The 57,671-nt window shown below is 56.9% G+C and carries 46 protein-coding genes, 2 tRNA genes and 1 riboswitch (1 of these 49 running past the window's edge); of the genes, 33 read left to right on the top strand and 15 right to left on the bottom strand.

What is annotated here, in order from left to right; genetic code table 11:
• Positions 1–1,002, top strand: the 3' portion of a protein-coding gene (locus HU765_RS18450) for an MBL fold metallo-hydrolase (protein ID WP_186622157.1). 54 nt of this gene lie to the left of the window's left edge; the window shows 1,002 of its 1,056 coding nt (coding positions 55–1,056); its start codon lies beyond the left edge, outside the window; it ends in the stop codon at positions 1,000–1,002.
• 42 nt (positions 1,003–1,044) lie between these two features.
• On the opposite strand, the gene HU765_RS18445 is transcribed toward HU765_RS18450, so the two are convergent.
• Both HU765_RS18445 and HU765_RS18440 read right to left on the bottom strand, forming a co-directional pair.
• Positions 1,045–1,362, bottom strand: coding sequence for an XRE family transcriptional regulator (locus HU765_RS18445; protein ID WP_186622156.1), 318 nt, complete (start codon positions 1,360–1,362; stop codon positions 1,045–1,047).
• Positions 1,363–1,455: 93 nt separating this feature from the next.
• Complete coding sequence (locus tag HU765_RS18440; protein ID WP_186622155.1) at positions 1,456–2,223, bottom strand: helix-turn-helix transcriptional regulator; 768 nt, start codon at positions 2,221–2,223, stop codon at positions 1,456–1,458.
• Between the two features lie 111 nt (positions 2,224–2,334).
• Here HU765_RS18440 and HU765_RS18435 point away from each other — a divergent pair, with 111 nt between their 5' ends.
• The 4 genes from HU765_RS18435 (at position 2,335) to HU765_RS18420 (ending at position 5,610) form a co-directional block, all read left to right on the top strand.
• Positions 2,335–3,150, top strand: coding sequence for a sulfite exporter TauE/SafE family protein (locus HU765_RS18435; protein ID WP_186551472.1), 816 nt, complete (start codon positions 2,335–2,337; stop codon positions 3,148–3,150).
• Positions 3,151–3,219: 69 nt separating this feature from the next.
• Positions 3,220–3,582, top strand: a complete 363-nt coding sequence (locus tag HU765_RS18430; RefSeq protein WP_186622154.1) for a hypothetical protein — start codon at positions 3,220–3,222, stop codon at positions 3,580–3,582.
• 33 nt (positions 3,583–3,615) lie between these two features.
• Positions 3,616–4,308 (top strand): hypothetical protein, encoded by a 693-nt coding sequence (locus tag HU765_RS18425; protein ID WP_186622152.1) that lies wholly within the window; start codon positions 3,616–3,618, stop codon positions 4,306–4,308.
• A 111-nt stretch (positions 4,309–4,419) separates the two neighbouring features.
• Positions 4,420–5,610, top strand: a complete 1,191-nt coding sequence (locus HU765_RS18420) for a hypothetical protein (RefSeq protein WP_186622151.1) — start codon at positions 4,420–4,422, stop codon at positions 5,608–5,610.
• Between the two features lie 8 nt (positions 5,611–5,618).
• On the opposite strand, the gene HU765_RS18415 is transcribed toward HU765_RS18420, so the two are convergent.
• Entirely contained in the window at positions 5,619–6,605 is a 987-nt protein-coding gene (locus HU765_RS18415; protein ID WP_186622150.1) for a hypothetical protein, read from the bottom strand.
• A gap of 320 nt (positions 6,606–6,925) precedes the next feature.
• Positions 6,926–7,639 carry an HNH endonuclease gene (locus HU765_RS18410; RefSeq protein ID WP_186622149.1) on the bottom strand — a complete coding sequence of 238 codons (714 nt, stop codon included), beginning with the start codon at positions 7,637–7,639 and terminating at the stop codon, positions 6,926–6,928.
• Between the two features lie 1,081 nt (positions 7,640–8,720).
• Between HU765_RS18410 and HU765_RS18405 the strand changes: the two genes are divergently transcribed.
• From HU765_RS18405 to HU765_RS18395, 3 genes are read left to right on the top strand one after another with little or no spacing between them, the layout of a single operon-like run.
• Complete coding sequence (locus tag HU765_RS18405; protein WP_186622148.1) at positions 8,721–9,083, top strand: DUF1413 domain-containing protein; 363 nt, start codon at positions 8,721–8,723, stop codon at positions 9,081–9,083.
• 27 nt (positions 9,084–9,110) lie between these two features.
• Positions 9,111–9,515, top strand: coding sequence for a hypothetical protein (locus HU765_RS18400; RefSeq protein ID WP_186622147.1), 405 nt, complete (start codon positions 9,111–9,113; stop codon positions 9,513–9,515).
• 60 nt (positions 9,516–9,575) lie between these two features.
• Positions 9,576–9,848, top strand: coding sequence for a hypothetical protein (locus tag HU765_RS18395; protein ID WP_186622146.1), 273 nt, complete (start codon positions 9,576–9,578; stop codon positions 9,846–9,848).
• 385 nt (positions 9,849–10,233) lie between these two features.
• Here the strand turns inward: HU765_RS18395 and HU765_RS18390 are convergent, their stop codons facing one another.
• The 7 genes from HU765_RS18390 to HU765_RS18360 form a co-directional block, all read right to left on the bottom strand.
• Complete coding sequence (locus HU765_RS18390; RefSeq protein WP_186622145.1) at positions 10,234–10,689, bottom strand: hypothetical protein; 456 nt, start codon at positions 10,687–10,689, stop codon at positions 10,234–10,236.
• A gap of 13 nt (positions 10,690–10,702) precedes the next feature.
• Complete coding sequence (locus HU765_RS18385; RefSeq protein ID WP_186622143.1) at positions 10,703–11,095, bottom strand: hypothetical protein; 393 nt, start codon at positions 11,093–11,095, stop codon at positions 10,703–10,705.
• Positions 11,052–11,342, bottom strand: a complete 291-nt coding sequence (locus HU765_RS18380) for a hypothetical protein (RefSeq protein ID WP_186622141.1) — start codon at positions 11,340–11,342, stop codon at positions 11,052–11,054. The genes HU765_RS18385 and HU765_RS18380 overlap by 44 nt, the downstream gene beginning before the upstream one ends.
• 102 nt (positions 11,343–11,444) lie before the next feature.
• Positions 11,445–11,717, bottom strand: coding sequence for a hypothetical protein (locus tag HU765_RS18375; protein ID WP_186622139.1), 273 nt, complete (start codon positions 11,715–11,717; stop codon positions 11,445–11,447).
• Between the two features lie 15 nt (positions 11,718–11,732).
• Complete coding sequence (locus HU765_RS18370) at positions 11,733–11,906, bottom strand: hypothetical protein (RefSeq protein ID WP_186622137.1); 174 nt, start codon at positions 11,904–11,906, stop codon at positions 11,733–11,735.
• A 105-nt stretch (positions 11,907–12,011) separates the two neighbouring features.
• A complete protein-coding gene (locus HU765_RS18365) occupies positions 12,012–12,677 on the bottom strand; it encodes a GNAT family N-acetyltransferase (protein WP_186622135.1) in 666 nt (221 codons plus the stop codon).
• A gap of 643 nt (positions 12,678–13,320) precedes the next feature.
• Entirely contained in the window at positions 13,321–15,210 is a 1,890-nt protein-coding gene (locus HU765_RS18360; protein ID WP_186622133.1) for a DUF262 domain-containing protein, read from the bottom strand.
• Between the two features lie 894 nt (positions 15,211–16,104).
• Here HU765_RS18360 and HU765_RS18355 point away from each other — a divergent pair.
• The 5 genes from HU765_RS18355 to HU765_RS18335 all read left to right on the top strand — a co-directional run bounded on the left by HU765_RS18355 (position 16,105) and on the right by HU765_RS18335 (position 23,280).
• Positions 16,105–16,311, top strand: a complete 207-nt coding sequence (locus HU765_RS18355) for a helix-turn-helix domain-containing protein (protein ID WP_186622132.1) — start codon at positions 16,105–16,107, stop codon at positions 16,309–16,311.
• Between the two features lie 91 nt (positions 16,312–16,402).
• Entirely contained in the window at positions 16,403–19,366 is a 2,964-nt protein-coding gene (locus HU765_RS18350; protein ID WP_186622130.1) for a type I restriction endonuclease subunit R, read from the top strand.
• Positions 19,359–20,594 carry a restriction endonuclease subunit S gene (locus tag HU765_RS18345; protein ID WP_186622128.1) on the top strand — a complete coding sequence of 412 codons (1,236 nt, stop codon included), beginning with the start codon at positions 19,359–19,361 and terminating at the stop codon, positions 20,592–20,594. Before HU765_RS18350 ends, HU765_RS18345 begins: the two co-directional genes overlap by 8 nt.
• Positions 20,591–21,664: an AAA family ATPase gene (locus HU765_RS18340; protein WP_186622127.1), complete on the top strand. Its 1,074-nt coding sequence runs from the start codon at positions 20,591–20,593 to the stop codon at positions 21,662–21,664. The genes HU765_RS18345 and HU765_RS18340 overlap by 4 nt, the downstream gene beginning before the upstream one ends.
• A gap of 2 nt (positions 21,665–21,666) precedes the next feature.
• Positions 21,667–23,280 (top strand): type I restriction-modification system subunit M, encoded by a 1,614-nt coding sequence (locus tag HU765_RS18335; protein WP_186622126.1) that lies wholly within the window; start codon positions 21,667–21,669, stop codon positions 23,278–23,280.
• A gap of 701 nt (positions 23,281–23,981) precedes the next feature.
• Here the strand turns inward: HU765_RS18335 and HU765_RS18330 are convergent.
• Together HU765_RS18330 and HU765_RS18325 are read right to left on the bottom strand one after the other, a co-directional pair.
• Positions 23,982–25,232, bottom strand: coding sequence for a ribonucleotide-diphosphate reductase subunit beta (locus tag HU765_RS18330; protein ID WP_095126160.1), 1,251 nt, complete (start codon positions 25,230–25,232; stop codon positions 23,982–23,984).
• Positions 25,233–25,793: 561 nt separating this feature from the next.
• A complete protein-coding gene (locus HU765_RS18325) occupies positions 25,794–26,054 on the bottom strand; it encodes a DUF2790 domain-containing protein (RefSeq protein ID WP_186622125.1) in 261 nt (86 codons plus the stop codon).
• Positions 26,055–26,501: 447 nt separating this feature from the next.
• Here HU765_RS18325 and acs point away from each other — a divergent pair, with 447 nt between their 5' ends.
• The 7 genes from acs (at position 26,502) to argR (ending at position 34,552) form a co-directional block, all read left to right on the top strand.
• Positions 26,502–28,457 carry an acetate--CoA ligase gene (acs, locus tag HU765_RS18320; protein WP_186622124.1) on the top strand — a complete coding sequence of 652 codons (1,956 nt, stop codon included), beginning with the start codon at positions 26,502–26,504 and terminating at the stop codon, positions 28,455–28,457.
• 710 nt (positions 28,458–29,167) lie between these two features.
• Positions 29,168–29,941, top strand: coding sequence for an ABC transporter substrate-binding protein (locus tag HU765_RS18315; protein ID WP_186622123.1), 774 nt, complete (start codon positions 29,168–29,170; stop codon positions 29,939–29,941).
• Positions 29,942–30,032: 91 nt separating this feature from the next.
• The gene (locus HU765_RS18310) at positions 30,033–30,722 is read left to right on the top strand and encodes an ABC transporter permease (protein WP_186551461.1); all 690 of its coding nucleotides are present in this window, start codon (positions 30,033–30,035) and stop codon (positions 30,720–30,722) included.
• Positions 30,719–31,417 carry an ABC transporter permease gene (locus HU765_RS18305; RefSeq protein ID WP_101155916.1) on the top strand — a complete coding sequence of 233 codons (699 nt, stop codon included), beginning with the start codon at positions 30,719–30,721 and terminating at the stop codon, positions 31,415–31,417. The genes HU765_RS18310 and HU765_RS18305 overlap by 4 nt, the downstream gene beginning before the upstream one ends.
• 1 nt (position 31,418) lies before the next feature.
• Positions 31,419–32,531: a succinylglutamate desuccinylase/aspartoacylase family protein gene (locus tag HU765_RS18300; RefSeq protein ID WP_186622121.1), complete on the top strand. Its 1,113-nt coding sequence runs from the start codon at positions 31,419–31,421 to the stop codon at positions 32,529–32,531.
• Positions 32,532–32,558: 27 nt separating this feature from the next.
• Positions 32,559–33,323, top strand: a complete 765-nt coding sequence (locus HU765_RS18295; RefSeq protein ID WP_007912705.1) for an ATP-binding cassette domain-containing protein — start codon at positions 32,559–32,561, stop codon at positions 33,321–33,323.
• Positions 33,324–33,571: 248 nt separating this feature from the next.
• Positions 33,572–34,552 carry a transcriptional regulator ArgR gene (argR, locus tag HU765_RS18290; RefSeq protein WP_186551459.1) on the top strand — a complete coding sequence of 327 codons (981 nt, stop codon included), beginning with the start codon at positions 33,572–33,574 and terminating at the stop codon, positions 34,550–34,552.
• Here argR and HU765_RS18285 read toward each other — a convergent pair.
• Positions 34,549–42,333 carry a leucine-rich repeat domain-containing protein gene (locus HU765_RS18285; RefSeq protein ID WP_186622119.1) on the bottom strand — a complete coding sequence of 2,595 codons (7,785 nt, stop codon included), beginning with the start codon at positions 42,331–42,333 and terminating at the stop codon, positions 34,549–34,551. The two genes, argR and HU765_RS18285, sit on opposite strands and share 4 nt — an antisense overlap.
• Before the next feature lie 304 nt (positions 42,334–42,637).
• Here HU765_RS18285 and HU765_RS18280 point away from each other — a divergent pair, with 304 nt between their 5' ends.
• The 7 genes from HU765_RS18280 to astE all read left to right on the top strand — a co-directional run bounded on the left by HU765_RS18280 (position 42,638) and on the right by astE (position 50,514).
• The gene (locus HU765_RS18280; protein ID WP_186622117.1) at positions 42,638–43,858 is read left to right on the top strand and encodes an aspartate aminotransferase family protein; all 1,221 of its coding nucleotides are present in this window, start codon (positions 42,638–42,640) and stop codon (positions 43,856–43,858) included.
• Between the two features lie 239 nt (positions 43,859–44,097).
• A complete protein-coding gene (gene aruF, locus HU765_RS18275; RefSeq protein WP_025112905.1) occupies positions 44,098–45,117 on the top strand; it encodes an arginine/ornithine succinyltransferase subunit alpha in 1,020 nt (339 codons plus the stop codon).
• Positions 45,118–45,168: 51 nt separating this feature from the next.
• Complete coding sequence (astA, locus tag HU765_RS18270) at positions 45,169–46,194, top strand: arginine N-succinyltransferase (RefSeq protein ID WP_186551455.1); 1,026 nt, start codon at positions 45,169–45,171, stop codon at positions 46,192–46,194.
• Positions 46,191–47,660: a succinylglutamate-semialdehyde dehydrogenase gene (astD, locus tag HU765_RS18265; protein WP_186622170.1), complete on the top strand. Its 1,470-nt coding sequence runs from the start codon at positions 46,191–46,193 to the stop codon at positions 47,658–47,660. Before astA ends, astD begins: the two co-directional genes overlap by 4 nt.
• A gap of 139 nt (positions 47,661–47,799) precedes the next feature.
• The gene (gene astB / locus HU765_RS18260) at positions 47,800–49,146 is read left to right on the top strand and encodes an N-succinylarginine dihydrolase (protein ID WP_186622115.1); all 1,347 of its coding nucleotides are present in this window, start codon (positions 47,800–47,802) and stop codon (positions 49,144–49,146) included.
• A gap of 57 nt (positions 49,147–49,203) precedes the next feature.
• A complete protein-coding gene (locus HU765_RS18255; RefSeq protein ID WP_122612066.1) occupies positions 49,204–49,494 on the top strand; it encodes a topoisomerase II in 291 nt (96 codons plus the stop codon).
• A 12-nt stretch (positions 49,495–49,506) separates the two neighbouring features.
• Positions 49,507–50,514: a succinylglutamate desuccinylase gene (gene astE / locus HU765_RS18250; RefSeq protein WP_186622113.1), complete on the top strand. Its 1,008-nt coding sequence runs from the start codon at positions 49,507–49,509 to the stop codon at positions 50,512–50,514.
• Between the two features lie 138 nt (positions 50,515–50,652).
• On the opposite strand, the gene HU765_RS18245 is transcribed toward astE, so the two are convergent.
• Positions 50,653–51,162 (bottom strand): 6,7-dimethyl-8-ribityllumazine synthase, encoded by a 510-nt coding sequence (locus HU765_RS18245; protein WP_186622111.1) that lies wholly within the window; start codon positions 51,160–51,162, stop codon positions 50,653–50,655.
• Positions 51,163–51,265: 103 nt separating this feature from the next.
• Positions 51,266–51,438, bottom strand: a riboswitch (FMN riboswitch).
• Positions 51,439–51,713: 275 nt separating this feature from the next.
• Here HU765_RS18245 and ltaE point away from each other — a divergent pair.
• From ltaE to HU765_RS18215, 6 genes are all read left to right on the top strand, one after another.
• Positions 51,714–52,718 carry a low-specificity L-threonine aldolase gene (ltaE, locus tag HU765_RS18240; protein ID WP_186622109.1) on the top strand — a complete coding sequence of 335 codons (1,005 nt, stop codon included), beginning with the start codon at positions 51,714–51,716 and terminating at the stop codon, positions 52,716–52,718.
• Between the two features lie 146 nt (positions 52,719–52,864).
• Positions 52,865–55,483 carry an alanine--tRNA ligase gene (gene alaS, locus HU765_RS18235; protein WP_186622107.1) on the top strand — a complete coding sequence of 873 codons (2,619 nt, stop codon included), beginning with the start codon at positions 52,865–52,867 and terminating at the stop codon, positions 55,481–55,483.
• Positions 55,484–55,572: 89 nt separating this feature from the next.
• Positions 55,573–56,814, top strand: a complete 1,242-nt coding sequence (locus HU765_RS18230; RefSeq protein ID WP_016773595.1) for an aspartate kinase — start codon at positions 55,573–55,575, stop codon at positions 56,812–56,814.
• Between the two features lie 189 nt (positions 56,815–57,003).
• Positions 57,004–57,192 (top strand): carbon storage regulator CsrA, encoded by a 189-nt coding sequence (gene csrA / locus HU765_RS18225; RefSeq protein ID WP_002554426.1) that lies wholly within the window; start codon positions 57,004–57,006, stop codon positions 57,190–57,192.
• 62 nt (positions 57,193–57,254) lie between these two features.
• A tRNA-Ser gene (locus HU765_RS18220) sits at positions 57,255–57,345 on the top strand.
• Positions 57,346–57,452: 107 nt separating this feature from the next.
• A tRNA-Arg gene (locus tag HU765_RS18215) sits at positions 57,453–57,529 on the top strand.
• Positions 57,530–57,671: the final 142 nt, after the last annotated feature.

Genomic DNA, 57,671 nt, shown 5'->3' with positions numbered 1-57,671 from the left:
CAGGATCAGGGGTCGTTTCGCAACCACGCGCCCGTGCAGCGTGAAGGCGTGCGAAAAATGCTGCGGATTCTGTGGAACATGATCTTCCATAAACCACACAACACCCGACCTGCTGCGGCGATCCCGGTGCAGCCGTTGACCCGCGAAGACCTGCTGGCAGCGCCAAACCACAGCGTGTATCGCCTCGGCCACTCGACCCTGTTGCTGAAAATGCGCGACAAATTCTGGATCACCGATCCGGTCTTTGCAGAGCGTGCCTCGCCGGTGCAATGGGCTGGTCCGAAACGTTTCCATCAGCCACCGATCAGCATTGATGAACTGCCGCCGATCGACGCGGTGATCCTCTCGCACAATCATTACGACCACCTCGACTACGAGGCCGTACTCAAACTCGCCGCCAAAACGAATTACTTCCTGACGCCGCTGGGCGTCGGTGACACCCTGATCAAGTGGGGCATCGACGCCAGCAAGGTGCGCCAGTACGACTGGTGGCAGGGCACCGAAATCGCCGGCATCCGCTTCGTCGCCACGCCGTCGCAGCACTTCTCCGGCCGCGGCCTGTTCGACGGCAACAGCACCTTGTGGGCGTCATGGGTGATGATCGACGCCGACACACGCATCTTCTTCAGCGGCGACAGCGGCTATTTCGACGGCTTCAAACGCATCGGCGAACAATACGGCCCGTTTGACTTGACCCTGATGGAAACCGGCGCCTACAACGTCGAATGGCCTCACGTGCACATGCAGCCGGAAGAAACCCTGCAAGCGCACATCGACCTCAAAGGCCGCTGGCTCTTCCCGATCCACAACGGCACGTTCGACCTGGCGATGCACGCCTGGTATGAACCGTTCGACCGCATCCTCGCACTGGCGTGGGAACGCAGCGTCGCGATCACCACGCCGCAGATGGGCGAGGCGTTCAACATTGCTCAACCGCAACGCGGCAGCGCTTGGTGGTTGGCGGTTGAAGGGGAAAGTGAGGTGGTGGCTCAGAATGCCTGAGCTGTGCAGACGGCGAGGGGAGCGGCCCCTCGCCACACCGCCTTACTCAGCCATCGCAAAATTCCGGTGTTCCACCGATTCCGCCGTCATACCCTGAACCTTCACACTGCGCCCCGGCCGAAATCCCGGAAAGAACACCAACCCCAGCGCCTCGAAGCGATAGGCCAGCGCCAGCCGCGCTGCATCCGCGACCTCTTGCTGTGCCTCGAATCGTTGAATGTCTTCAACCGGCACCTGCGCCTCGCGCGATAGCTGTTCCACGCTCCAGCCCAGCATCGCTCGGGCCTGGACACAGTGAGTGGGGGTGAACTGGAAAAGGGCAACGCGTTCGAGAACGTGGTTCATCGCAAGAGAGGCCATGGTGTGCTCCGGGCTCAAAAGTGCTGATTGAAAATGTACTGTGTTTTTGTACAGTTGTTTTTGGCCGGGATCAAACGCATTTTTTCATTTGCCCTAATTCGCCGCCTCCAACCAGACGGACGGCGCCTGACCAAGTACCCGTCGAAACATCGTCGAGAACGCCGCCGGGCTTTCATAACCGAAGTCCAGCGCGATCCGTGTCACCGCTTCGCCCGCCGCCAACCGTGCCAGCGCCTGCACGACGCAGGCTTGTTGCCGCCAATGGCGAAAGCTGAACCCGGTCTGCTGACGAAACAATCTGTTAAAGGTTCGTAAGCTTATGTGTAACTGCTCGGACCATTGCTGTGGTGATTGATGGGCGTTGGGCTTGTTCAGAAAGGTCTGACACAGACTGAGGAGTTTTCCTTCGGTCGGCATAGGAATGTGCAAGGGCAGGGGCGTACTCCGCCTCAGCTCATGTAACAGCAGGTTGATCAACGCTCCGTCGCGGCCCGCCAGGTCATAGTTCAACGGCACTTCAACCGCTTCCATCAGCAAATGCCGCAGCAGCGGCGACACGCTAACTACCTGACAACGCCCACCCAGATCCACCGTCCCAGGCTCGATGTACAAGCTGCGCGTACTCACCCCGAGCATCAGCACCTCATGGGCCATGCCCGGCGGAATCCACACCGCCCGCTGCGGCGGCACCAACCAGTTACCGTCATGGGTGCTGACCTGCATCACACCGCTGGCGCCATACAACAATTGCGCCCGACGATGCGTATGAAACGGGAGTAGGTGGCCGTGGGAATAATCCGTACCGATTGCCACGACCGAGCGGGGCGTGTCGTCCAACTGATTGATCGAGATATTGCGCATCGAACGGCTTCCAGCGATTGGCGTGAACGCAAACAGTATTGGCCGACTTGCTGAAGCAGGCCAGCCCTTGTCGGCCTATCGTCGTGCGCTCTCCATTCGCGGACGTTCGCCATGTTCTATCTTTTGCTCACGTTCTTTGGTTGCTTGACCGGTATCAGCGCCGTGCTGTTCGGCTTCGGCGGCGGCTTCGTCGTCGTGCCGCTGCTCTACCAGATGCTCACCGCCAGCCACGCCGTCAACGACCCCATCGCGCAATCGGCGATGCACATCGCCGTTGCCACCTCGACCTGTGTGATGACCGTTAACGCCCTGGTCGCCACGCGCAAACACCACCGCGCGGGTAATCTCATGGCTGACTATCTGTGGCCATTGGGTGGTTTCATCGCTGCGGGCGCAGTCGTCGGTGCAATCGCCGCGATGTGGGTCAGCGGTGCAGTGATCCGTTATGCCTTCATCGCCTACCTCGGCGTGACCATCGTTGACTGCTTGCTACGTCGCGGATTCCTTACGCAGTCCGAAGGTGTCGTACCACGGCGATTGAGCGCAACGGAAATATCCGCGGGCGGCGTAGGCATCGGCGCCATCGCGACGTTCCTCGGCGTAGGAGGAAGCGTCATGACCGTGCCGCTGCTACGCCGTTGCGGGCTGAGCATGTCGCAAGCCACGTCCATGGCCAATCCGCTGAGCGTGCCGGTGGCATTGGCCGGGACGTTGACGTACATGGCGCTGGCCGGGTTCACCGGGCCTGAACTGGGTGTCTGGTATGTCGGGTACGTGGACACGCTGGCGTTTGCGGCGCTGACGCTTGGCTCGTTACTGGGCATCAAATTGGCTGCGCCGTGGATAGGGCGGATACCTGACCGGACACATGCCCGGGTCTATATTGGATTGCTGGTTATAGTGATGCTCGGTATGTGGACACGATGAGCTATCGCTTGATTTCAACATTAACCCGAGGAACCATTCCCGAGGTTAAACAGAAAATGGGGGAAACTCATGTCGATCAGTGAGAGTGACTGGAAGAAATTCAAACAATTGCGCAAGATCGCGCTCGACCGATTTTGCCAGGGCGTGCTCGCCGACACCAAGACAATCACCCAGCACGGTGCGCTGTCGGCCCATGCCCGTTACGGCATGATTTACGGCTTGATCAATGATCGAAACCACGACATGGCCCGCATGTTCGATGGTCTGGCTCGCTCCTCCGCATTGTGGAAACTGACCCTCATGGTCTCGCATGACTTATTGACCGACGCGGAGTTGTCGATTCTGAGCGAAGAAACGCAGAAACTGACCTCCGGTATCGAACGTCGGCAATACGAAATTGAATGGGTAGAAGAGATTGTTCGAGATGACTGACCCAGTGCCACCCGCGCTTCCAAGAGAACCCGTATGCTGATCTTCAATTGCACCGAAGCCGCCGGCAAGTTTTTCAGCCGTGTCCACAAAGGCAAAACAATCACGCCGGTGAGCGCTAAACCGCCGTCGCCAGTTATAGAAGACGATGAACCGAACAGCTTTGACGAACAGTGGCTAGTGCACGCGATCACCGTCCAGCGTAAACATGTGCTGTTTGTCATTCATGTCAGAACGCGTTATTGCATGATCTTTGCCGATGCCAAAAAGGCTGACGCCGAAGGGTTTGTGGCGTGGTTTATCGAGCGCTGGCGGGAAGGGTTGATACGTGATGCGATCAATCATGACCTCATGCAATGGGCTGATGCCGGGTCGATGACGGACCGTTTTGAGCCGAGCTGCGCAGAGCATCGTTTTTATCGCCGCAGCCATCGCGGTGCACAAAAGCACATCGAACAAATCGCCTGGTTTTTCGAGGACTGCGCTGGGGAGTGGGGCTGTTTGCCCCAAGGCGAACGTGCTGCCATCGGTTTCGATGCACAAATGAACGCGCAAATTCGAAACACCAAGGAGCGCAAGGATTACTTCAGGCCGGATGAAGAAATGATCGCCCACTGGTTGCGTCAGTACTGTGCTGTCGATGACGCGGGTGTCCAGGCTGCGCTTGCTCGACGCACGGAAGCAAAGCGGGAGATTCGTGCGTTTGAGGACGGGTTGCGTGTGAACTGATCGAGTGATGGCGCTCGATTCCAGAACAACTCCTCGCCATAATCCGCTTCCTTATTTTCGGCCCCGACGTTCCAGTGTCGGGGCCGCCCTACCTCTTTCAAGGATCGATCAATGCTCAAGGGATTGAGGCGCCAGGCGCTCTGCGTCGCGGCGCTGTTCTCGGTGATTTACACCGCTCACGCTGATGACCGTCAACGTGTATTCACCGGCACGCTGGGAAAAACGCCGATCGTGCTCGAACTCAATACCCAGCAGCAGGACGAAGTCGTCGGTCGCTACTTTTACGAGAAATACCATCGCGACCTGCTCCTCAGTGGCACGTTGCATGAAAGCACGCTGAGCCTGATAGAAGGTGAAAACCGCTATGGCGAAGAGCAGCCGCTGCCAACGTTAAAGCTGGAAGCGACCGCCGATGGCTTGCAGGGCGAATGGCAAAGTCCGAAGGGCAAGAAGCTCCCTGTGAAGTTGGTCGAGGCCAAACTTCCAGCGCCGACATCAACAACGTTGCCGTTCATTGCCACGTTGCAGCACAGCAATCCGTACGAGTATTTGCGCTTACAGGGGCTCAAGCTCAAAGCCGCGAAGAAAGAGCACTTCATGGGTTACGAACTGCAGTGGTGGACGGAACCTGAAACAACGATCTCGCTGTTCAGCATTGAATCCGGCTTACCCAAAGATGAGCGCCAGCAAGTCAATCAACAGTTGCTCGCCAGACTCTGGCAAGAGGTCATCCGTTATCACGGTTGCCTGATGCAAGGCGGCGTCAACACCGACTTCCTGCAGCAAGTCGAACCAAAGCTGATCTCCCCCGCAGTGGTCAGCCTGAACGTGTCTACCAGCTATTATTGCGGTGGCGCGCATCCGGATTTTGGTGATTCACCGCTCAACATCGATGTAAAAACCGGTCATCCGCTATCGCTGGGCGACGTGTTATGGGTAGGAGAAGGCGTGCCAATTTTGCATGTCGACCGCGACAGCCCAGGTGACCAGCCGCTGAGCACCGCGCAAAGCGATGCTTACTCAACGTATCAGCGCGAAGTGCTGGTGCCTTGGTTGATCAAACAGTTCACCACACTCCACCCCAATGAAATGAAGAAGCCCGCAGAGGGCGATGACAACGCCTGTGACTACAGCGATGAAAGCATCTGGGGCTATTCACCTTGGTACTTCACCGAGAGCGGCCTGTACCTCAGCCCGTATTTCGCCCGAGTAGCCCGCGCCTGCGACGCGCCCGACTGGTCAATCCTGCCGTACTCACTGGTCAAACAACACCCGGGCGCCGTCAAACTGCAACTGCCCTGAACTAACCCTCACTCCAGACCCGGCGCTTCACGAATGATGAAGTGATCCAGGTTCTCGATATCGGCATTGAAGACCTCGAAAGGCTTTTCGGGGTTCTTCTTGCCGGGCACCTGCTTCAACTCCGGCGTCACCCCATAGAAGAAACAGAACAACGCCTTGTCGCTATCCACCGCGTGCTTGATCTCCTCCAGAAACGCCTTGCGCTTGCGGTAGTTGTCGATCAGCTTCTTGTTCAGATAAACGCTGACCGGATACGGCTTCTTCTTGCTGTCCTCCGGTTTCTTGAACCAGATCTTGTCCTCGAAATCGATGCGAAAACTGGCACTGTGGAAGTCCTCGATCTTCTTGATCCGCCCCCAATAAATCAGCCCCTTGTTGTCCGTCAGATACTCGATCTTCTTGAAGAACAAACTGTACGGCGCCGTATGCTCGCCAATCTTCAACGGCATGCGCTTGAGCAAATCCTTGTCGGCAAAGTTGGAAACAAAACACTCCACCGGATGCGCAAACACACTGGTCTTGTCCGGCGCCGACTCACGCCCCGCCGACTCTTTACCCGCGTCCGCCGCCACCCGAACCGGATCATCCCGCAACACATCTGCCGCCGCCGCTGGCGCAACAGGCTTGCGCACATACTCACGCCGGGTCAGCAACAACTCTGATGGGAAGTGTTCCTCACGAGCGTCATCCGCCTCGCCGTCTGCCGTCTCAACGCCCGAAGCCGACGCCTTCAAACTCACATACGGACAACCCACCACATGCTGCGTGGTCGGCAGATTCTTGAAGTGCGGCGTGCGCACGTAATTCACGTTCTTGGCGTTGAACGTACCCAACTCGTTGGAAGCCTCGAACGCCGAACGACACGCATCGTTGGGGCACTGGAAGTGTTCCTTCGCCGAGTCAAACGCCACCGTCTCATCGAAATTGAGATCGCGAACATCATAAATCGACAACTTGTCGTCGAGGCTGAGGCAGTAGGCGAGATCGAATTTCATGGTGAGGCTCGGATCCTTGAGTGGGGGAGGGGGTATTAATAGCGGGAGGCGGCGCGGGTTGCACTGATTGTTTTCAGGATGATGCAAAACTTGTAGGAGCTAGCCTGCTGGCGATTCCAGGCATCAACCAGATTTCAATCCCCACACCAACATCGCAGGCCACACATCCCCCTGTGGCGAGGGAGCTTGCTCCCGCTGGGCTGCGAAGCAGCCCCAAAAAAGGTAAATCCGATGAATTAAACAGAGCAAGTTATGATCTTGGCGACCGCTCTGCGGCCGATCAGGAGCAAGCTCTCTCATCACATAGTTTTGCGGTTCGGCTACTCACGCTTCAACCGTTTAACCCTGTCATAAAGCGACTCGGTGAACTCTTTGCTGTCATTCGAGTGATGGCAGCGCCGATGACAGTTCGGACAAAGCGCTACAGCATTGCTAATTCGATCAGAGCCCTTATTCGCCAAATGCCTCACGTGATGAACTTCAAGGTAAGGGGAGTCATTTTTAGTGAATGGTGCCGGTTCACCGCACCCTTCACATATCCCTTTGGCTTTCTTACGGACCCAGGCTCTAACCTTCGGGTCACGTATAAATGCAGTGCTTTGGGCGGGAGCGCGCTTCGGCTTCACAATCCCCTCAGGTTCGTCTTCAAGAGGCAGCTTCTCTAGCGCAAGAGCTCTCTGCTCTAGTGCTTCTTCATCCGCAGTCGCAACCGTTGGATCCCCAAGCGTGACCCCTTTGGCAACCAACACTGCTCGGATGGCCGGCTCAACGTTAGTCCCAACGTTTCTGGCTGGCTTGTACCCTTTGATGTATTCCCTATGCATTCTCAACAAAACGGCAGAGATGTTCTGCATGCGGAATTCAACGGAGCCTTCAGTGCGGTTGTGCAACGCAGATGCACGCAGTACGCGATTCTCATGTGCCTTGTTGAATTTTTGGCCGATTCGCTCAAGCTCAAACATCTTCAGGTAGGCATCAACCGCTGCTTCAATCTCAGCAACGGTCCAGTCAGTGTCTTTTTTCTTGTCGCTCATAAAATCGCCGAGGGTTGAAAACCCTCGGACGATACTGAGTGGCCATTACGGCTGTCTAGGAAAATTCCTACAGAAAATAGCGACGGATCTCGCGAGATCCGACAACCACATCGCTAACCCCTCGAATGGCTTCGAAGACTGAAACACCTGCGTGACCACCGCCCGCTTGGCCCAATACCCTGCGGACGGGTGCGGATGTTTAGTCGGGTGCACAGCTTGGCCAGGCCCACTTCCGACAGGCCGTAGCGGCGCGCGATCACAGTCAGGGGTTCGGACCAGACCTCGGCCAGCAGCTGCGTGCGATCATACAGTTGCCCCATGCGCTGATCCCCCCAGTGGGTGAACCTACAGCTGATTGAACCGAAATCCGATTATGCGCAGCGCGGTTCAAAATCCCCATTTGCCTGCTGGCGTGCGATTCCAAGGTTCCAGTGCGTAGCGACCGTCCAGTGTGCTACCTATTCAGGCCTGGCGGGCATGAATCGATCTGCGGATGGCCCGCGTCAGGTATTGACGCGCATAAGACGTCTTGAACAGCGGAATCACATCCATGATGTGTGAATTCGCAGCGCTCAATACCACGTATTTGCAGCAAGCCCCTGCAAACTTGCAGGGGCCGATGATGGCAAGCCGGGTTGATTGCAGCTCACGGAAACTCACGGCCAACGGGAGACATAGTGTCCCAATCGAAGTCGACGCTGTGCTTGGGTGTTTCAGCCAGCAGCGTATCAAGGTCGAGTCGCACTCTGCGAGAACCCAGCCGGGAATTTTCAGGCGCAGAGATTTCAGGACTTAATGGGCTACGGTTGATCTTGGTGTGTTGTTTTTTTCGGGGTGCCATTGCAGATCTCCATAACATTCAAGAACATTTTAGCCCGGCGCGATTCATGTGTGGTCGGCTTTGCCTAAAGGTGGCCGTCGAAGGGTTTAGTGGGGGTTGGGCATTGATCGTGGGTCGTCATAGCTGGTTGGTTGGGCATTTGTAATGGACTTGATCATGATCTACTCATCAAAAAAGCTTTGACTAATTGATAATGCTGGAGCATCATCATTTGGCATGATGATTTGAAAGGAGACCGTGATGATCGTAAGCCTTGACATAAAAAATGACGTCCTGACCGCGCTATTGGCCCGCAGTCGAGATACGGGTTCTAGTGTTGAAGATGTGATGGACGAGTTGCTCAGAGAGGCTTTGGAGCAACCTCAGATTGAAAGCATCGACATCGCTGAAATTTTGGCCGAAAGCCTAGCCAGCGTCCGAAAAATGAATCCAGACACCGAGTTCACGCTGGAGGACGTCGTATCAAAAGAGTCGTGGATGGCTATGAGCACCGGAGATCGAAAATCTTTTGGGAAACTGTTCAGAAAAGAAACCGAAAATTCTGAGCTGGCAGAGTGGATGCGACGCTCTAGTGGCAACAAGGCAATCTATCGCGCGCTTTGATACTGCACATATCTGAGGGGAAAATAGATGATCACCGATATCAATGGGCGTAGTTCTGTCGGTCCGGAACTACGTCTTGAAAAGCTGCAACCATACTGGAATGGGTATTTCATTTATCAAAACGATACCAGCAATCTGCATGCGATATCGGAGCGGGAGCTTATACTTGAACTGGATGAGGCGCGTAGCCAGATAAAACCGTATCTGGATGCCCAGCAAATCATTGGCCGTATACTGACGCGGCTCGGAACCACAGGCCAATTCCATCGGCAGTTCGGTGAGCGATTCCCTGACCTTCGACACAACCAGGTCTTGGGAATGCAGCTCTACGCAATCATGGTGGCCGACCCTGAGCACTGGGTCTATCACCCCACTCAACATGTTGGGCATGTGTTTCCTCATGCAACTTACTTCAGGCCTAACCAGCGTTGAAGAGGGGGTGATACTGACTTGCCCATAACTATTAAAACTACATTTTATTGAGGAGTAAAAATGACCCTTCGCAATCGTTTTTTGGATGCAGTAATCGACGGCCACATCGGTAATGGGATTATCGTCACGCGCAAGCAATTTATGGATTTTTTCGCTCAGGATAACGCCACAACCACGGGCTGTTTTCTTTCAAACTCAGAAGTTGAAACGGGCTCGCATAGTCCATCTTACAAACACTTCACTCTGCGCGTGTCCGATGGTACTTATCGCGTCCATCCCGTCGCCTTGCAAGTACGCATGGAGCAGCGCGGGATCCTACCGGTCGCAGTTTAGGTTCCTCAAAATTCAAGTCACTCTATCCCAGACTGATCAACAAGGCTCAAGTTGGATCGACGCAAACCGATATAGTGAGGTGACTGTTTGTCTATGGGGCAAGAACCGCCAGTCGTGGAGGGCGGCGCCGGACTCAAAGCGGTCAGTCATGATAAGCAAAAAGCGACCGAGTGATGTCGTTCGCTTCGCGCCACGCTCGACTGGCTGCCACACGCCGTCTGGGGTTTACCTGGGCTTTTCCTACACACCACATGTTGAAGACATAAGCCTCTTCAACTCATAGTTGAGATCATTGGCGAGCCGTATATAGCTGACCACCGCGTCAGGGTCGGGCGAAAAACCAGGGTCATGGGTGGTACGATTGCGTAGCCAGATATTTTCTCTCTTATTCAGGCTTACTTGGCAGCCCCATTTTTTTGGCTTCTTCCGAAGCTGCTCTATAACCATCGAACGGGTAGGCAGGCCACTGGGAGGGAGTACAAAATCCCTCCCGCCGCTCTTGTGAAAAAAACAGTGCGTGCCATCCATCGTTTCGTTCGAAAACCCAGCCAGATAGACCAGTAGCTTGAAACTGGTCGTGTGTGATGTCGATGATGAAGTCACCGATCTCAAACCATGCGTGGGTGCCTTCGCTTTTCAGATCAGGATGGGACGTACCGCAGACGTAGACACCCTCATACTGAAGCTTCTCCCAAACTACTCGACCCACGATATCGGCAGCGACCCCGCACGCACCAGAAGGGAACCCATTGAAGGTCGACCCCTTTCCATCAGCGAGGCTCAAGAGCCCTTTTCGGCACGCAAGGGCCACCTTTTCCAAACCAGTTCTAATCGCATCCATTGTTGATTTTCCGTTACTGGGTCAGGCGATAGAATAAGGTGGATGAAGGCTCGATTATCAGAGCGTCATCCTTCGTTGAATAAAAAATCTTGGGGCCGATTCCTGTCTTCGCGTTCAAGTAGCCGTTGGCTACCTCACCGACGCTTACCCCGAGCACAACATTGTTTTTTGCAGAAAGCTCTTTAACGGTAAAGTGGCGGCCGTCTTGATCGATGACCAGCTTCAATCCGCCGCCGCTGCGCTCATTGCTCCAAGCACCAACGTATTTGCTGGCACCGCTGGAGGTTTCAGTAGGATCAGAGCAGCCCACCAGTGCGAGAACGAGGGTAAAGCCTAGTAAAACATGCTTCATATCGATTTTCTTATGCTGGCTGATGGCTCTCGACCAACTCGAAATAATTTCCATTAACGCTGCGTACGGTTCCCTCGATAAGCGTACCGTCGCTCAGCTTGATGCGTGCCCATGTAAGACTGGGTGGCTTAAGCAAAGCAGTTCCAATTTCAGGTATACCGACCGAAACAAAGGTGTGCATGCGCTGCACTAATGCTTTCACTGTCTGCGGCTCGGTTGTTCGGCCCAACTCGCCAGGCTTGCCGTAAACAAGCGTTAACTCAATAGGTCCAGCTATCAAGTCGTGCGTCTTATCGTTCATGCTTCAAAACTCCGTCATTCTGCTGTTGCGAAAATGGGCATCCTTCTACGCACCTGGCCCCACATTAAGGCGTGGCTGGCGTGTACCTGGTGCGGAATTTTCCTACTCGGCGGCGCAACGTGGCGGAGCATCCACCGCGTTGCTGAGGATCTTCGCCAAGGCATCTTCCGCCACATCTCGCTGTCCCTCGAACTGCGTACGGTACTTGTTCGGAGCATCGCCATGCTTGGCGTTAGCAGGCCAGTTTGCGGGCTGGAGCGCATGCACCGCTTTTCTGTATGCGTTAAGGTGTTCCAGGTCGCTACCTGATAGAGTAACTGTCAGCGGGGCGGTCAGACGCGCCGGGGCGACCTGTCGGCTTGATTCGTTGTTCATCACTGATTTCCGTGATTAATCGCTGAACTTCGCCAAAGCGTGGCGCGCTGCTTTCTTGGCATCGGCCAGAGGGCGATTGTCGCAAGGATCCTCGTCAAGCCGTCCCTCCGCCTGCAACCCTTCCAGCGCTTGCCGATAGGTATCACGCTCCTGTTCAAGTAGTGGGTAAAGCTCTTGTGCTGTTGCCATGATTTTTTCCGTTTTGCCACTAGATGTAGTAGTGAATAAACCGCGTCGGCACACCAAATGCAGTGTCACGGCATTACCTGGGATTTTCCAGTTCCACGATCATGACTAACGATTACGAGCTTTGAGGAAACGTTTGGCCTTTTCCTCGTCAGCTTGCATCCTCTTAGCTAAAGCCCTATCTGCGCGATCTATCTCATAGGAGGAAAACTTACTCTCCGCTTTTTCTCGCTCAGCCATCACTGAGGGATTATTCATTAGGTCGGGAACGCTTAGAACCGGAGTTTCCTCGACAGGACTCCCAATGAACATCACTACTTGGTGGTGCCTGACTGAATCACACCTGAAACCATATCGCTCATAACGTGGCACAAGCTCTACATCGCAAGAAAGAGCCACCGAGGGATACCGATCCGTGATGTCATTCATCATCAAACTCATCAATCCCTTTCCCCTGTGGGCTTTGGCAACGGCGGTGTAATAAACTCCACACTCTGAGGTTGAGCCATTCAACGGCAGACCGCAAAGCGTGAAACCTACTATCAGGCCATCAGACGAAGCCGTGACAAGTTCTATCCGATAAGGCTTCTTCATCGCCAAATAGGTCATAACCTCCAGAACCAAGGCGACTCGATAAGCTTCAAACTTTGGATGATCAATTGGCGGATGCGTCATGTTCAACGACGTCACATTTGCCGATACAAGATCTAAAACTCCATCACGGATATTTTCTTCGACAGGGGCGTTATGGCGCTCAATTTTGATGTTGCTCATTACATTCCTCTTATTGTTAGTGCCTGACAGCACCAGTACCGCTAGCCTCTGAAAAGACGGGTAATGGCCCGCCGGCTTTCCATATTCATGCTGGCAAGCGTATGGGTTTCCGATATCATTATGACATCACAATCAAGAGCACGTGGCGGATAACCTCAATATCCACCGTTAGAGACGGCCTACTGTAGTCGAGACAAGCAAGACCGAGGATGGTCTGAACCGTCTTCAGCGGCGGCGCAGGCGCACTGCCAACCACGCATTGAGCGCAGCAAGGCAACGGTCGTGAGTGAGGTACACGTTGCGCGTTCGGCAGCCCTCGGTGATGTCTGCGCGTAAGTACACCTCGGACGTGATAGCCCCACTCGGATACCCAAAGATGCGGTTACACATACTCCGACCATAAACCTCCTGCTTTGCGTAAACCAAACAGGTTTACGCAAAGCAGGAGGTTTACAAACCAAGGTTATGGCTAGTTACACGCCTGGTTTCGGCCCCGGATGGGCTTTCTCTGAAGTAGAGGGGCAATAAGCATCCAAGGTTCATGTTAACGTATCGGTAGGCCTCATACGTCTCTACCGAGTCTTTGATACCGCCTCTCAAAAGCCTCTCTAACACCTTCCATAAGGCGCCAGGTATGTAGGTGTCATTCGCCCTTTGGCCAAATTCTCAGAGCCATAACTGCAAACAATTCGCCTCGCGCTGTGATTTCTTGCTCGTTCCACATCAGTTTTGCAATCAATGGGACGTTGAGGCGAAGACTCGTGTTGGCAATCAGCTTGTCACGCTTCACCAGAAAGTCGCAGTGTTGTGCTGACCGGTTCACACTCAAATTCAGTAGCGTCAGGTTGCCCAAGGTTGGAATGGTATCGTGTCGTTCGCGAATCAATTGCTGCCTGGGGGTCAGTGAGCCTCCAGAGCGCAGGATAATTTCGATGTCCGCTTCATCATTGTTCGCGGCGGCACTGCCGTCATGTAGAGGCCAGTTGGCGTGCCAGCTACGGGGCATTATGTGATCGATATCCAGGTTTGACAGATCCGGAAGCCCAGGCTCTTCACTCTTGACGGATAGTCGTAACCCCCCTTCCAACTCGGTCAATAACGAGCGCATTTTGGCTGCATCAAGTCGGCCAGGATAAAGCGGGGCGCAGATACACGCATTGCGGAATTCTGAGTTTTCTGGCCAGCGGGAGGCATCTCCTTTGAGCATGCCAAGATAGCTTCTCAGTTCGTCGCTCGATATGCCGGACTTCGTCAAGTGACGTAAAGCGCTCAAAAACACGTTGTTGTAGTTCTTTGGGGTAAGGCCACATATCGCTCGTCGCACAACGTAGGACACGAGGTCATTAAACATTTGTGTCTTTTCCGCATCACCCACCTCCGCCACTGAAATCAACAACGTCAGTGGGTGCAGCGTGGTGACATCATAGGCCGCGATTCGACGGCCAAGACGGGCGATAGGTGATGAGCCTGACATGCTGATCAAGTCGCGATAGTGCTCAGCGTATTGGTTTAAGGTCACCAGTTGCCGGCCTGCTGTTTTGGGCGGGGTGCTTGCGGCAGCGTAGCGTCTGTATTCGTTGTACAGGCGGGACAGATCAATCTCACTACCCATCTCCGCCTGAAGCGTCGAATGGATCAACCACTCAAGCCGTGGCTTATTGATACGGCCGCGTCGCTGCTTGGCCGACCAATAGTCTGATTCGAATGGCAACCATTGACTATTGTAAAGCGCCGCTGCATCCACACCGTCATGGTCTGCTCGCATGAAGATATAGTTGCGAATCAAATCAGTAGCGTGCAGCTCGGCCCCACGGCCGTTGAGGGTCTCAAAGATAACCTGGGCGTCGTCCTCGGCTTCCAGTGAAATACTGACCAGCTTTAGATCTTGCAGAACGGCCATAATGAGCGCTTCGGCGTAACTTATTTCTTGGCCGACACCAGAGCGAATCCACTGGCTGAACTCTGCGGTAAAGAACCAGATGGCTGCCAGTGATGGCGGATGCTCATAGTGTTTTCGCAGCGTGCCGTGCTGCGTGAAGTGTGCTGAAAACTCTTTTCGAAAATCCTCAACGTGCTGGATCGCCAGGCTCTTTTCGAAGTGCGGGCGATCCCGAAACGTCGGCCACAACTTGAAGCGCTCCATCTGAGGATTGCGCATGGTTTCTTCGTTGGTGTTTTGCATGCAGGCGATGACGCTGGGCTCAAACACTTGCATGCCGGTTTCGCGCAGGGCGAGCAGCAGGGAGGCCAGGATGTATTGGAGCGTCGTCAGGCGCTGTTGGCCATCGATGATGTGCAACGTGTCGACCCCCATCAGCCCATGCTTGACTTGAGGCTCCAGAACAACCGCACCTAAAAAGTGTGGGGTGATGTTCATTCCCGACACACGGGCATTGGCTTTCTCTTGAATGTCCTGCCACAGGCCGGTCCATTGGTTCCGCTGTGTCCATACATACGCTCGTTGGTAGAAGGGAACACAATATTGGCGCCTGTCCTGGAAAATTTGGCGCACGGTGAGCGTTTCGGATTTCATGATTGCCCCTTTTGGTCGTCGCCGCATTCTGGCGCGAGGTTCCCGTGGTGTCACTTTGTATATATACATGGCCGAGCTGGCTGGCGATCTATCTGCTGGGCGCTTTTGCGGCGTGCGGGCTGCGTGTAATTGGCTGTTACGGTCAATTGCCTTCTTCGTTAATTGGGCGTCTGGCGTCAGTCCGCCTCGGGACTGGTGACCACGCTCCCGGTCGCTGGTCGACCGAAATCGGCCCAGCTGGTTGAGACGCGTGGCGACCACTAGCCTGAGTGCTCAGGACACGGGCGGTCGGGCGAGAAAAAATGAAGAACGCGACGGAGGTGGACAAACTGGTGGTGCTGATCAAGAGCGGGGCTGCGCGAGCTGGAGCTTGGGCACCCTGCTGGGCCGCTTTTGGTTGCCGCTGCGCTCACGCTGGGAGCCAGTCAAGACTTGAGCGAGCGCTGACAGGGCTGGGCGGTTTTGCGAGGGCGTCGGGGATATGGATTTTGAGCTTGGAGTTTTAGCTAGCGATAGCGGGTTCACTCGTCTCGATACACTGGGAACGTGCCGCTCTCGACTGAGATGAAGATCTGAATCTCCTTCGAAATGTCATTTCGGGTTGCCTATTGGTGGCCGGTTCGGTTGAAAACCTCCCCTCCCGATTTTTCGCCCGTAAAAGCAGTCGTTTTAGGTTAACACTTGATTAGTCACTGACAGCAATTCGCTCCGGAGTTCTCCTGGCTCCGCGCCACGCTAGCGTTTTTCTGGGTCCGCGTGGGCGGTTCTATGGTGGTTGTCGGCATGACCGACACAGGTAGGCATGAAGTGCTTTTCATGGTCATCAAGCGGCCATCCAGTTAGACTTTGAACGATTTAAGACGACTATAAGGTTAGCGCCTGGGTGCCAATGCCGTGAATACCGAACCGTGGGTTACAGCCGAACAAGTTGCCCAGCACCTGGGCGTAGTGAAAGACACTGTCTACCGTTGGCGCGAACGTAAGGGGATGCCAGCGCATAGGATTGGGCGACTGTGGAAATTCCAGCTGTCCGAAGTTGATGAGTGGGTGCGTGCTGGTGGCGCGGATGAAGCCTTCGCACCGGGAATCCAGGAAAAATGATGATTCGTAGCTCACGGCCTAGCGCCGTTCTTTTCGCGATACAACATAAGAGCTGCCGCCTCGCGGATAGCGGCCACACAGGGAACATGGCATGACTAAAGAAATGCAGATCGAACGAGATTTGCTCGCTAAGCTCATCGAGCTTAAATACAGCTTTCGCCCTGATATCCGTGACCGCACTGCGCTGGAGCAAAACTTCCGCGCCAAGTTCGAGGCGCTGAACAGAGTCACGCTTACCGATGCCGAGTTCGCCCGTCTACGCGATGAAATCGTCAGCACCGACGTATTCGCCGCATCTCGGACCCTGCGTAGCCGCAACACCTTTGCGCGTGAAGACGGTACACCGCTGCAATACACCTTGGTGAATATCAAGGACTGGTGCAAAAACGATTATGAAGTCATCAATCAGCTGCGAATCAACACCGACAACAGCCACCACCGTTATGACGTGATCCTGCTCATCAACGGCGTGCCGGTGGCGCAGATTGAGCTAAAGACGCTGGAGGTCAGCCCGCGCCGCGCCATGCAGCAAATTGTCGATTACAAAAACGACCCCGGCAACGGTTACGGCAATACCCTCTTGTGCTTTATGCAGCTGTTTGTGGTCAGCAACAAAAGCAATACCTACTACTTTGCCAACAACCATAACCAGCATTTTGGCTTTAACGCCGACGAACGCTTCTTGCCGGTCTACCAGTTTGCCAGTGAAGACAACAAGAAAATCACTCATCTTGATGATTTTGCCGACAAGTTTCTCGCCAAGTGCCTGTTGGGCGAAACGATAAGCCGTTACATGGTGCTGGTTGCCAGCGAACAGAAACTACTGGTGATGCGCCCGTACCAAATCTATGCGGTCAAGGCCATTGTCGATTGTATTCACCAGAACCGTGGCAATGGCTATATTTGGCACACCACTGGTAGCGGAAAAACGCTTACCTCCTTCAAAGCTTCCACCCTACTCAAAGACAATCCCGACATTGAAAAATGCCTGTTCGTGGTAGACCGCAAAGACCTCGACCGCCAAACCCGCGAGGAATTTAACAAATTTCAAGAAGGCTGCGTTGAAGAAAACACCAACACCGAGACACTGGTACGGCGCATGCTGTCTGAAGACTATGCCGATAAAGTGATCGTCACCACCATACAAAAACTCGGCCTCGCGCTTGATGGCACTAACAAAAAAAACTACAAAGAGCGCCTGCAATCCTTAAGGGATAAGCGCGTGGTATTTATCTTCGACGAATGCCATCGCTCGCAATTTGGCGACAACCATCAGGCCATCAAAGAATTCTTCCCCAATGCCCAGCTGTTCGGCTTTACTGGCACGCCGATCTTTGAACAAAACGCGAGCTACAAACAGATTGACGGCGAGCAAGCATCGTACAAAACCACTGCCGATATTTTTGAAAAACAGTTACACGCTTACACCATCACCCACGCTATTGATGACAGCAACGTGCTGCGCTTCCATATTGATTACTTCAAAGGCGAAGGGAGTGCTAAGGCCAAAGCCGGTGAAAGCATTGCCCAGCAAGCCGTGGTCGAAGCCATCCTGGCCAAACACGATGCCGCCACCAACGCGCGCCGTTTTAATGCAGTGCTGGCCACTGCCTCCATCAACCACGCCATTGAATACTACCGCCTGTTCGCTGAGATTCAGGCAAAACACCAGACAGAAGACGAAACCTTCCAGCCACTGAACATCGCCTGCGTATTTTCGCCACCCGCCGAAGGCAATAAAGACGTACAGCAGATTCAGGAAGATCTGCCACAGGAAAAACTCGACAACAGCATCGCGCCCGACGAAAAAAAAGCTGCGCTGAAGGCCATCATTGCCGCCTACAACGCGCAATATCGTACCAACCACAGCATCAACGAGTTCGATCTTTACTATCAGGATGTGCAACAGCGCATCAAAGACCACAAGTACATCAATGCCGATTACCCGCGCCACAACAAAATCGACGTGATTATTGTAGTGGATATGCTGCTCACCGGCTTCGATTCCAAATACCTTAACACCTTGTATGTGGATAAAAACCTCAAACACCATGGCTTGATTCAAGCCTTCTCGCGTACAAATCGCATTCTCAACGACACGAAACCCTACGGTAACGTGCTGGATTTTCGCCAGCAGCAAGAGTCCGTCAACGAAGCCATTGCCCTGTTCTCCGGCAGTGACATCGCACGTGCCAAAGAAATCTGGCTGGTGGATGCCGCGCCCATCGTTATTGGCAAACTCGATAGTGCCGTCACCCAGCTGCAAGACTTTATGCTAAGCCAAGGGCTGGCTTGCGCACCAGAACAAGTGAACAACCTCAAGGGCGATGAAGCGCGCGGCCAGTTCATCAACCTGTTCAAAGAAGTACAACGCCTAAAAACCCAGCTCGATCAATACACCGATTTAAGCGCAGACCAAAACGCCAGCATTGAAAAAGTGATACCCGAAGAGACCTTAAGAGCCTTCAAAGGCATGTATCTGGATACCGCCAAGCAGCTCAAAGACAAGCAAGACAAACACCATGAAGGCGACGACGCCATCCAGCAACTGGACTTTGAGTTCGTACTGTTTGCCTCCAGCGTCATTGACTACGACTACATCATGGGTCTGATTGCCCAATACACCCAGAGCAAACCCGCAAAACAAAAAATGAGTCGCGAGCAACTGATCGGCCTCTTGGCCTCCAGCGCCAACCTGATGGAAGAGCGTGAGGACATCACCGCGTACATCAACCAACTCAAAGCTGGCGAAAGCCTGAACGAGAAGGATATACGCGACGGCTATCAAACCTTCAAAGCCGCCATCGCGGCGCAGGAGCTTGCTGAGATGGCCGCCAAACACCAACTTGCCAGCGCGACGCTGCAAGCCTTTGTGGATAACATCATGGGCCGCATGATCTTCGACGGCGAGAAGTTAAACGATCTGCTAGCGCCACGCCAATTGGGCTGGAAAGACCGCACAAAGGCCGAACTGGCTTTAATGGAAGATCTGCTGCCATTGCTTAAGAAATTGGCACACGGGCGCGAGATATCGGGGTTAGCGGCGTATGAGTAAGGATATGGGAAAAATGTTAGTGCCTAAGTTACGCTTTCCTGAGTTTCTGGGGGCAGGGGAGTGGAGTGTTAAAAAACTTGGGGAAGTGGCATCATTAATAACTGAAAAAGCCGGTAGCAATCGCTATACATTGATGAGCGTTACAGCAGGCGTTGGTCTAGTAACACAGATTGAGAAGTTTGGTAAAGAAATTGCCGGGGCAGCATATAAAAATTACTACGTAATTAGAAAAGGAGATTTCGCCTACAATAAAAGCTCAACAAAAGAGCATCCTGAGGGGCAGATGGCTCTTCTGGAAAATATAAGTCATGGGGCGGTGCCTAACAGTATATTCATATGCTTTCGAGTTGACGGTGAGAGTGCTTTACCTGCGTTCTTGAAGCACCCATTTGCCACTAATATTCACGGAAAATGGCTCCGCAAATTCATAGCGGTAGGCGCCAGGGCGAATGGGGCATTAAACGTTGATTCAAAATATCTCCTAACGTTACCAGTAGCACTCCCTTTATTAAATGAGCAACAGAAAATCGTCGATTGTCTAGCCAGTATCGATGAGCTTCTTAATGCGCAAAGCAAAAAAGTCGAAGCCCTTAAAATACATAAAAAATGTCTGATTCAGCAACTCTTTCCACGCGAAGGCGAATCCGTCCCCCGCCTGCGCTTCCCAGAGTTTATGAATGCGAAGAAATGGGATATTACACCCCTTGGAAAAGCTGGAAGAAATTTTGACTCCAAACGAATTCCTATAACTGAAGCCGAAAGAATAAAAGGGAATATCCCTTACTACGGCGCTTCCGGGGTTATTGATTACGTCAAAGATTTTATTTTTGATGATGAGCTACTTTGTATTTCCGAGGATGGCGCAAACCTTGTAGCTCGAACGTACCCTATTGCTTTTCCGATTTCAGGTAAAACATGGGTTAACAATCATGCTCATGTATTAAAATTTAGCCGCAACTCAACGCAAGTTCTCGTTGAGAATTATCTTAACTCCATAAATATAGAGGATTATCTTACTGGAATGGCTCAGCCAAAATTAAATAGAGCTAAATTGGATGTCATTCCAATCCCTCTGCCTGAGCCCGATGAACAAGAAAAAATCGCAGATTGCCTGTTGAGCATCGACGCACTGATCCGCGCGCACAGCCAAAAATTCGACGCCCTCAGAGCCCATAAAAAAGGCCTGATGCAAAAACTATTCCCCGCTGCGGATGATGTGAGCGCATGAATTTAGAAGCCATAGCCAAGCAGTTGGTTGAAATGAACGAGAGCATTGTTCTTATCTTCGCGTTCAACGGATCAGGGAAAACTCAGTTATCGGTTGCCTACAAAAATGCGACAAAGAATCCTGAAACCAAAAAGCATATAGGCGTGTATTATAATGCGTTCAGTGAAGACTTGTTTGTTTGGGATAACGACGAGGAAAATGCTGGTGCTAATATTAATCTAAATATACGATCAAGTAGTCTGAATAAATTTCACAGTTTTTTGTATGAAAATGAAAGCCTGATTATGGACAAGCTTGTAGCGTATAGCCCGAAATATCGCTACAAACTCAACCTGTACGATAATATTGAGAGTGGTATTGAATCGGTTAGTTTTTTTATAGAAGGAGCTGAAGATACCCCTATCAAAGTCTCACGCGGTGAAGAGCGTATTTTTGTGTGGTGTTTTTTTCTTGCTTTGTTGGATGCTGATGGTTGGGCTGACGTACAGAATGCACACGTATTTATTGATGATCCCGTATCTAGCCTTGATGAGCACAATATTTTTGTAACCGCTGACACTCTATTTCAGCAAATCGAAACGCATTACGAGAAAAAGCGAATCATAATCACAACGCATCATATTGGTTTGTTTTCCATTTTGGCCAATCGCCTTACCAAAGGCGAGAAAAGTGGGCGCTATAAAAATTTAACCGGCTTGCGCGTTTTAAAAAGAGTTGGTGGTGAGTTGACACTTGAGACGCCACGGCGAAGTGTCTTTCTTTACCATTTGCATTTATTGCAGGTCTTGGAAGAAGCGAGAAATGAACAGCTATATACCTACCATTTCGCCTTGTTGAGGCAGCTTCTTGAGAATATAGCTTCATTTCTAGGTACGGGAAGAATAGGTCATACTTTAACCCATATAGGCGTTGAAGACGTGGATAGTGTAGCAAATGTCATAAATACCCACTCCCATAAAAGCGTGTATTACGACCAGACGGAAATAATGAATAGCGCAGAGCAAGAATATTTTAACGATATATTCGAAAAGCTCACTGAAAAATATCAATTCGTATTGCACGCGAGATAACCATGACCAATAACGACCAAAAAGAACTGGGCAACACTCTGTGGAAAATTGCAGACGATCTGCGCGGGGCGATGAACGCCGACGACTTTCGCGATTACATGTTGTCGTTCTTGTTTTTGCGTTATCTCTCCGATAACTACGAAGCAGCTGCCCAAAAAGAGTTGGGGAACGATTACCCCAAACTGGAAGTGGGTGACAAGCGTGCACCTTTATCTCTGTGGTACGCAGCCAATTCCGACGACATAGCCGAGTTTGAAAAACAGATGCGCCGTAAGGTGCATTACGTTATTGAGCCCGCCCACCTGTGGAGCAGTATCGCCGAACTGGCACGCATCCAGAGCGACGACTTGCTGCATACCCTGCAACGCGGCTTTAAATACATTGAAAACCAGAGCTTTGAAAGCACCTTTGGCGGTCTGTTTTCCGAAATTAATCTGGACTCGGAAAAGCTCGGTAAGAACTACTTACAGCGCAATTACAAGCTGTGCACCATCATTAGCAAAATCGCCGAGGGCATCGCCAAATTTTCCACCACTAGTGATGTGCTGGGCGATGCCTATGAATACCTAATCGGTCAGTTTGCCGCTGGTAGTGGAAAAAAAGCCGGTGAATTTTATACGCCGCAGCAGCTGTCCACGATTTTGTCGGAAATTGTCACGCTTGACAGCCAGGAGCCGGCCACTGGAAAAAAGAAGAAACTCGACAAGGTGCTGGATTTTGCCTGCGGTTCCGGCTCGTTGCTGCTCAATGTACGCAAACATATTGGCCCGCATGGCATCGGTAAAATCTACGGGCAAGAATCCAATATCACCACCTATAACCTAGCGCGCATGAATATGCTGCTGCACGGGGTGAAAGATTCCGAGTTCGAGGTTCACCACGGCGACTCTCTGCTGAACGACTGGGATATTTTGAGCGAAATGAATCCGGCGAAAAAACTGGAGTTCGACGCCGTTGTAGCCAACCCACCATTCAGCTACCGATGGGAACCGAACGACGCGCTAGGCGAAGACTTTCGCTTTAAAAGCTATGGTCTTGCACCCAAATCGGCGGCGGATTTTGCCTTCTTACTGCACGGTTTTCACTTTTTGGGCAAGGAAGGCACTATGGCCATCATCCTGCCCCACGGCGTGCTATTCAGAGGCGGTGCAGAGGAACGCATTCGCTCTAAGTTACTGAAAGATGGCAACATTGACACAGTGATCGGCCTGCCCGCCAACCTGTTTTTCTCCACTAGCATTCCCGTGTGCATTCTGGTGCTGAAAAAGTGCAAAAAACCTGACGATGTGCTGTTCATCAATGCCAGTGATTACTTTGAAAAAGGGAAACGGCAGAACCGCCTTCTCCCAGAACACATCGACAAGATTATTCAGACTTACCAACATCGCAAAGAGGAAGACCGCTACTCTCGCCGCGTAACCATGGAGGAAATCGAGAGGAACGATTTCAACCTTAACATCTCGCGCTACATCAGCACTGTAACGGCTGAAGCAGAGATTGATTTGCGGGCAGTTAATGCGAACTTGGTGGATGTGCAGAACCAGATTGCCCGCACAGCGCATATACATAACCAATTCTTACAGGAGCTGGGGTTACCATTGCTGCCCGAGAAATGAGTCGCTCCTCGTGATGAGGGATTGGCCGGTTCGACCTGTGTAACCACAGGCTCATACTGCTCGGCTCCGGATGGACCGGCCGCTACTCCCACATAGCGGCCAGTTTTGATCGTTAGAGACCGACGCAACATGGCCTAATTAGCAGTCCTCTGGCCGCTTCGGAAACAAGCTCTCACCGAACAAACTAGCCGCACGCTCGAAACCAAAACTATCGCTTCGCAAGATCAATTGATAACTGAAAATCATTCGCGTAAAACAGAAAATTCAAGCGCAGGTTTTTTGTTCAGATAGCACTGAGCAGCCAAGCTTACCCGATGGACGCTCAAGCTGAATTGCTAAACGTCAATCGGGCTTTCAGAGATAGAGGCAAGCCATGTTTACGCCCAATTGAGTTAGCTTCGTCGTATACCTCGAAAACTCCGTCGACACACTATGTTCATCGGGTCTGCTACAGATGCGGATACGCTGATTTCCAGCGCACTGGCTCTAACGTTTTTACTCTCAACTAGGTCAATACGATGACCAGCACAACGCAGCCCTTTCGGCCAATCGCTGGGGGCTACAGTTTCTGAGGGACTGGGTGCGCTTAGGTATAAGCGGGTGACAAACAAAAAGGCTGCCATTTGGCAGCCTTTTGGGTGAATCCATTTCACATTTAGTGAGAAGGTTTCGCGATCTAGTGATTCTGAGCGGCGAGACTATCAATCCCAGCTCAACGCACCACCCGTCTGATACTCAATAACCCGCGTCTCAAAGAAATTCTTCTCTTTCTTCAAGTCCATAATCTCGCTCATCCAAGGGAACGGATTCGTAGTCCCCGGATACTCTTCCTTCAAACCAATCTGCGACAAACGACGGTTAGCAATGAACTTCAGATAGTCCTCCATCATCGCCGCATTCATGCCGAGTACGCCGCGAGGCATGGTATCCCGTGCATATTCAATCTCCAGTTGAGTCCCTTGCAGGATCATCTGGGTCGCTTCTTCCTTCATTTCAGCATCCCACAAGTGCGGGTTTTCGATTTTGATCTGGTTGATCACGTCGATGCCGAAGTTCAGGTGCATGGATTCGTCGCGGAGGATGTATTGGAACTGCTCGGCGACGCCGGTCATTTTGTTGCGGCGGCCCATGGAGAGGATTTGGGTGAAGCCGCAGTAGAAGAAGATGCCTTCCAGAACGCAGTAGTAGGCGATCAGGTTCCGCAGCAACTCTTTGTCGGTGTCCGGGGTGCCGGTTTCGAACTTCGGATCGGAGATCGAACGGGTGTATTTCAGGCCCCAGGCGGCTTTTTTCGCGACCGATGGGATCTCGTGGTACATGTTGAAGATTTCGCCTTCATCCATGGCCAGCGATTCGATGCAGTACTGGTAGGCGTGGGTGTGGATCGCCTCTTCGAAGGCCTGGCGCAGGATGTACTGGCGGCATTCCGGGTTGGTGATCAGGCGGTACACGGCCAGGACCAGGTTGTTGGCAACCAGGGAGTCGGCGGTGGAGAAGAAGCCGAGGTTGCGCATGACGATGCGGCGTTCGTCGTCGGTCAGGCCTTCCGGGTTTTTCCAGAGGGCGATGTCGGCGGTCATGTTGACTTCTTGCGGCATCCAGTGGTTTGCGCAGCCGTCCAGATACTTCTGCCAAGCCCAGTCGTACTTGAAGGGTACGAGTTGGTTGAGGTCGGCGCGGCAGTTGATCATGCGCTTTTCATCGACGGCGACACGGGCGGAGGCGCCTTCGAGTTCGGCGAGGCCTTCGGCGACGTCGAGGGAGTTCAGTGCAGCTTTGGCGCGGGCCACGGCGGCCGAGTCGTCGGCGGTCACGGCGCGGGCTTCGAGTGCAGCGGCGCCGCCGGCGTTGTCGAGGCGGTCCATGTTGGCTTCGCTCGCGTGGCCGGCGTTGGCGCCTTTCACTGCGGCTACTTCACTGTCTTCTTTGTCGAATTCGTCCCAGCTCAGCATGACGTGTCGTCTCCTGCGTGAGGGCCTGTCGCCCGTGTGAAACCTGATTGGTTGGTTTTTCACATGGTCGTACAGACCGCGTTGGATCTTAAGGAATCGTTTTTTGCAGCAGCTATACGCGGGCAATAAAACAGAATTTGTACGGGTTTTCCGAGAGCCTCTGACGGGCGCAAATCACGTGAAACGCGACTGCGGGGCTTCAGACAGGCTTTTCCTCCCTGTAAGGGAATATTGCTGACCCGATTAGGGCGGCATTATAGGGAAAAAATCGGGGGTGTGGGGGAGGGCGAAAGCGCGCAGGGCGGTCAAGCGGCAGGGGGATTTTGCTCGGAGCGAGGGATTACAGGGCTTTCACTGGGATTGGCCGCTGAGAATTTTTTTTGATTAATTTTTTCGCGGGGGTCTGGTTGTTCAAGAAATGAGCAAAAAACGGCGTTTTTCACTATATCTTGTGTTTTGCAAGCCTTTTCAACGACTCCAGACACAACTGAGCCCGACCGAAGCCGGGCTGGAATCGACCCTCAATGTGGCGCTGAGTGGTCCGATTCGGTGCAGTCTGATTCAGTTCGTGCAGCCGTTGCCCATGATGCTGTAGCGCAGGATGTGGCGTTGGCCATTGTGGTCGTCGTATACCATTTTTGCCGGTACTACTTCGCAGACATTGGGCACTTCGCTCATCGAAACAACTTTGGCGATGTCCAGGTGCGTGGAGTAAGTGTATTGCTCGATAACCGGCTGTTGCTGTGCGACATCAGTCTGGGCCTCTTCTGCCATGGCGGTTGCGCACAGACTGCTGAGGGCCAGAACTAATAAAGCTTTCATTTCTGATTCACCTTTTTGAGGTCGAGTGGGGTCACGCAACCTTTTTAGGGTTGCGTGTGGAGCTTCATGGTTGGTGCGTTACTTGGAGAGCTGGATTAACGGCCTTCGTGGGGGCTGTAACGTTGTTAATCGCGTTTTGCCTTGTTGGCGAGGTGAATTTTAGGGGGGCGAGGCGAGGGTAAACAGAGCGGGTTTTGATAAACACTTTTCGCAGATTTGGTAACAATCGGCTGGGTGGGTTTGTCTGACACACCGTGGTGTTTGCATCGCTTGCAGGCAAGCTCCCACAAGGATCGCATGTGGCTCGAAAGGGTATTTCAAGTCAGCAAAGGTGGATGTCTGGATATTTTGTAGGGGCTTGTTACTACCATCGTCGAATGGTTCTATGGGCCCCACCCGGCTACAACGGGGTCATACAAAAACAACTATTACACCGAGGTAGGAAAGATGAGTGCGGCTTCTCTGTATCCCGTTCGTCCCGAGGTTCTGGCTAACACGCTGACTGACGAGGCGACCTACAAAGCCATGTACCAGCAGTCGGTCGTCAACCCTGACGGTTTCTGGCGCGAGCAGGCCAAGCGTCTCGACTGGATCAAGCCTTTCACCACGGTGAAACAGACGTCGTTCGACGATCACCATGTCGACATCAAGTGGTTTGCCGACGGCACCCTGAACGTTTCCTACAACTGCCTCGACCGTCATCTGGCCGAGCGCGGCGATCAAGTCGCGATCATCTGGGAAGGTGACGACCCGTCCGAAAGCCGCAACATCACCTACCGCGAACTGCACGAACAAGTGTGCAAACTCGCCAACGCCCTGCGTGGTCAGGACGTGCACCGTGGCGACGTGGTGACCATTTACATGCCGATGATTCCCGAAGCCGTGGTCGCCATGCTGGCCTGCACCCGGATCGGCGCGATTCACTCGGTAGTGTTCGGCGGTTTCTCGCCGGAAGCGCTGGCCGGTCGCATCATCGACTGCCGTTCGAAAGTAGTGATCACTGCTGACGAAGGCATCCGTGCCGGCAAGAAGATTTCCCTCAAGGCCAACGTCGACGACGCGCTGACCAACCCGGAAACAAGCAGCATCCAGAAAGTCATCGTCTGCAAGCGCACCGGTGGCGACATCAAGTGGAACCAGCATCGCGACATCTGGTACGAAGACCTGATGAAAGTCGCGGGCACCGTTTGCGCGCCGAAAGAGATGGGCGCCGAAGAAGCGCTGTTCATCCTTTATACCTCCGGCTCGACCGGCAAGCCGAAGGGCGTGCAGCACACCACCGGCGGTTATCTGCTGTATGCAGCGATGACCCACGAGCGCGTGTTCGACTACCGCCCGGGCGAAACCTACTGGTGCACCGCCGACGTCGGCTGGGTCACCGGCCACAGTTACATCGTCTACGGCCCGCTGGCCAATGGCGCGACTACGCTATTGTTCGAAGGCGTGCCGAACTATCCGGATATCACCCGGGTGGCGAAAATCATCGACAAGCACAAGGTCAACATCCTCTACACCGCGCCGACCGCTATCCGCGCGATGATGGCCTCGGGTCAGGCCGCCGTTGAGGGCGCCGATGGCAGCAGCCTGCGTCTGCTCGGTTCGGTGGGCGAGCCAATTAACCCGGAAGCCTGGGACTGGTATTACAAAAATGTCGGCAAGTCGCGTTGCCCGATCGTCGATACCTGGTGGCAGACCGAGACCGGCGGCAACATGATGAGTCCGCTGCCGGGTGCTCACGCGCTGAAGCCGGGTTCGGCGGCGCGGCCGTTCTTCGGTGTGGTGCCGGCGCTGGTCGACAACCTCGGCAACATTATCGAGGGCGAGGCCGAAGGTAATCTGGTGATTCTTGATTCGTGGCCAGGCCAGGCACGTACGCTGTATGGCGATCACGATCGTTTCGTCGATACCTACTTCAAGACCTTCCGTGGCATGTACTTCACCGGTGACGGCGCGCGTCGCGATGCCGATGGTTATTACTGGATTACCGGCCGTGTGGACGACGTGCTCAACGTCTCCGGCCACCGCATGGGCACGGCCGAGATCGAGAGCGCGATGGTGGCGCACCCGAAAGTCGCCGAAGCAGCGGTGGTGGGCGTGCCGCATGACATCAAGGGGCAGGGCATTTATGTCTATGTGACCTTGAAGAATGGTGAAGAGCCGACCGAGCAGTTGCGTCTGGAGCTGAAGAACTGGGTGCGCAAGGAGATCGGGCCGATCGCCTCGCCAGATGTGATTCAGTGGGCCCCGGGGCTACCGAAAACCCGTTCGGGCAAGATCATGCGCCGCATTCTGCGCAAGATTGCCACGGCGGAATACGACGGGTTGGGCGATATCTCGACCCTGGCGGATCCGGGTGTGGTGCAGCATTTGATTGATACGCACAAGACCATGAATGTGGCTTGAGCCATAGCCGCGTGAAAAGCCCTGTCCGGTGATGCCGGATGGGGCTTTTTTGTGGCTGGGGGTTTTGTGGTGGCTGGGCTGGCCTCATCGCGAGCAGGCTCACTCCTACAATGGATCGAGTTTCTTCAGTTGGAATGCCGTCAACTGTAGGAGTGAGCCTGCTCGCGATAGCAATCTGTCAGACACCGCTGTGGCCGCTTGTAGGAAACCGAAACCGCCCAACCAATAATTATCGATCTGCGCCGTCAGACCTTTCCCGATGTTACCCAGCACCGCCCAATGTGTAACCGCCCGCCCCGCAACGGGGCGAAGGGAAACGCCATGCCCCGGTTTAGAGCCGTAAACCCCACGGTGAAAAATTAGACATAACGCTACGCTTGCCGGATTAGAAGGGTTTGCGAATAATAGGCCCGCAATTTGCAGCATAGATCGGTTCACTGTCTTTCGCTCTTGCATGAAATTGCAGGGCTGTCAATGAGCTCAAGTCGCTTTCTCGGTGCATCTGTAATTAGTTGTCGCATTGAAGAAATATCGGCTTCGGGCCTGTCGTTAGAATGCCGATCACTCGCTCATCGTGGCTGATGTTGAAACCTCCTTCGGTTTCAATCGGAAATTTCCCACCGATGCGGCACCGATTTCCTGATTCACCATTCGCATATTGGGCTGTTGCTCACTCTGCCGTTTTTGCCCTTTACCGATGGAGTCCCAAGATGAAGAAACTTGTGCTGCTTGGCGCCCTGGCACTGTCCGTGCTCTCGCTGAATGCCGTCGCTGACGAAAAGCCTGTGAAAATCGGTATCGAAGCGGCTTACCCTCCGTTCGCCTCGAAAGCGCCGGACGGCAGCATCGTCGGTTTCGACTACGACATCGGCAACGCGCTGTGCGAAGAAATGAAGGTCAAGTGCGTGTGGGTCGAGCAAGAGTTCGACGGCCTGATCCCGGCACTTAAAGTGCGCAAGATCGACGCGATCCTGTCGTCGATGTCGATCACCGAAGATCGCAAGAAGTCGGTCGACTTCACCAACAAGTACTACAACACCCCGGCACGTCTGGTCATGAAGGCCGGTACTCAGGTCAGCGAAGGTCTGGCTGAGCTCAAAGGCAAGAACATCGGCGTACAACGCGGCTCGATCCACGAGCGTTTCGCCCGCGAAGTGCTGGCTCCGCTGGGTGCCGAAATCAAGCCGTACGGTTCGCAGAACGAAATCTACCTCGACGTGGCCGCCGGTCGCCTCGACGGCACCGTGGCTGACGCTACCCTGCTGGACGACGGCTTCCTGAAAACCGACGCTGGCAAAGGTTTCGCGTTCGTTGGGCCGGCGTTCACTGACGTCAAATACTTCGGCGACGGCGTTGGCATCGCGGTCCGTAAGGGCGATGCGCTGAAAGACAAGATCAACAGCGCCATCACGGCCATCCGTGAAAACGGTAAATACAAAGCAATCCAGGACAAGTACTTCGCCTTCGATATCTACGGCAAGTAAGACGTCTCTGCGACAAGTCCGAAATGGCGCAAGCAACAGAATCTCTGCGGTTTGCGCCATTTTTTCATCCCAACTTTCGAGGACCTGAATCATGTTGAAAGGCTACGGGGCTGTCATCCTCGATGGCGCATGGCTGACGCTTCAGCTCGCCTTGTCGTCCATGGCCCTGGCCATCGTTCTCGGGCTGATCGGTGTCGCGTTGCGCCTGTCGCCGGTGCGCTGGCTGGCGTGGCTGGGCGATCTGTATTCCACGGTGATCCGCGGGATTCCCGATCTGGTGCTGATCCTGCTGATCTTCTACGGCGGCCAGGATCTGCTCAATCGCGTCGCACCGATGCTCGGCTATGACGACTACATCGACCTGAACCCGCTGGCCGCCGGTATCGGCACCCTCGGTTTCATCTTCGGTGCGTACCTGTCGGAGACTTTCCGTGGCGCGTTCATGGCGATCCCCAAAGGCCAGGCCGAAGCGGGCGTGGCGTACGGCATGAGCAGTTTTCAGGTGTTCTTCCGGGTGATGGTGCCGCAGATGATTCGCTTGGCGATTCCGGGCTTCACCAACAACTGGCTGGTGTTGACCAAGGCCACCGCGCTGATTTCCGTGGTCGGTCTGCAAGACATGATGTTCAAGGCCAAGCAGGCGGCGGATGCCACGCGTGAGCCTTTTACCTTCTTCCTCGCGGTGGCGGCGATGTACCTGGTGATCACCAGCGTGTCGTTGCTGATCCTGCGTCAACTTGAGAAGCGCTACTCGGTAGGCGTAAGGGCGGCTGATCTATGATCTTCGACTACAACGTCATTTGGGAGGCGCTGCCGCTGTACTTCGGCGGGCTGCTGACCACCCTCAAACTGCTCGCGCTGTCGCTGTTCTTCGGTTTGCTCGCCGCACTGCCGCTGGGCCTGATGCGCGTGTCCAAGAACCCGATCGTCAACGGCGCCGCGTGGCTGTACACCTACGTGATTCGCGGCACGCCAATGCTGGTTCAGCTGTTCCTGATCTACTACGGTCTGGCTCAGTTCGAAGCAGTACGCGAGAGCTTCTTGTGGCCGTGGCTATCCAGCGCAACGTTCTGCGCGTGTCTGGCCTTTGCGGTCAACACCAGCGCCTACACCGCAGAGATCATCGCCGGCAGCCTCAAGGCCACGCCGAACGGTGAGATCGAAGCGGCCAAGGCCATGGGCATGTCGCGCTTCAAACTGTACAAGCGCATCCTGCTGCCGTCGGCCCTGCGCCGGGCGCTGCCGCAGTACAGCAACGAAGTGATCATGATGCTGCAGACCACCAGTCTGGCGTCCATCGTGACCCTAATCGACATCACCGGTGCGGCGCGTACGGTCAATGCGCAGTTCTATCTGCCGTTCGAGGCCTACATCACGGCCGGCGTGTTCTACCTGTGCCTGACCTTCATTCTGGTCAAGCTGTTCAAGCTGGCCGAGCGTCGCTGGTTGAGCTACCTCGCGCCACGGAAGCACTGATATGCAACGCATCGATCACGTATTGCCTTGGAGCCATCTGGGCAGCGAGCGCAAGGTTTCGGTATTCCGCTTCGGACAAGGCGAGCGCAAGGCCTATATTCAGGCCAGCCTGCACGCTGATGAGTTGCCGGGCATGCGCACCGCCTGGGAGCTGAAAAAGCGCTTGGGCGAACTCGAAGCCCAAGGCCTGCTCAATGGCGTGATCGAGCTGGTGCCGGTCGCCAACCCGCTGGGTCTTGGGCAATTGCTGCAAGGCAATTTCCAGGGCCGTTTCGAAGCGGGCAGCGGCAAGAATTTCAACCGTGATTTCGTCGAACTCAGTGCGCCGGTTGCGGCGGCACTGGGCGACAAGCTCGGTGATGATCCGCATGCCAATGTGCGGCTGATCCGTCAGGCCATGGCCGATCATCTGGCCGCATTGCCTGAGGCGAGCAGCCAGTTGCAAGGCATGCAGCGTGTGTTGCTCAGCCATGCCTGCAACGCCGACGTCGTGCTCGACTTGCACTGCGATGCCGAAGCCGCGCTGCACATGTACGCGTTGCCGCAGCACTGGCCGCAGTGGCGTTCGCTGGCGGCGCACCTGAACGTCAAGGTCGGTTTGCTGGCGGAAGATTCCGGCGGCAGTTCGTTCGACGAAGCCTGCTCGCTGCCGTGGCTGCGCCTGTCGCGGCAGTTCCCGGATGCACAGATCCCACTGGCGTGCCTGGCGACCACCATTGAGTTGGGCGGACAGGCCGACACCGGCCGCGTCGAAGCCGAGGCCCATGCTGAAGGCATTCTGGCGTTCCTCGCCGAGCAAGGCCTGATCACCGGCGAGTGGCCGAACCCGGCCTTCGAGCCGTGCGAAGGCATGCCGTTCGAAGGCACCGAATTGTTGTTTGCACCGCACCCCGGTGTGGTGAGCTTTTCCCGCAGGCCCGGCGAATGGGTCGAGGCGGGCGACGAGATTTTTCAAGTGATCGACCCTGTGTCCGATCGGGTCAGCACGGTGTGTGCTGGTACGTCCGGGGTGCTGTTTGCCATTGAACGGCTGCGCTATGCCCAACCCGGTTTCTGGCTGGCCAAGGTGGCGGGGCGCGAAGCGCTGCGTCACGGGCGCTTGCTCAACGACTGACTGACTGTTTTTGTGAGAACCGACCGCATGTACAAACTTGAAGTCCAAGACCTGCATAAACGCTATGGCAGTCACGAAGTGCTCAAGGGCGTGTCCCTGAAAGCGGCCGCCGGCGATGTGATCAGCATCATCGGCTCCAGTGGCTCCGGCAAAAGTACTTTTCTGCGTTGTATCAACCTGCTCGAGCAGCCGCACGCCGGCAAGATCCTGCTCAACAACGAAGAGCTGAAACTGGTGGCGAACAAGGACGGCGCGTTGAAAGCTGCCGATCCGAAGCAGCTGCAACGCATGCGTTCGCGCCTGTCGATGGTGTTCCAGCATTTCAACCTGTGGTCGCACATGACCGCGATTGAAAACATCATGGAAGCGCCAGTGCATGTGCTCGGCGTACCCAAGTATGAAGCGCGCGAAAAGGCTGAGTACTACCTGAACAAGGTCGGCGTCGCTCACCGTAAGGACGCCTTCCCGGGGCACATGTCCGGCGGCGAACAACAGCGCGTGGCGATTGCCCGTGCGCTGGCGATGGAGCCGGAAGTGATGCTGTTCGACGAGCCGACCTCGGCCCTCGACCCGGAACTGGTCGGCGACGTGCTGAAAGTCATGCAGGCGCTGGCTCAGGAAGGCCGCACCATGGTTGTGGTGACCCACGAAATGGGCTTCGCCCGTGAAGTGTCGAACCAGCTGGTGTTCCTGCACAAAGGCGTCGTCGAAGAAAGCGGCAACCCGCGCGAAGTGCTGGTCAATCCGCAGTCGGAGCGCTTGCAGCAGTTCCTGTCGGGTAGCCTGAAATAAAACAGGGCTGCCGTTGTGCACTTCAATAGTGCATGCTTCGCAGCCCTTGGGGACAAACGAAGTCCCCTGTAGGAGTGAGCCTGCTCGCGATAGCGGTGTAACTGTCAACGCACTGGTTGTCTGAAAGACCGCTATCGCGAGCAGGCTCACTCCTACAATGGATCTGCATTGTTCGCGATGTGTATTCATTTCCGGGCTAGCATTGGCCCATGCCTTCATCACCGTTGTTCGTTTCGGATTGCCCGCCCATGACTGCCCATCGAATTGGTTTCCTGATTTGGCCCAGCACTAAAGCGTTGACGCTGGCGCTGGCAGAGGAGGCCTTGCGTGTTGCTCAGCGGGTGCACCCGGACGTGGTTTACGAACTGTCGTTTCTGCAGGCCGAGCCGCCGGCCGACGGCGCCTGGCAATTGCCCGGTGAGCCTTGGGCCGGCAAGCTGGAAAACTTCCAGAAACTTTTCCTGCTCGCCGATGAGCCGCCGACCACGCTGGCGCCGGCACTCAGCAGCGCGCTCAAGCAACTGGTGCGCGCCGGCTGTGTGATTGGCGGTTTGTCGGCCGGTGTCTATCCGTTGGCGCAACTCGGTTTGCTCGACGGTTATCGCGCCGCCGTGCACTGGCGCTGGCAGGACGACTTCGCCGAGCGTTTCCCTAAAGTCATCGCCACCAGCCATCTGTTCGACTGGGACCGCGATCGCCTGACCGCCTGTGGTGGCATGTCGGTGCTTGATCTGCTGCTGGCTGTGTTGGCCCGCGATCACGGTGCGGAGCTGGCCGGTGCTGTGTCGGAAGAACTGGTGGTCGAACGTATCCGCGAGGGTGGCGAGCGCCAACGCATTCCGTTGCAGAATCGCCTCGGCTCCAGCCATCCGAAGCTCACCCAGGCGGTGCTGCTGATGGAAGCCAACATCGAAGAGCCGCTGACCACCGACGAAATCGCCCAGCACGTGTGCGTGTCTCGCCGGCAGTTGGAGCGGATTTTCAAGCAGTACCTCAACCGTGTGCCGAGCCAGTACTACCTGGAACTGCGCCTGAACAAGGCCCGGCAGATGTTGATGCAGACCAGCAAGTCGATCATCCAGATCGGCCTGTCCTGTGGCTTCTCCTCGGGGCCGCATTTCTCCAGCGCCTATCGCAATTTCTTCGGTGCCACGCCACGGGAAGATCGCAACCAGCGGCGCAGCAGCAGCCCGTTTGAATTATCGTCAGTGCCACCCGAGCGCGGTTAGGCTCCGTCGGACTCTTCGGAAGAATCCGTTGATACGGTCGGTGTGCCTGAACGACTGCCGGCATTGGAATAGTCAGAGCCTTCAACCTCGCCGGCTTGTCCCGCCCATTCTGGTAATCCACCGCCTGCGCGTAGTCTTGCCAGGTTCTGATCGGCCAGAATCTGCTTGGCGGTTTCGGAAAGGTCATTGCCGGTAAAAACGAAGTGCGTATTTTTCCGGTTCGCCAGCTCCTCAGGCAGTTCCCTGATGTGGTTATAAGACAAATCGGCATACCTCAAGTAGGGGCGATCGAGTATTCCTGGCGGGAGTTTTTTCAGCAATGTTCTGCTCAGGTCGAGCCAGGTCAGCGCCGTCATGTGGCGCAGGTCGGGTGTCTGCTTGAGGTAACTGCCACGCAACGTCAGGCTGCTTAGATTGTTCATTCCACCCAGTGCGCTCACGGTTTGCGGGGTGAGGGTGATACCGCAGTCCGACAGGCTGAGGGCTGTCAGATCTGTCATGCGTAAGACCACCTCGGGGATGTTCCCTAGCAGATACCGCTGGATCGTCAGCGATCGCAAATGGGGGAAGTGAGCAAGGAATTGACCGAGTTGGGGAACAACCTCCAGGTCGTTGCATATCAGTTTCACTACCGTGATATGGCCGAAATCCGCCGACAGCGCAGGTAGTTCTCCCCGCAAAGGCAGATTGAACGAAAATTCTGACTCTGCCCCGCCCTCCGGGACGATCCGCCGCCAGCACTGCTCCAGACGCTCTTTGAACTGTTGGCGGTTGGCTGCCTCCCGCTCGAGTCTGAGGCCCTGCACCGGCTCGCCCGTAAGATTGTCGAGCGGGATCAGGTTGGCCCACGCTTCGAGATCACTGGATAGCGTGGCAATCTCGGTCTGTCGGCGCACCAGCTCCGCACGTCCCTCAGCCAGCGTGCCGGGCAGGCTGTAGACAATGTCGCTCAGGCTTTGCGGGCTCGAACGGGGGTATAGCCTGTGTGCCAGCTCGATGTCCTCAGCCTCGATCGAAACGCTGAAGTCGCCGCCCTTGGTTTGGCGATAGTTTTTTATCAGGTCGCGTGCGGTCGGCGACAGCGGATTGTTGCTCAAGTCAAAACCCAGACTGACATCGCCGGGCAGCTCGAACAGGGCTTGCGGTAGTTCGGTGATGTTGTTGTCGCTCAAGATCGCGGTCCTCAGCCTTGGGTGCCCAGTCAACCCGGTCGGTAGCCGGTCAATCTGGGTGCTGGCAAGGTCGATGTATTTGAGGTTCGGCAGCAAGCTGATGTCCGGAGGGTGGCGCAATGGATTGTCGTACAGATCCAGCGATTCGAGTTGCGTCAACGAGGACAGTGCAGCCTGGCCTGTCTCATCGAAAACCATGCCGCAGTTGCTCAGTAACAGTGTTTCGACGCTGGGGGCGATATTTTCGGGGAATCGACCCAAGGCGAAGTCGCGCAACTCCAGCACCCTGACTCGGGTGAAGCTGCGCAGAAAAGCGTTAACGTCTTTTAATCCCTTGTTTCCTGTCAGTGCAAACTGAGTAACGTGACTGAAGTCTGCCTCTATCGCCGGCAAATCGCCGTAGAACAACATGGCGGTGATCGGATTGTCGGGGCCATCGAGGTATCGATTGCGCCAGAATTGTTCGATTTGCTGACTGAACGTTCTCCTGTGTCCGAGCTGTATCGTCCGTTCAGCCATGCTCATGACTTGTCCATCAAGGTCGTACAGCGATGCTCGCTGCGACCAGGCGTCCAGGTCTCTGTGCATCCGCGCGAACTCGGTGCGCCAGCGCAGCAGTTGCGCATGGCTGTCCGCCAGTGTGCCCGGCAGGCGATAGATAATGCGGATGGCATCACCGTTGCTCAACCCGGAGAACAGTGAGGTGACCAGGGTGATGTCGCCCAGGTCGGGTAGCACGCCGAAATGCAGGTCGGCTTCGCGGTAATAGGCCTTGATGCGATCACGCGCCGTCGACGACAAGGGGTTGTTGCTCAGGTCCGTGTCATCGGCGAGATCCCTGTTCAGGGCGAAGAAGTCTTCCGGCAGTTCGGTGATCGCATTGCCGTCGAGATTTGCTGTGCGCAGGTTGGGGTGAGTGGCGATGCCGTTGGGCAGCGTGTCGATTGCCGTGTCGGACAGGCGCAGGTCATTGAGCAGCGGCATGTTGGCGATGTCCGGAGCTTGGCCCAGCGCGTTATGGCTCAGGTCCAGGCGCTCCAGTTCAGACAACGACTCCAGTACCGATTGCCCTTGCGCTGTCAGCGTCAGGTTGCAGTTGGCCAGGGTGAGGTCCTTGAGTTCCGGCAGGCTGGAGAGGGTCTGCGGTATTTCGCCGAGGGCGAAGTCGTGCAGTTGCACGATGTCCACATACGGGAATTGCCCGACAAAGGCGCCCACTGCGGTAGCGTCTGGATTGCCGCGCAGGGTGATTCGGGCCACGTGATCGAAATTGGCACGCAGCACAGGCAGATCGCCCTGGAACGTCAGGGTCGCCTCGAAAACATCATCGCGTGCATCGGCGTCGGCCGAGAGGCTGCGCCAGAAACTCACCAGTTGTTGCGCGAAATCCGCTCGCGAGGCGCGGTTGGCCTGCATTTCGGCAGCGCTGAGCGTCGCGCCGATCACCGGGTGGTGAGTGGGTACCTGATCGGCCCATATGTCCAGATCGGCCTGCAAGTCGCGCAGTTCTTCGTGCCAGCCCATCAGTTGAGTACGGCTGTCGGCAAGGCTGCCGGGGAGCGTGTAGATCAGATCGGTGGCGGTGACTTTGTCCAGGCTGGGAAACAACTGCCGGGCCAGGGCGATGTCTGCCGGGTCGGCCAGTACGTCGAAGTCCTGCCCGGTCTGGCTGTGGTAGGTTTTGATCCGGTCGCGCATCGCCGCACTCAGCGGGTTGTCAGCGAAATCCATGCCGTTGGCGCGGGTGGCCGGCAGTTCGAACAAGACGTCGGGCAGTGTGCTGATCAGGTTGCCGCTGAAATTGGCGACTTCCAGCCCGGCATGGTCCGCCAGTCCCGCAGGCACGTTCGACAGGCCCGTGTTGGACAAATCGATATGGCTCAGTTCGGGCAGCAGATTGAAATCGGGAAACGTCCCCAGCGGGTTGTTGCTCAGGTCCAGTATGGTCAGGTTGGTCATCGACAGGAGTCTGGCCTCGTTTTCCGGTGTCATCACCACCCCGCAATCGTTCAGCTTCAGCGTGTGAAGCTCGGGCAGATCGAGAATGGACAGGGTGCCCGGGTCGAGGTCAAGGCGGCGCAGATCCAGCAGCGTCAGGTTCTGAAAACGTTGCAGGAACGCCAGCATGCCCGAAACGTTTTTATTGCCACGTAGTGTCAGATTCAAGACATGACCGAAGTCCGCATCGAGTAGCGGCATGTCCCCCATGAAACCGAGCGTCGCCTCCAGAGCGATGCTTCTGGTGAAAGGGGGGAACGACCATCTTTCGCGCCAGAAGCTTTGCAATTTATCGCTGAACGCCGCCCTGGCAAGCAGCTCACTGGTCTGCTCATTGATGTTCAACGGCTCACCGGTCGCCGGAGCGTGTTGCGGGATGTCCCTCATCCAGTCCGCCAGATCGCTTTGCAACCGGCTGAATTCGGTTTCCCAAGCGGAAAATTGCGCACGCCCTTGCGCCAGTGAACCGGGCAACTGGTAAATCACCTCGACCGCGTCATCAACGCTCAGTGAAGGGAAGAGGGTGATCGCTTGATCGATATCCGTTTGTTCAGGCAATACCCCGAAGTGCTTGTGGGTCCGCCGATAGTAGTTTTTGATCAGGTCGCGGGTGGTCGGGGACAGTGGATTGCCCGCAAGACTGAAACCGTCGGCGAGGGTGCCGTTCAGGTTGGAAAACGCCTCGGGAATCTCCCTGATCTGGTTACCAGCGAAGCGCCCGGTGACTAATCCCGGATGCTCCAGCAAGCGATCCGGAAGGACGCTGATGCCGGTGTTATCGAGGTTGAGGTAACCCAATGCCGGCAGCTTGTGAATATCTAACGGCCCGCCGAGCGGGTTGCGCGCAAGGTCCAGAAAGGACAACTGTGGCAGTGACTCCAGGAGCGAGCGGTTCGCGGGACTCATGGTGATGCGGCTGTTACGAATGACCAGACGCCGCAGTGCCGGCATCGACGCCAGGGCTTGGGGCAAGTCCGGCAGGTGAAGATTGCGCGCTTCGACCGATATCAGCTGTGGAAACCTCTGCAAAAACGGATCGATGGCACGGGTACTGACGCTGCCATCGATCACCAGGGATCTGACATGGCTGAAGTCGGCGCGCAGCGCAGGCAGATCACCGGTAATCGGGTCGCGAATCTGTAGCGCATAACCATAGACGTCGCGGGTTTCCCGGCGCCAGCAGCGTTCCAGTACGTCCCTGAGGGCGGCGCGGCTGCGCTGGGCGGCACGACGTTCCGTGGGCGTCAGCCGCCGCCGGGTGTGTGGGTCGGTGACCGGGATATCGGTTTCCCAGCGCCGCAAAGTTGCGCTCATTTCGCTGAACTCGCTGCGCAGGCGCGCAAGCTCGTTGGTCAGACCTCGCGGGACTTGGGTAAACCGGGTCGCAAAGGCCCGGGCTTCTTCGATACTGAAACCGCGTAAAATCTCCTGGACCCGCGCGGCACGGGTCGGTTCTGGAAGTGAAGGTGCGTCAACGAAGGGCTCCATCTGCCTGTAGCCTTCGCGGCCCAACAGGCGCAGTGTGTCGACCGTCGGCTCCGGCACCGGCTCCAGAGCAATCGCCAAGCGCAATTCACTGCGCTCAAGCGGTTGGGCGCGGATCGCGTTTTTAAGCTTGGCGGCCTCGCCGATTCCGATGTCCAGGGCCTGGCGCTCAGCGTCCGGCAGGGCGTAGAGAATGCTTGAATACAGATCGCTGGCTGAGTGCAGTTGCTGGCCGCGATCATCGAACGGCTGATAGCGGCCATCGCTCTGGCGCACCAGCACTTTTTGTTCTGGTGCGTCTGCACGGCCGGTACTGTCGAGCATCCTGCCCTCATACCTTCCGTCACGGATTTCCAGGCGTACGTCCCCGCTCCAGCCTGGCACGTTCCTCAGGCTGTGCAGTGCCAGAGTGTCGGTGTCGGGATTGTTCACCGAGTCCAGCAGCAGGCCTTCATACGCCCGGGCGACGCGCACCTCCTCACTGGCCATGTCCATCAGCGCTTGCTGGCGCGGGGGCAACTGGCCCTCGCTGATTTGCAGCAGCTCGTCGCTGCTGGTGGTGTCGAGCACTTCTTGGGTGACGCGCGGCGGCAGTGCCGGATCGTACTGGGCCAGCGCGGTGTGCAGGGGATCGTCGACTTGGGTTTCGGCCTGATAGCGCGCTTCGAACAGCGCACCACGTTGTGCCTTGCCCAGTTGCAGCAGCTGTGCGCGCAGCTTGCGGCTGCGCGCTTGCAGCGACAGTTCGGGGTCGCCGAAGTCTTCGCCGAGCAGGGCTTTGGCTTGCGCTTCGTCGAGGCTGCGCAGCAAGGTCTTGAGCAGGTCACCTTCCAACAGGTTGTCCTGGTGCAGGTCGGTGAACGGCAAGGTTTCGTCACTGGACGATTGCCACACCGTTGCGCCCTCGGCATCGAGCAGACGCAGACGTTGGTTGGCGGGCCAGCGGCCATGTTCGGCAAGCAGTTGCAACTGGGTTGCCGGGTCGGCAGCGCAATACTGTTCGGGCTGATCGCTCGCCAGTTGGTCGATGAACACTTGCAGATCCCGATCGATCCGCCAGCGCGTGATGCTGTCGGCCAGCAGCGGCGGCATCGGTTCCCGATCGACATGCATTTTGCGCAGTGCGTTTTCGTTGTAGCCGCTGACGTGCAGGATCTGTTCGCGTTGCGCCGGGGTGAAGGCTTCCATCTCATGGCTGGTGCGGCGCAGCGTGGTTGCCTTGTCCCATTGCAGTGGCGTTTCGAGCTCCGTGTGCCAGGCGCCGTCGCCGTTGTGCCGCACCACCGGTTTGTAGGCGTTTGGGCGGGTCGGGTGTTCGATGCGGTATTGGCCGGGTGTCGTGGATTGGCGCACGGCATAGTGCGCATCCTCCAGCGGCAAGATCTGTTTGCCCTGAACCTCATGCAAACCCAGTTTCGACGGTTTCGAGCCAGCGGGTGGCAGGGACTTTTGCTGATAACGGCTCAGGTCCGCATCCCAATAGCGGGTTTGCCCGTTGTCCAGTCTGACCGGTTTGAAACGGTCGATGAACGCGACCACTTCTTTGGGCAGGACTTTGCGAAATTCACCCACGGCAATCGCACCGCCGACGGCAAACATGCCCAGTTGCAGCAGCGAATCAACGGTGCCGATCAGGTGCTGGATCGCCTCGGCCGTTTGCCCTTGCGCCCACTCGACGATGCCTTCGAACACTTCGTCGAGAAACTGATAGGCCATGTACGCCATCATCATTTCCCCGAGCACCGGCACGAACGGCGCAATGACAAACGCGGCGGCCTGCAGGATGGTTGAGGCGATGCCGACAAGTGAGTCCCAAAGCGCCCAGCGGGTTTTCGTGTCCACACTGGCCGTCGCCACGGCGATGACCCGGGCGTCGTTGAGGATCTTGTCCAGTTTGCTTTCGTACAGGTGTTGCCACAGATCATTGCTGATCGGGGTCGAGTACAGCTGCAGATCGGGCTTGTCGAATGGCTCGTCGCGCCAGACCGGCTCTGAACTGCCACGCACCGGTTCATGCCACTTCACCCGTCCGAGACGAGCGTTGAGGGCGGCAAAGAACGCGCCGCGCTGTTCGTGATTGATGAAGCGGCTGAAAAATTTGCGGTAATCGGCCGAGCGCAACTGGTCGGTGAGCGCCTTTTCAAAGTCGGCCGAGGAGGCGTACTCCTTGACCGGATGCTGCGGATCGTCAGGCACGTAGGCGACGATGCGCGCCAGGCTGCCTGATTCGTCCGCGGTATCCGGTCCGGGGCCGAATATGATGGGGCCGGTGAGCGGTGCGGACATCATCGTCAAAGCGTGACACGACACGGGTTGCCTGGCGATGCGCAGATTCGGCACGCCATCGATCAGCGCATTGATGGTGCGAAAGTAAGTGGCACTGATGTCCCCGTTGATCCTGGCGAAATGCAACGCGGCCTTGAGTGCGGCTTTCTGGCTTTTGTCGACTTGTTTACGCAGGGCAGCGCCTTTCTCGGCGTCGGTAATGCCGAGGTGTTCGTCCAGAAATCTTTTGTACTGCGCACCGATGTCCAGCTCCCGGCACATTGCGGTGAAGGCTTCGATACTTATTTTGGCCTTCACCCAGGGCAGCGTGTCGAACTGTCCGCTGGCCGAGGGTTCGGTGATAAACGTCGACGGGGCTTCAAAGGCGTTTTCGCGAGTCTCCTTTTCCTCGAAGTTGTGCAGCGCCGCGTCGAGCAGCGACAGTGTCCAGGTGCGGGCCCCGGTCTTGACCGGAAATATCGCCGCAGTCTGCGGAACATACAGGCGCAGGAAGGTCGATTTGACGTCCAGATCAAGATCGAAGCGGGCTTTGATCTCGGCCTTGAGCAGCGGCTCGGCAAAGGCGTTGACGTCCCGAAATTGCGCCAGCAGTTGGTCGACCTCGTTCTGCGCATTCAAGTGGCCGGTGTTCAGCGTGGTCAGCTGTGCAAGCCGGCTCGGCGAAACCGATTGCAGCTTGAGCGGGAGCGCAGGCCGGGTTTCTTTCAATGCCTGGCGCCGGGCGTTGGAGGATTTGCCCAGCCATGCCGGAAGGCTGAGCTGCCAGTGCAGATAGTGAATGTCAGGCTGGTGCCCGTTGGCGGAGTCGTTGCTTGATTGAGTTCGGTCAATCGATTGCATGGGCCAGTCCTTGGCGTTGGGAAAGCATCCAGCAAATCAAAATGTTGCCGCGCCCGTGCGGTACATATGTATGCCAGTGCCGCGCCCGCCAATTGATATCCTGCAAAGCCTGCCGCAAACCGGCGACGGCAGTTTAAACTGCGCCTTTGCGACGCTATATGTCGCATTGCCGTAAACCCGGGAAAATCCGGGGTTTGCGCTATAACAAGTTGTCGCTTGGCGACAAGGCCGGGCCGAAAACTGTCCTTACAATCCCCCCATCGCTCGCCAGTTTCAGGCGGGTGGCCCTCATCAGGAGACTCCGATGTCCGTTGAGCACGCTGCGGTACAACGCGCCGATTTCGACCAGGTAATGGTTCCCAACTACGCGCCTGCCGCTTTCATTCCGGTGCGTGGCGCCGGGTCCCGGGTCTGGGATCAGGCCGGCCGCGAGCTGATCGACTTCGCTGGCGGGATTGCCGTCAACGTACTGGGCCATGCGCACCCGGCGCTGGTCGGCGCACTGACCGAACAGGCGAACAAGCTGTGGCACGTGTCCAACGTGTTCACCAACGAACCAGCCCTGCGCCTGGCGCATAAGCTGATCGATGCCACATTCGCCGAGCGCGTGTTCTTCTGCAACTCGGGCGCTGAAGCCAACGAGGCCGCGTTCAAGCTGGCCCGTCGCGTCGCGTTCGACCGTTTCGGCACTGAAAAATACGAGATCATCGCCGCGCTCAACAGCTTCCACGGCCGTACCCTGTTCACCGTCAATGTCGGTGGCCAGTCGAAGTATTCCGACGGTTTCGGCCCGAAAATTACCGGCATTACCCACGTCCCGTACAACGATCTGGCCGCGCTGAAAGCGGCGGTGTCCGGGAAGACCTGCGCGGTCGTGCTCGAGCCGATCCAGGGCGAGGGCGGCGTGCTGCCAGCCGAACTGGCCTACCTGCAAGGTGCTCGTGAGCTGTGCGACGCGAACGACGCGCTGCTGGTGTTCGACGAAGTGCAGACCGGCATGGGCCGCAGCGGCAAGCTGTTCGCCTACCAGCATTACGGCGTGACCCCGGACATCCTGACCAGCGCCAAGAGCCTGGGCGGCGGTTTCCCGATCGCGGCGATGCTGACCACCGAAGCGCTGGCCAAACATCTGGTGGTCGGTACCCACGGCACCACCTACGGCGGCAACCCGCTGGCCTGCGCGGTGGCTGAAGCGGTCATCGACGTGATCAACACCCCTGAAGTGTTGAACGGCGTGAACGCCAAGCACGACAAGTTCAAGACCCGCCTGCAACAGATCGGCGAGAAGTACGGCCTGTTCACTCAGGTCCGTGGCCTCGGCCTGCTGATCGGCTGCGTGCTGAGCGAAGCCTGGAAAGGCAAGGCCAAGGAAATCTTCAACGCCGCCGAACAGGAAGGCCTGATGATTCTGCAAGCCGGTCCGGACGTGATCCGTTTCGCCCCGAGCCTGGTGGTCGAAGACGCCGATATCGATGCCGGTCTCGACCGCTTCGAACGTGCCGCGGCAAAACTGACGCAAGCCTGATAGACCCTTCGGCGCTTCAGGATTTTCAGGTGCCGAACCCAATTTTTGATACCGGTCAGTTTCGACTGTCGAAGTGAGCCCTGTGGCGAGGGGATTTATCCCCGCTGGGGCGCGAAGCACCCCCAAAAAAAGGGGCCGCTACGCAGCCCAGCGGGGATAAATCCCCTCACCACAAAGGCTCACTCCTACAAGGTCCGGTGTTTTTTCTGTGATTTTTTGAAGAGAAAAGGAGTGACACCATGCTGGTGATGCGCCCCGCGCAAATGGCTGATCTGGGCGAGGTACAGCGTCTGGCTGCGGACAGCCCGATTGGTGTCACTTCCTTGCCGGATGACGTGGAACGTCTGAGCGACAAGATCGCCGCGAGCGAAGCGTCGTTCGCCGCCGAAGTGAGCTTCAACGGTGAAGAGAGCTATTTCTTTGTCTTGGAAGACACGGCCACCGGCAAGCTGGTCGGCTGCTCGGCCATTGTCGCTTCGGCCGGTTATTCGGAGCCGTTTTACAGCTTCCGTAACGAGACCTTCGTTCACGCCTCTCGCGAGCTGAAGATTCACAACAAGATCCACGTACTCTCGCAGTGCCACGACTTGACCGGCAACAGCTTGCTGACCAGTTTCTACGTGCAGCGCGAACTGGTCGGATCGCCCTGGGCCGAGCTCAATTCCCGTGGCCGTCTGCTGTTCGTCGCCAGCCATCCGGAGCGCTTCGCCGATTCGGTGGTGACCGAGATCGTCGGTTACAGCGACGAGAATGGCGACTCGCCGTTCTGGGACGCTATCGGGCGCAACTTCTTCGACCTCAACTACGCCGAAGCCGAACGTCTGTGCGGCCTCAAGAGCCGCACGTTCCTCGCCGAGCTGATGCCGCATTACCCGATCTACGTGCCGCTGCTGCCGGACTCCGCGCAAGAAGCGATGGGTCAGGTGCACCCGCGTGCGCAGATCACCTTCGACATCCTGATGCGCGAAGGCTTCGAGACTGATCATTACATCGACATCTTCGACGGTGGCCCGACCCTGCATGCACGCGTTTCCGGGATCCGCTCGATCGCCCAGAGCCGCGTGGTGCCGGTGAAGATCGGCGAGCCGGTCAAAGGTGCCGGGCGCCAGTATCTGGTGGCGAACGCGCAGTTGCAGGATTACCGCGCTGTGTTGCTGGAACTGGATTACGCGCCGGGCAAACCGGTGACTCTGGATCTGGAAGCGGCCGAAGCCCTGGGCGTCGGTGAAGGTGCCAGCGTGCGCCTGGTGGCGGTTTAACGCCTTAGCGAGTTTCACGGGTGGCGCGAGCGGCCCGTTTGAGGAGATAGCATGATTGTTCGTCCCGTACGCAGCAGCGATTTATCCGCGCTGATCGACCTGGCCCGCAGCACCGGCACCGGCCTGACTACCTTGCCGGCCAACGAAGAGCGCCTGACTCACCGGGTCGGCTGGGCCGAGAAGACCTTTCGCGGCGAAGCCGGGCGTGGCGATGCGGACTACCTGTTCGTGCTCGAAGATGACAACGGTCGCGTGGTGGGGATTTCCGCCATTGCCGGCGCGGTCGGTCTGCGTGAGCCGTGGTACAACTTCCGCGTTGGCCTGACCGTCAGTGCTTCGCAGGAGCTGAACATCTACCGCGAGATTCCGACGCTGTTTCTGGCCAACGACCTGACCGGCAATTCCGAGCTGTGCTCGCTGTTCCTGCACGCCGATTACCGCAATGGCCTGAACGGGCGCATGTTGTCCAAGGCGCGCATGCTGTTCATCGCCGAGTTCCCGGAACTGTTCGGCAACAAGATCATCGCCGAGATGCGCGGAGTGTCCGATGACGCCGGGCGTTCACCGTTCTGGGAGAGCCTCGGTCGGCACTTCTTCAAGATGGAATTCAGCCAGGCCGACTACCTGACCGGCGTTGGCAACAAGGCGTTCATCGCCGAACTGATGCCGAAATTCCCGCTGTATACCTGCTTCCTTTCGCCGGATGCGCGCAACGTCATTGGCCAGGTGCACCCGGACACCGAGCCGGCACTGGCGATGCTCAAGAGCGAAGGTTTCAGCTATCAGGGTTACGTCGATATCTTCGACGCAGGTCCGGCCATCGAATGCGAAACCAGCAAGATTCGCGCAGTGCGTGACAGCGAAGCGCTGGTGCTGGCCGTGGGCACACCGGGCGATGACGCCACGCCGTTCATCATCCACAACCGCAAGCGCGAAGATTGCCGCATCACCGCAGCGCCTGCGCGTCTGGCTGCCGGCACGCTGGTGGTCGATCCGCAGACCGCCAAACGCCTTCAACTCAACGCCGGTGATCAAGTGCGCGCCGTGGCGTTGTCGGCAGCACGGGAGTCGAAATAATGAATTCGCTATACATCGCAGGTGAGTGGCTGGCCGGTCAGGGCGAAGCCTTTCAATCGCTGAATCCGGTGACTCAGCAAGTGCTGTGGTCGGGTGAGGGCGCTACGGCCGCGCAGGTCGAGTCGGCGGTGCAGGCTGCCCGTCAGGCGTTTCCGGGCTGGGCCCGTCGTACGCTGGACGAGCGCATCAGCGTGCTTGAGGCCTTCGCCGCGTCGCTGAAACACCACGCTGACGAGCTGGCTCGCACCATCGGTGAAGAAACCGGCAAGCCGTTGTGGGAATCCGCGACTGAAGTGACCAGCATGGTCAACAAGATTGCTATCTCGGTGCAGAGCTACCGCGAGCGTACCGGCGAGAAGAGCGGTCCATTGGGCGATGCCACTGCCGTGTTGCGGCACAAGCCGCACGGCGTGGTCGCGGTGTTTGGCCCTTACAACTTCCCGGGCCACTTGCCCAACGGTCACATCGTGCCGGCGCTGCTGGCCGGTAACAGTGTGCTGTTCAAGCCTAGCGAACTGACACCGAAAGTCGCCGAGCTGACCGTCAAGTGCTGGATCGAAGCCGGTCTGCCGGCAGGCGTGTTGAACCTCCTGCAAGGCGCGCGCGAAACCGGTATCGCTCTGGCGGCGAACCCGGGTATCGACGGTCTGTTCTTCACCGGCTCCAGCCGCACCGGCAATCATCTGCATCAGCAATTCGCCGGGCGTCCGGACAAGATTCTTGCCCTGGAAATGGGCGGTAACAATCCGCTGGTGGTCGATCAGGTCGCCGACCTCGACGCGGCGGTGTACACGATCATTCAGTCGGCATTCATTTCCGCCGGCCAGCGCTGCACCTGTGCGCGCCGTCTGCTGGTGCCGCAGGGCGCGTGGGGCGACAGCCTGCTCAAGCGTCTGGTGGAAGTCAGTGCAACGATTGAGGTCGGTGCATTCGACCAACAACCGGCGCCGTTCATGGGCTCGGTGATCTCCCTCGGCGCGGCGAAAGCGCTGATGGATGCTCAGGAACAACTGCTGGCCAACGGCGCGGTGTCGCTGCTGGCGATGACGCAGCCGCAGGCGCAGTCGGCGTTGCTCACGCCGGGCATTCTCGATGTGAGCGCTGTGGCAGAGCGTCCGGACGAAGAACTGTTCGGGCCGTTGCTGCAAGTGATTCGCTACAGCGATTTCGCTGCGGCGATCACTGAAGCCAACAACACCGCTTATGGGTTGGCCGCAGGTTTGCTCTCGGATTCCGAAGCGCGCTATCAACAGTTCTGGCTGGAAAGCCGCGCCGGCATCGTCAACTGGAACAAACAGCTGACCGGCGCCGCGAGCAGCGCGCCGTTCGGTGGCGTCGGTGCCTCGGGCAACCATCGCGCCAGCGCCTACTACGCGGCGGATTACTGCGCCTACCCGGTGGCGTCGCTGGAAACGCCGAGCCTGGTGTTGCCATCGGCCCTGACGCCAGGCGTAAAAATGGCGTAACGGCCGATCGCGAGCAGGCTCACTCCTACAGTGGAATGCATTTCCATGTAGGAGTGAGCCTGCTCGCGATAGCCGCGACGCGGTCTGACTGAATTGTTACCTGAAGCCTATAACAACAGATTCTCGTGGAGCCTCGCTGATGAAATCCTATGAAGTCAATTTTGACGGTCTAGTGGGGCCGACCCATAACTACGGTGGTCTGTCCTACGGCAACGTCGCCTCGCAGAGCAACAGCCAGCAATCCTCGAACCCGAAGGAAGCGGCGCTGCAAGGCCTGGCGAAAATGAAAGCGCTGATGGACATGGGCTTCCAGCAAGGCGTGCTGGCGCCACAGGAACGTCCCGACGTGGCCGCGCTGCGCCGTCTGGGCTTCAGTGGCACTGATGCGCAAGTGATCGAGCGCGCCGCCAAAGAAGCCATGCCGCTGCTGGTCGCCAGTTGCTCGGCGTCGAGCATGTGGGTGGCCAACGCCGCCACGGTCAGCCCGAGTGCCGACACAGCCGACGGTCGCGTGCACTTCACCGCCGCCAACCTCAACTGCAAATACCACCGCAGCATCGAGCACCCGACCACCAGCCGCGTACTCGGTGCGATGTTCGCCAATCAGCAGCACTTCGCCCATCACGCCGCATTGCCGGCGGTGGCCCAGTTCGGCGACGAGGGCGCGGCCAACCACACGCGTTTCTGCCGCGAGTATGGCGAGGCGGGCGTCGAGTTCTTCGTGTTCGGCCGCAGTGCGTTCGACAACCGTTTCCCGGCACCGCAGAAATACCCGGCGCGCCAGACCCTCGAAGCCTCGCAAGCCGTGGCGCGTTTGCACGGTCTGCGTGACGAAGGCGTGGTCTACGCGCAGCAGAACCCCGATGTGATCGATCAGGGCGTGTTCCACAACGACGTGATCGCCGTGGGCAACGGTGAAGTGCTGTTCTATCACGAGGACGCGTTCCTTGAGACCGACAAGATGCTCGCCGAGCTGCAAGGCAAGCTCGCCAAGGTCGGCGGTAACTTCCAGTCGGTGTGCGTGCCACGTTCGGCGGTCACCGTCGATGACGCGGTGCGTTCCTACCTGTTCAACAGCCAATTGCTGTCGCGTCCTGACGGTTCGATGTTGCTGATCGTGCCGCAAGAGTGCCAGGCCAACGAGCGTGTATGGACTTACCTGCAAAGCCTGACCAGTTCCGGCGGCCTGATCCGCGAAGTAAAAGTCTTCGACCTCAAGCAAAGCATGCAGAACGGCGGTGGCCCGGCGTGTCTGCGTCTGCGCGTGGCGCTGAATGAAACCGAACTGGCGGCGGTCAATCCAGGGGTTATCATGACCGCCCCGTTGTACGGTTCGTTGACCGCATGGGTTGAAAAGCACTACCGCGACCGCCTGAGCGAAACCGATCTGACGGATCCGCAGTTGCTGCTTGAATGCCGGACGGCATTGGATGAACTGACGCAAATCCTTAAACTGGGCGCGGTTTATCCTTTCCAGATCAATTGATGGCCGGCGCGTCGCCTGAACGCGACGCGCGGCGTATCACCCCAAGAGAGTAAAAACATGAGCGATTCCCTGCAGCTGATCCTTGAAGACACCGACGGCACGCAACTGCAAACCTCGTGCACCCGCGTCGCGGTCATGTGGCAAGGCAAAGAGCTGTGGATCCAGCAGGATGGCCGCGGCCAGTTGCTGATCGGCGTGGACGTCGAGGAAGGTGACGACGAGTACGCCAACCTGCTGCTGCGCCCATTGGCGACTAATCTGGTAAGTCTGCAACTGGAAATGGAACCGGCTGACCTCGGCGCTGACGAGGATCATGTACACGGCCCGGATTGCAACCACGACCATTAAGGAAAACGCTCTATGCTCGCCCTCGGCAAACTGCTTGAACTGACCCTCGCCGGCCGCGAACCGGCGGAGAAGACTCAACTGACTGTCGAAGGCGTGCGCATGCGCTGGTTGAGCGAAGGGGCGTTGGAAGTCCGGCCCCCGGAAGCGCGCGACAATGGCCTGGACCTGCTGCTGTCGGCAGGCATCCACGGCAATGAAACCGCACCGATCGAGTTACTCGATCGACTGCTGCACGACATCGCACGCGGTGATCTGAAGCCGCGCGCACGCATTCTGTTTCTATTCGGCAACCCGGAAGCGATTCGCAAGGGCGAGCGTTTCGTCGAGCAGGACGTCAATCGGCTGTTCAACGGCCGTCATGAACAAAGCAGTGGTTCGGAAGCTTTACGCGCCTGTGAACTGGAGCGTCTGGCAGCGAGTTTTTTCAGCAAGCCTGATCGACAGCGCTTGCACTACGACCTGCACACGGCGATTCGCGGCTCGAAGATCGAGCAGTTCGCCTTGTACCCATGGAAGGAAGGGCGTCAGCATTCCCGCCGCGAACTGGCGCGCCTGCGCGCGGCCGGCATGCAGGCGGTGCTGTTGCAGAACAAACCGTCGATCGTGTTCAGTTCCTACACGTATGACAAGCTCGACGCCGAGGCTTTCACTCTGGAACTGGGCAAGGCGCGGCCATTCGGGGAGAACGACGGCGTCAACGTCTCGCTGCTGGAAACCCGTCTCAAGCAGATCATCGAAGGCACCGAGCCGGAGACTGAAGAAGGCTTGGACGGCTTGCAGCTGTTCAGCGTCGCACGGGAAATCATCAAGCACAGCGATGCATTCCGCCTGAATCTACCGGCGGACATCGAGAACTTTTCCGAGCTGGATGTCGGTTACGTGCTGGCCGAAGACATCGCCAACACCCGCTGGGTCATTGAAGAGCAGGGCGCGCGGATTATCTTCCCCAACCCCAAGGTCAAGAACGGCTTGCGCGCTGGCATCCTGATTGTCCCGACCACCGACGAAAACCTCGCCTGAGCCAATCTTTTGGCCTGGCCAATACCCAATGTGGGAGCGGGCTTGCTCGCGAAGGCGGTCTATCAGCACCTTATGTGCTGACTGACACACCGCCTTCGCGAGCAAGCCCGCTCCCACATTTTCGTTCGATGTCGGTCGTTATACCGCTACAGCACGCGGCTCCGTACGACGCAATGCACGAATCTTCTGCAGCGTATCCGCGCAAGTCCGCGCCGCTTCCTGACCCTTGTGCACAAAGTGCTCGAAGAAGAACTTCTGATGCTCTTCACCCGCATGGAAGTGATGCGGGGTCAGCGATACCGAGAACACCGGCACTTCGGTTTCAAGCTGCACCTGCATCAGGCCGCTGACCACCGATTGGGCGACGAACTCGTGGCGGTAGATGCCGCCGTCGACGACCAGGGCTGCCGCGACGATGCCGGCGTAGCGGCCGGTCTTGGCCAGCAGTTTGGCGTGCAAGGGCATTTCAAAGGCGCCGCCGACTTCGAAGAAGTCGATGTCTGATTCCTGATAACCCTGGGCGATCATTTCGGCGACGAAGCCTTTGCGGCTCTGGTCGACGATTTCCTTGTGCCAGCAGGCCTGGATGAACGCGACGCGCTCGCCCTGCGGGTGTTTGCTTTTGCTGTCGATAGCGGTGGGTTGCATGTTCTGACTCCTGTTTGTGTGAAAAACAGGGCGTTATGAATCGAAAGGGATTCAAGGGTACGAACGCACGCACGAATGCCCGCGGACGGCCCTTTGGCGTCAATCCCGTTCTCTCTTCATCCGGACTATGACCGTCGGCCCCGGAATCACACCGGGTCTGCTGACCTTGCCGCCGCTCACCGACCAATGCCGGGTGCGTCGCCAAGCGCTCGCGGGCTATGCACATTGCGCGCAATTACCGCCGGTGGGGAATTGCACCCCGCCCTGAGAACGTTTTTGCCGCCCATAAGCCGGGCGGCGGCAAGTTTGTAACACATATTTTCCAGCCGTGCACACAACCTGTGGGAGCGAGCCTGCTCGCGAAAGCGGCTTCACATCCAACGAATATGCTGACTGTTACTCCGCTTTCGCGAGCAGGCTCGCTCCCACATGGATTGTGCTTTTTCTGAGGACGGTGATTTTTCCTCGTTGAAGGCTTGATTAATCCGCCCGATGACCGCAGTAATCCCACTTCACAAAGGGATTCCCCCTGCTGACCAGAGGCCAGGTTCATGAGCGTTATCGATCTTCGCAGCGACACCGTTACCCAACCGACTCCCGCCATGCTCGATGCCATGACCGCAGCGGACACCGGTGACGACGTTTACGGCGAAGATCCGACGGTCAATCGTCTGGAGGCCGAATTGGCCAAGCGTCTGGGTTTCGCTGCCGCACTGTTCGTGCCGACCGGAACCATGAGCAACCTGTTGGGCTTGATGGCGCATTGCGAGCGCGGCGACGAATACATCGTCGGTCAGCAGGCCCACACCTATAAGTACGAGGGTGGCGGTGCGGCGGTGCTCGGTTCGATTCAGCCGCAGCCGCTGGAGGTACAAGCTGACGGCTCGCTGGATCTGGATCAGGTGGCGGCAGCGATCAAACCCAATGATTTCCACTTCGCCCGCAGCCGCCTGCTGGCGCTGGAAAACACCATGCAAGGCAAGGTGCTGCCGCTGGACTATCTGGCGCGTGCCCGACGGTTCACCCAGGATCATGGCCTGCAATTGCACCTGGACGGCGCGCGGTTGTACAACGCGGCGGTCAAGCTCGGTGTCGATGCGCGGGAGATCACCCAGTATTTCGACTCGGTGTCGGTGTGCCTGTCCAAAGGCCTTGGTGCCCCGGTCGGTTCGGTGTTGTGTGGCTCAGTCGAACTGATCGGCAAGGCGCGCCGGTTGCGCAAAATGGTCGGCGGCGGCATGCGTCAGGCCGGGTTGCTCGCGGCGGCGGGCTTGTACGCGCTGGATCACCATGTCGAGCGTCTGGCCGACGACCACGCTAATGCCCAGCGCTTGGCCGATGGTCTGCGTGAGGCCGGTTTCGTCGTCGAACCCGTGCAAACCAACATGGTTTATGTGCAAATGGGCGACAAGGCCGAAGCGCTCAAGGCCTTTGCCGGCGAACGCGCAATCAAGCTCAGCGCCGCTGCGCGTTTGCGCATGGTCACGCACATGGACGTTAATCGCGCGCAAATCGAGCAAGTGATCGCGACATTTATCGAGTTTTCGCGCCAGTGACAGCGTCAGCCGTCCAATTGAGCGTTTCTATCGTATAAACACGCTGTACCCCGCGCGCAGGGCCGATATAATGCGGCCCTTTGCCGTCGCTTCGTCTGTAGACGTTTCGAACAGGCCTTTGGCCGCAGCCTCCGTGGAAGAACCTAATGAAAAGCGCAGAAATCCGTGAAGCCTTCCTTCGCTTCTTCGAAGAGCAAGGCCACACCCGTGTAGCCTCCAGCTCTTTGATTCCGGGCAACGACCCCACCCTGCTGTTCACCAACGCTGGGATGAACCAGTTCAAGGACTGCTTCCTGGGCCAGGAAAAACGTGCATACACCCGTGCCACCAGCAGCCAGAAATGCGTGCGTGCCGGCGGCAAGAACAGTGACCTGGAAAACGTCGGTTATACCGCGCGTCACCACACGTTCTTCGAAATGCTCGGTAACTTCAGCTTCGGCGACTATTTCAAGCACGACGCGATCACCTTCGCCTGGACCTTCCTCACTGGCGTGCTGAAGCTGCCGAAGGAAAAACTCTGGGTCACTGTCTACGCCACCGACGACGAAGCGTATGACATCTGGACGCAAAAGATTGGCGTCCCGGCCGAGCGCATGATTCGCATCGGCGACAACAAGGGTGCGCCTTACGCTTCCGACAACTTCTGGACCATGGGCGATACCGGCCCGTGCGGCCCGTGCACCGAGATTTTCTACGATCACGGCGAACACATCTGGGGCGGCCCGCCGGGCTCGCCGGAAGAAGACGGCGACCGTTACATCGAAATCTGGAACAATGTGTTCATGCAGTTCAACCGCACCGCCGATGGCGTGTTGCATCCGTTGCCAGCGCCGTCGGTGGACACCGGCATGGGCCTGGAGCGGATCAGTGCGGTGATGCAGCACGTCAACTCCAACTACGACATCGACCTGTTCAAGAATCTGCTGAAGGCTTCGGCTGAAGCGATCGGCTGCGAAAACGGCGATCAGTCTTCCTTGAAAGTGGTGTCCGATCACATCCGTTCCTGCGGTTTCCTCATCGCCGACGGCGTGCTGCCGTCCAACGAAGGTCGCGGTTACGTGCTGCGCCGGATCATTCGTCGCGCCTGCCGTCATGGCAACAAACTGGGCGCCACCGGCAGCTTCTTCTACAAGATCGTCGCGGCGCTGGTCGCCGAGATGGGCGAAGCTTTCCCGGAGCTGAAAAAGCAGCAGAGCAACATCGAGCGCGTGCTCAAGGCCGAAGAAGAGCAGTTCTCCAAGACACTGGAACACGGCCTGAAAATCCTCGAACAGGATCTGGCCGAGCTCAAAGGCACCGTGGTGCCGGGCGATGTGGTGTTCAAACTCTACGACACCTACGGTTTCCCGATGGACCTGACCGCCGACATCGCCCGCGAGCGCGGCCTGACCGTCGACGAAGCCGGTTTCGAGCGCGAAATGGAAGCCCAGCGTGTTCGCGCGCGTTCGGCCAGCTCGTTCGGTCTGGACTACAACACCCTGGTCAAGGTTGATGTCGCCACCGAATTCACCGGTTACGCGGCCACCAGCGGTTCGGCAAAAATCGTCGCCATTTATAAGGATGGCCAGTCGGTAGACGTTCTGAGCGAAGGCCAGGAGGGCGTGATCGTCCTCAATCAGACTCCGTTCTACGCCGAGTCTGGCGGTCAGATCGGCGACTGCGGTTTCATTCAGGCCGGCAACAGCCGTTTCGACGTGCGCGACACCACCAAGACCGGCGGCGCGTTCCTGCACCACGGCGTGCTGGCTTCGGGCAGCCTGATCATTGGCGCGCCGGTAGAAACCCATGTCGACGCTGAAGTGCGTCACGCCACCGCGCTGAACCATTCGGCCACCCACTTGCTGCATGCAGCCTTGCGCCAGGTGCTGGGCGAACACGTGCAGCAGAAAGGCTCGCTGGTCGACAGTCAGCGCCTGCGTTTCGACTTCAGTCACTTCGAAGCGATCAAGCCGGAACAGATCAAGCAACTGGAAGACATCGTCAACGCGGAGATCCGCAAGAACTCCGCGGTTGAAACCGAAGAAACCGACATCGAGACCGCGAAGAACAAAGGCGCGATGGCGCTGTTCGGCGAGAAGTACGGCGACAGCGTGCGCGTGCTGAGCATGGGCGGCGATTTCTCCGTCGAGCTGTGCGGCGGTATCCACGCCAACCGTACCGGCGACATCGGCCTGCTGAAGATCATCAGCGAAGGCGGTGTGGCCTCAGGCGTGCGTCGTATCGAGGCAGTCACCGGGGCGCAAGCACTGGCCTACTTGAACGCTGCCGAAGAACAACTCAAGGAAGCGGCCAGCCTGGTCAAGGGTAGCCGCGACAACCTGATCGACAAGCTCTCGGCCGTGCTGGAGCGCAACCGTCTGCTGGAGAAGCAACTCGAGCAGTTGCAAGCCAAGGCAGCCAGCGCTGCGGGCGACGATCTGTCGGCCTCGGCGGTGGACGTCAAGGATGTGAAGGTGCTGGCCGCCCGTCTGGATGGTCAGGATGGCAAGGCGCTGCTGGCGCTGGTCGATCAACTGAAAAACAAACTCGGCCGCGCAGTGATCCTGCTCGGCAGTGTCCATGAGGAAAAGGTCGTACTGGTTGCAGGCGTAACCAAGGACCTGACTGGCCAACTCAAAGCCGGTGATTTGATGAAACAGGCTGCTGCGGCAGTGGGCGGGAAGGGCGGTGGTCGTCCGGACATGGCGCAAGGTGGCGGGGTTGATGCCGCCGCGCTGGATAGCGCGCTGGCGCTGACCGTTCCATTCGTCGAGCAGGGTTTATAAGACGGCACGCCGGGACCGCAGTCTAGTGGCGGATCCGGCGGCTGTTCGAAGATTATTGGGCGCCCTTCATGGGCAGAGGCGGCTTTGAAATGGCTTTGATCGTACAGAAATTTGGAGGCACCTCGGTCGGCACTGTCGAGAGAATCGAGCAGGTCGCCGACAAGGTTAAGAAATTCCGCGATGCCGGCGATGACCTGGTGGTTGTGCTGTCTGCAATGAGCGGCGAAACCAACCGTCTGATCGATCTGGCCAAGCAAATCAGTGGCGAGGCGCAACCGGTTCCACGTGAACTGGACGTGATCGTTTCCACCGGTGAGCAGGTGACGATTGCCCTGTTGGCGATGGCGCTGATCAAGCGCGGTGTGCCAGCGGTGTCGTACACCGGTAATCAGGTGCGGATCCTGACGGACAGTGCCCACAATAAAGCGCGTATCCTGCAGATTGATGACCAGAAAATCCGGGGTGATCTGAAAGCCGGACGCGTGGTGGTTGTCGCCGGTTTCCAGGGCGTCGACGAGCACGGCAATATCACCACCCTCGGGCGCGGCGGTTCCGATACGACAGGTGTGGCCCTGGCCGCAGCACTGAAGGCGGATGAATGCCAGATCTACACCGACGTCGATGGTGTCTACACCACCGACCCGCGTGTCGTGCCGGTCGCTCAGCGTCTGGACAAGATCACCTTCGAAGAGATGCTGGAAATGGCCAGCCTCGGTTCCAAGGTCTTGCAAATTCGCGCGGTGGAATTCGCCGGCAAGTACAACGTTCCGCTGCGCGTACTGCACAGCTTCAAGGAGGGTCCGGGCACCCTCATTACTATTGATGAAGAGGAAACCATGGAACAGCCGATCATTTCCGGCATCGCTTTCAATCGCGATGAAGCCAAGCTGACCATCCGTGGCGTGCCAGACACCCCGGGCGTGGCGTTCAAGATTCTCGGCCCGATCAGTGCCGCGAACATCGAAGTCGATATGATCGTGCAGAACGTCGCGCACGATAACACCACCGACTTCACCTTCACCGTGCACCGCAACGACTACCAGGCCGCACAGACCGTGCTGGAAAACACCGCTCGCGAGATCGGTGCCAGGGAAGTGGTAGGCGATACCAAGATTGCCAAGGTCTCGATCGTCGGTGTCGGCATGCGTTCCCACGCAGGCGTGGCCAGCCGTATGTTCGAATCCCTGGCCAAGGAAAGCATCAACATCCAGATGATCTCGACCTCGGAAATCAAGGTGTCCGTGGTGATTGAAGAGAAATACCTGGAACTGGCCGTGCGCGCCCTGCACACGGCTTTCGAACTGGATGCTCCGGCCCGCCAGGGCGAGTAATTCCAATTCTGTGAAGGGCGCGGTCTGACCGCGCCCTTTATTTTTTGAATGGCGCGAGCCCCTGAACTGTTCTTTTGCTCGCGCTGGTCAATACTCAGGCATGTAGGGCTACGATCGCTCCGGTTGTAGGTCGGGTGCCTTTTTTTTGCAGACTGTTGTCCCTGAACTGAAATGCATGAGGAGAAAGGTATGCTGATTCTGACTCGTCGGTGCGCAGAAAGCCTGATTATCGGTGATGGCGAAATCACCGTGACCGTGCTCGGCGTTAAAGGAAACCAAGTGCGTATCGGCGTCAACGCCCCGAAAGAGGTTGCCGTGCACCGTGAGGAAATTTACCTGCGTATAAAGAAAGAGAAGGACGAAGAACCAAGCCATTAATTTTTATCGATTTTTATGTTTGCAAACGGGGAAGAAGCTGGTTAATATACGCCCCGTGTTGCGGAGAGCTGGCCGAGTGGCCGAAGGCGCTCCCCTGCTAAGGGAGTACACCTCAAAAGGGTGTCGGGGGTTCGAATCCCCCGTTCTCCGCCATTATTTGCTTAGTACGTCGTAATCTGGCTTTTTCTGTAAGTTGTTGAAATTATTAGAAAAAGTGGTTGGCATAGAGATTAGACGGCCTATAATGCGCGGCAACAAATGCACTCGTAGCTCAGCTGGATAGAGTACTCGGCTACGAACCGAGCGGTCACAGGTTCGAATCCTGTCGAGTGCACCATTTTAGAGTTGGTTGCAGCAATGCAGGTAACTCGGCTTCATCCAGTTGTGGTCTGGGCTAAAAACACAAATGCACTCGTAGCTCAGCTGGATAGAGTACTCGGCTACGAACCGAGCGGTCACAGGTTCGAATCCTGTCGAGT

Origin of the sequence: Pseudomonas sp. SWRI81, assembly GCF_014268545.1 — a bacterium.
Classification (GTDB): Bacteria; Pseudomonadota; Gammaproteobacteria; order Pseudomonadales; family Pseudomonadaceae; genus Aquipseudomonas; species Aquipseudomonas hamedanensis.
This window is presented reverse-complemented; position numbering and strand designations above follow the sequence as displayed.

Excerpts from the sequence above, each read along its gene's own strand:
- astE (WP_186622113.1), top strand. The coding sequence starts at position 49,507 with ATGCTCGCCCTCGGCAAACTGCTTGAACTGACCCTCGCCGGCCGCGAA.
- HU765_RS18295 (WP_007912705.1), top strand. The coding sequence starts at position 32,559 with ATGTACAAACTTGAAGTCCAAGACCTGCATAAACGCTATGGCAGTCAC.
- HU765_RS18330 (WP_095126160.1), bottom strand. The coding sequence starts at position 25,232 with ATGCTGAGCTGGGACGAATTCGACAAAGAAGACAGTGAAGTAGCCGCA.
- HU765_RS18385 (WP_186622143.1), bottom strand. The coding sequence starts at position 11,095 with ATGGAAATTATTTCGAGTTGGTCGAGAGCCATCAGCCAGCATAAGAAA.
- HU765_RS18435 (WP_186551472.1), top strand. The coding sequence starts at position 2,335 with ATGTTCTATCTTTTGCTCACGTTCTTTGGTTGCTTGACCGGTATCAGC.
- HU765_RS18360 (WP_186622133.1), bottom strand. The coding sequence starts at position 15,210 with ATGAAATCCGAAACGCTCACCGTGCGCCAAATTTTCCAGGACAGGCGC.
- acs (WP_186622124.1), top strand. The coding sequence starts at position 26,502 with ATGAGTGCGGCTTCTCTGTATCCCGTTCGTCCCGAGGTTCTGGCTAAC.
- HU765_RS18315 (WP_186622123.1), top strand. The coding sequence starts at position 29,168 with ATGAAGAAACTTGTGCTGCTTGGCGCCCTGGCACTGTCCGTGCTCTCG.
- HU765_RS18310 (WP_186551461.1), top strand. The coding sequence starts at position 30,033 with ATGTTGAAAGGCTACGGGGCTGTCATCCTCGATGGCGCATGGCTGACG.
- HU765_RS18400 (WP_186622147.1), top strand. The coding sequence starts at position 9,111 with ATGATCACCGATATCAATGGGCGTAGTTCTGTCGGTCCGGAACTACGT.
- HU765_RS18350 (WP_186622130.1), top strand. The coding sequence starts at position 16,403 with ATGACTAAAGAAATGCAGATCGAACGAGATTTGCTCGCTAAGCTCATC.
- HU765_RS18410 (WP_186622149.1), bottom strand. The coding sequence starts at position 7,639 with ATGAGCGACAAGAAAAAAGACACTGACTGGACCGTTGCTGAGATTGAA.
- HU765_RS18325 (WP_186622125.1), bottom strand. The coding sequence starts at position 26,054 with ATGAAAGCTTTATTAGTTCTGGCCCTCAGCAGTCTGTGCGCAACCGCC.
- HU765_RS18375 (WP_186622139.1), bottom strand. The coding sequence starts at position 11,717 with ATGAACAACGAATCAAGCCGACAGGTCGCCCCGGCGCGTCTGACCGCC.
- aruF (WP_025112905.1), top strand. The coding sequence starts at position 44,098 with ATGCTGGTGATGCGCCCCGCGCAAATGGCTGATCTGGGCGAGGTACAG.
- HU765_RS18380 (WP_186622141.1), bottom strand. The coding sequence starts at position 11,342 with ATGAACGATAAGACGCACGACTTGATAGCTGGACCTATTGAGTTAACG.
- HU765_RS18425 (WP_186622152.1), top strand. The coding sequence starts at position 3,616 with ATGCTGATCTTCAATTGCACCGAAGCCGCCGGCAAGTTTTTCAGCCGT.
- HU765_RS18280 (WP_186622117.1), top strand. The coding sequence starts at position 42,638 with ATGTCCGTTGAGCACGCTGCGGTACAACGCGCCGATTTCGACCAGGTA.
- HU765_RS18285 (WP_186622119.1), bottom strand. The coding sequence starts at position 42,333 with ATGCAATCGATTGACCGAACTCAATCAAGCAACGACTCCGCCAACGGG.
- HU765_RS18365 (WP_186622135.1), bottom strand. The coding sequence starts at position 12,677 with ATGAGCAACATCAAAATTGAGCGCCATAACGCCCCTGTCGAAGAAAAT.
- HU765_RS18420 (WP_186622151.1), top strand. The coding sequence starts at position 4,420 with ATGCTCAAGGGATTGAGGCGCCAGGCGCTCTGCGTCGCGGCGCTGTTC.
- argR (WP_186551459.1), top strand. The coding sequence starts at position 33,572 with ATGACTGCCCATCGAATTGGTTTCCTGATTTGGCCCAGCACTAAAGCG.
- HU765_RS18395 (WP_186622146.1), top strand. The coding sequence starts at position 9,576 with ATGACCCTTCGCAATCGTTTTTTGGATGCAGTAATCGACGGCCACATC.
- csrA (WP_002554426.1), top strand. The coding sequence starts at position 57,004 with ATGCTGATTCTGACTCGTCGGTGCGCAGAAAGCCTGATTATCGGTGAT.
- ltaE (WP_186622109.1), top strand. The coding sequence starts at position 51,714 with ATGAGCGTTATCGATCTTCGCAGCGACACCGTTACCCAACCGACTCCC.
- HU765_RS18445 (WP_186622156.1), bottom strand. The coding sequence starts at position 1,362 with ATGGCCTCTCTTGCGATGAACCACGTTCTCGAACGCGTTGCCCTTTTC.
- HU765_RS18405 (WP_186622148.1), top strand. The coding sequence starts at position 8,721 with ATGATCGTAAGCCTTGACATAAAAAATGACGTCCTGACCGCGCTATTG.
- HU765_RS18340 (WP_186622127.1), top strand. The coding sequence starts at position 20,591 with ATGAATTTAGAAGCCATAGCCAAGCAGTTGGTTGAAATGAACGAGAGC.
- alaS (WP_186622107.1), top strand. The coding sequence starts at position 52,865 with ATGAAAAGCGCAGAAATCCGTGAAGCCTTCCTTCGCTTCTTCGAAGAG.
- HU765_RS18430 (WP_186622154.1), top strand. The coding sequence starts at position 3,220 with ATGTCGATCAGTGAGAGTGACTGGAAGAAATTCAAACAATTGCGCAAG.
- HU765_RS18390 (WP_186622145.1), bottom strand. The coding sequence starts at position 10,689 with ATGGATGCGATTAGAACTGGTTTGGAAAAGGTGGCCCTTGCGTGCCGA.
- HU765_RS18245 (WP_186622111.1), bottom strand. The coding sequence starts at position 51,162 with ATGCAACCCACCGCTATCGACAGCAAAAGCAAACACCCGCAGGGCGAG.
- HU765_RS18305 (WP_101155916.1), top strand. The coding sequence starts at position 30,719 with ATGATCTTCGACTACAACGTCATTTGGGAGGCGCTGCCGCTGTACTTC.
- HU765_RS18440 (WP_186622155.1), bottom strand. The coding sequence starts at position 2,223 with ATGCGCAATATCTCGATCAATCAGTTGGACGACACGCCCCGCTCGGTC.
- HU765_RS18345 (WP_186622128.1), top strand. The coding sequence starts at position 19,359 with ATGAGTAAGGATATGGGAAAAATGTTAGTGCCTAAGTTACGCTTTCCT.
- HU765_RS18300 (WP_186622121.1), top strand. The coding sequence starts at position 31,419 with ATGCAACGCATCGATCACGTATTGCCTTGGAGCCATCTGGGCAGCGAG.
- HU765_RS18230 (WP_016773595.1), top strand. The coding sequence starts at position 55,573 with ATGGCTTTGATCGTACAGAAATTTGGAGGCACCTCGGTCGGCACTGTC.
- HU765_RS18370 (WP_186622137.1), bottom strand. The coding sequence starts at position 11,906 with ATGGCAACAGCACAAGAGCTTTACCCACTACTTGAACAGGAGCGTGAT.
- HU765_RS18255 (WP_122612066.1), top strand. The coding sequence starts at position 49,204 with ATGAGCGATTCCCTGCAGCTGATCCTTGAAGACACCGACGGCACGCAA.
- astB (WP_186622115.1), top strand. The coding sequence starts at position 47,800 with ATGAAATCCTATGAAGTCAATTTTGACGGTCTAGTGGGGCCGACCCAT.
- astA (WP_186551455.1), top strand. The coding sequence starts at position 45,169 with ATGATTGTTCGTCCCGTACGCAGCAGCGATTTATCCGCGCTGATCGAC.
- HU765_RS18415 (WP_186622150.1), bottom strand. The coding sequence starts at position 6,605 with ATGAAATTCGATCTCGCCTACTGCCTCAGCCTCGACGACAAGTTGTCG.
- HU765_RS18335 (WP_186622126.1), top strand. The coding sequence starts at position 21,667 with ATGACCAATAACGACCAAAAAGAACTGGGCAACACTCTGTGGAAAATT.